The 56,009-nt window shown below is 51.3% G+C and carries 59 protein-coding genes, 1 tRNA gene and 1 pseudogene (1 of these 61 running past the window's edge); 37 read left to right on the forward strand and 24 right to left on the reverse strand.

From position 1 onward, the window contains the following. Positions 1-848 (reverse strand): LysR family transcriptional regulator (locus BZG84_RS03105; RefSeq protein ID WP_077677980.1); only part of this gene is annotated, 848 nt, incomplete at its 3' end. A gap of 121 nt (positions 849-969) precedes the next feature. Here BZG84_RS03105 and csrD point away from each other — a divergent pair. The 10 genes from csrD (at position 970) to tldD (ending at position 14,397) form a co-directional block, all read left to right on the forward strand. Continuing rightward, on the forward strand, positions 970-2,949 hold the full coding sequence (gene csrD / locus BZG84_RS03110; RefSeq protein ID WP_077662382.1) for an RNase E specificity factor CsrD: 1,980 nt from the start codon (positions 970-972) through the stop codon (positions 2,947-2,949). Then, complete coding sequence (locus BZG84_RS03115; protein ID WP_077479475.1) at positions 2,946-3,458, forward strand: hypothetical protein; 513 nt, start codon at positions 2,946-2,948, stop codon at positions 3,456-3,458. Before csrD ends, BZG84_RS03115 begins: the two co-directional genes overlap by 4 nt. Positions 3,459-3,642: 184 nt before the next feature. Further along, positions 3,643-4,686, forward strand: a complete 1,044-nt coding sequence (locus BZG84_RS03120) for a rod shape-determining protein (protein WP_069588176.1) — start codon at positions 3,643-3,645, stop codon at positions 4,684-4,686. Positions 4,687-4,719: 33 nt separating this feature from the next. Continuing rightward, the gene (gene mreC, locus BZG84_RS03125; protein WP_069588174.1) at positions 4,720-5,628 is read left to right on the forward strand and encodes a rod shape-determining protein MreC; all 909 of its coding nucleotides are present in this window, start codon (positions 4,720-4,722) and stop codon (positions 5,626-5,628) included. Next, the gene (gene mreD, locus BZG84_RS03130) at positions 5,628-6,116 is read left to right on the forward strand and encodes a rod shape-determining protein MreD (protein WP_069588172.1); all 489 of its coding nucleotides are present in this window, start codon (positions 5,628-5,630) and stop codon (positions 6,114-6,116) included. Before mreC ends, mreD begins: the two co-directional genes overlap by 1 nt. A gap of 9 nt (positions 6,117-6,125) precedes the next feature. Beyond that, a complete protein-coding gene (locus BZG84_RS03135; protein ID WP_077662381.1) occupies positions 6,126-6,692 on the forward strand; it encodes a Maf family protein in 567 nt (188 codons plus the stop codon). A gap of 38 nt (positions 6,693-6,730) precedes the next feature. Next, entirely contained in the window at positions 6,731-8,200 is a 1,470-nt protein-coding gene (rng, locus tag BZG84_RS03140) for a ribonuclease G (RefSeq protein WP_069588168.1), read from the forward strand. A gap of 3 nt (positions 8,201-8,203) precedes the next feature. Further along, the gene (locus BZG84_RS03145; protein ID WP_077479472.1) at positions 8,204-12,061 is read left to right on the forward strand and encodes a YhdP family protein; all 3,858 of its coding nucleotides are present in this window, start codon (positions 8,204-8,206) and stop codon (positions 12,059-12,061) included. 2 nt (positions 12,062-12,063) lie between these two features. Then, on the forward strand, positions 12,064-12,882 hold the full coding sequence (locus BZG84_RS03150; RefSeq protein ID WP_077479471.1) for a carbon-nitrogen hydrolase family protein: 819 nt from the start codon (positions 12,064-12,066) through the stop codon (positions 12,880-12,882). Between the two features lie 66 nt (positions 12,883-12,948). Continuing rightward, positions 12,949-14,397 carry a metalloprotease TldD gene (gene tldD, locus BZG84_RS03155; protein ID WP_077641062.1) on the forward strand — a complete coding sequence of 483 codons (1,449 nt, stop codon included), beginning with the start codon at positions 12,949-12,951 and terminating at the stop codon, positions 14,395-14,397. A 35-nt stretch (positions 14,398-14,432) separates the two neighbouring features. Here the strand turns inward: tldD and yjgA are convergent, their stop codons facing one another. Continuing rightward, entirely contained in the window at positions 14,433-14,960 is a 528-nt protein-coding gene (gene yjgA, locus BZG84_RS03160) for a ribosome biogenesis factor YjgA (protein WP_077479469.1), read from the reverse strand. 128 nt (positions 14,961-15,088) lie between these two features. On the opposite strand from yjgA, the gene pmbA reads away from it, so the two are divergent. Together pmbA and BZG84_RS03170 are read left to right on the forward strand one after the other, a co-directional pair. Further along, a complete protein-coding gene (pmbA, locus tag BZG84_RS03165) occupies positions 15,089-16,429 on the forward strand; it encodes a metalloprotease PmbA (RefSeq protein WP_077479468.1) in 1,341 nt (446 codons plus the stop codon). Positions 16,430-16,523: 94 nt separating this feature from the next. Beyond that, a complete protein-coding gene (locus BZG84_RS03170; RefSeq protein WP_077479467.1) occupies positions 16,524-17,357 on the forward strand; it encodes a hypothetical protein in 834 nt (277 codons plus the stop codon). Between the two features lie 6 nt (positions 17,358-17,363). On the opposite strand, the gene BZG84_RS03175 is transcribed toward BZG84_RS03170, so the two are convergent. Genes BZG84_RS03175 through folB form a run of 3 tightly spaced genes read right to left on the reverse strand, consistent with a single transcriptional unit; the run spans position 17,364 to position 19,017 of the window. Next, entirely contained in the window at positions 17,364-18,164 is an 801-nt protein-coding gene (locus tag BZG84_RS03175) for an undecaprenyl-diphosphate phosphatase (protein ID WP_077479466.1), read from the reverse strand. A gap of 8 nt (positions 18,165-18,172) precedes the next feature. Next, entirely contained in the window at positions 18,173-18,667 is a 495-nt protein-coding gene (folK, locus tag BZG84_RS03180) for a 2-amino-4-hydroxy-6-hydroxymethyldihydropteridine diphosphokinase (protein ID WP_077479465.1), read from the reverse strand. Next, on the reverse strand, positions 18,664-19,017 hold the full coding sequence (gene folB / locus BZG84_RS03185; protein WP_069588147.1) for a dihydroneopterin aldolase: 354 nt from the start codon (positions 19,015-19,017) through the stop codon (positions 18,664-18,666). The genes folK and folB overlap by 4 nt, the downstream gene beginning before the upstream one ends. A gap of 170 nt (positions 19,018-19,187) precedes the next feature. On the opposite strand from folB, the gene plsY reads away from it, so the two are divergent. Continuing rightward, the gene (gene plsY / locus BZG84_RS03190; RefSeq protein ID WP_069588145.1) at positions 19,188-19,787 is read left to right on the forward strand and encodes a glycerol-3-phosphate 1-O-acyltransferase PlsY; all 600 of its coding nucleotides are present in this window, start codon (positions 19,188-19,190) and stop codon (positions 19,785-19,787) included. A 39-nt stretch (positions 19,788-19,826) separates the two neighbouring features. Here plsY and tsaD read toward each other — a convergent pair whose 3' ends face one another. After that, positions 19,827-20,846, reverse strand: a complete 1,020-nt coding sequence (gene tsaD, locus BZG84_RS03195; protein WP_077479464.1) for a tRNA (adenosine(37)-N6)-threonylcarbamoyltransferase complex transferase subunit TsaD — start codon at positions 20,844-20,846, stop codon at positions 19,827-19,829. Positions 20,847-21,095: 249 nt separating this feature from the next. On the opposite strand from tsaD, the gene rpsU reads away from it, so the two are divergent. The 4 genes and pseudogenes from rpsU to rpoD all read left to right on the forward strand — a co-directional run. Continuing rightward, positions 21,096-21,311: a 30S ribosomal protein S21 gene (gene rpsU, locus BZG84_RS03200; RefSeq protein WP_069588141.1), complete on the forward strand. Its 216-nt coding sequence runs from the start codon at positions 21,096-21,098 to the stop codon at positions 21,309-21,311. Between the two features lie 23 nt (positions 21,312-21,334). Continuing rightward, positions 21,335-21,778 carry a GatB/YqeY domain-containing protein gene (locus tag BZG84_RS03205; RefSeq protein WP_069588140.1) on the forward strand — a complete coding sequence of 148 codons (444 nt, stop codon included), beginning with the start codon at positions 21,335-21,337 and terminating at the stop codon, positions 21,776-21,778. A gap of 83 nt (positions 21,779-21,861) precedes the next feature. Next, positions 21,862-23,613 carry a DNA primase gene (dnaG, locus tag BZG84_RS03210; RefSeq protein ID WP_077479463.1) on the forward strand — a complete coding sequence of 584 codons (1,752 nt, stop codon included), beginning with the start codon at positions 21,862-21,864 and terminating at the stop codon, positions 23,611-23,613. Between the two features lie 81 nt (positions 23,614-23,694). Next, positions 23,695-25,548, forward strand: a pseudogene (rpoD, locus tag BZG84_RS03215) (RNA polymerase sigma factor RpoD); the annotation flags it as partial. Positions 25,549-25,617: 69 nt separating this feature from the next. On the opposite strand, the gene mgtE reads toward rpoD, so the two are convergent. The 12 genes from mgtE to BZG84_RS03275 form a co-directional block, all read right to left on the reverse strand. Next, positions 25,618-26,985 carry a magnesium transporter gene (gene mgtE / locus BZG84_RS03220; protein WP_077479461.1) on the reverse strand — a complete coding sequence of 456 codons (1,368 nt, stop codon included), beginning with the start codon at positions 26,983-26,985 and terminating at the stop codon, positions 25,618-25,620. A gap of 121 nt (positions 26,986-27,106) precedes the next feature. Further along, the gene (locus BZG84_RS03225) at positions 27,107-27,382 is read right to left on the reverse strand and encodes an HPr family phosphocarrier protein (RefSeq protein ID WP_077456362.1); all 276 of its coding nucleotides are present in this window, start codon (positions 27,380-27,382) and stop codon (positions 27,107-27,109) included. Then, positions 27,379-28,230 (reverse strand): RNase adapter RapZ, encoded by an 852-nt coding sequence (gene rapZ, locus BZG84_RS03230; RefSeq protein WP_077662375.1) that lies wholly within the window; start codon positions 28,228-28,230, stop codon positions 27,379-27,381. Before rapZ ends, BZG84_RS03225 begins: the two co-directional genes overlap by 4 nt. A gap of 26 nt (positions 28,231-28,256) precedes the next feature. Then, on the reverse strand, positions 28,257-28,700 hold the full coding sequence (gene ptsN, locus BZG84_RS03235; RefSeq protein ID WP_069588129.1) for a PTS IIA-like nitrogen regulatory protein PtsN: 444 nt from the start codon (positions 28,698-28,700) through the stop codon (positions 28,257-28,259). A gap of 3 nt (positions 28,701-28,703) precedes the next feature. Next, a complete protein-coding gene (hpf, locus tag BZG84_RS03240; protein ID WP_077662374.1) occupies positions 28,704-28,991 on the reverse strand; it encodes a ribosome hibernation promoting factor in 288 nt (95 codons plus the stop codon). A gap of 26 nt (positions 28,992-29,017) precedes the next feature. Beyond that, the gene (locus tag BZG84_RS03245) at positions 29,018-30,475 is read right to left on the reverse strand and encodes an RNA polymerase factor sigma-54 (RefSeq protein ID WP_077479458.1); all 1,458 of its coding nucleotides are present in this window, start codon (positions 30,473-30,475) and stop codon (positions 29,018-29,020) included. A 124-nt stretch (positions 30,476-30,599) separates the two neighbouring features. Further along, positions 30,600-31,325: an LPS export ABC transporter ATP-binding protein gene (lptB, locus tag BZG84_RS03250; RefSeq protein ID WP_069588123.1), complete on the reverse strand. Its 726-nt coding sequence runs from the start codon at positions 31,323-31,325 to the stop codon at positions 30,600-30,602. Between the two features lie 8 nt (positions 31,326-31,333). After that, positions 31,334-31,852 carry a lipopolysaccharide transport periplasmic protein LptA gene (gene lptA, locus BZG84_RS03255; RefSeq protein ID WP_077662373.1) on the reverse strand — a complete coding sequence of 173 codons (519 nt, stop codon included), beginning with the start codon at positions 31,850-31,852 and terminating at the stop codon, positions 31,334-31,336. Then, on the reverse strand, positions 31,833-32,396 hold the full coding sequence (lptC, locus tag BZG84_RS03260) for an LPS export ABC transporter periplasmic protein LptC (RefSeq protein WP_077479457.1): 564 nt from the start codon (positions 32,394-32,396) through the stop codon (positions 31,833-31,835). The genes lptA and lptC overlap by 20 nt, the downstream gene beginning before the upstream one ends. Further along, on the reverse strand, positions 32,393-32,953 hold the full coding sequence (kdsC, locus tag BZG84_RS03265; RefSeq protein WP_077677981.1) for a 3-deoxy-manno-octulosonate-8-phosphatase KdsC: 561 nt from the start codon (positions 32,951-32,953) through the stop codon (positions 32,393-32,395). The genes lptC and kdsC overlap by 4 nt, the downstream gene beginning before the upstream one ends. After that, positions 32,953-33,921 carry a KpsF/GutQ family sugar-phosphate isomerase gene (locus tag BZG84_RS03270; RefSeq protein ID WP_077662396.1) on the reverse strand — a complete coding sequence of 323 codons (969 nt, stop codon included), beginning with the start codon at positions 33,919-33,921 and terminating at the stop codon, positions 32,953-32,955. The genes kdsC and BZG84_RS03270 overlap by 1 nt, the downstream gene beginning before the upstream one ends. Before the next feature lie 11 nt (positions 33,922-33,932). Next, positions 33,933-34,895, reverse strand: coding sequence for a calcium/sodium antiporter (locus BZG84_RS03275; protein WP_077479455.1), 963 nt, complete (start codon positions 34,893-34,895; stop codon positions 33,933-33,935). A 315-nt stretch (positions 34,896-35,210) separates the two neighbouring features. Here BZG84_RS03275 and mlaF point away from each other — a divergent pair, with 315 nt between their 5' ends. From mlaF to murA, 7 genes are read left to right on the forward strand one after another with little or no spacing between them, the layout of a single operon-like run. After that, a complete protein-coding gene (mlaF, locus tag BZG84_RS03280) occupies positions 35,211-36,008 on the forward strand; it encodes a phospholipid ABC transporter ATP-binding protein MlaF (protein ID WP_077456374.1) in 798 nt (265 codons plus the stop codon). Continuing rightward, positions 36,008-36,787 (forward strand): lipid asymmetry maintenance ABC transporter permease subunit MlaE, encoded by a 780-nt coding sequence (gene mlaE / locus BZG84_RS03285; protein ID WP_198536710.1) that lies wholly within the window; start codon positions 36,008-36,010, stop codon positions 36,785-36,787. The genes mlaF and mlaE overlap by 1 nt, the downstream gene beginning before the upstream one ends. Positions 36,788-36,789: 2 nt before the next feature. After that, positions 36,790-37,269 (forward strand): outer membrane lipid asymmetry maintenance protein MlaD, encoded by a 480-nt coding sequence (mlaD, locus tag BZG84_RS03290; protein ID WP_069588113.1) that lies wholly within the window; start codon positions 36,790-36,792, stop codon positions 37,267-37,269. Positions 37,270-37,273: 4 nt separating this feature from the next. Beyond that, entirely contained in the window at positions 37,274-37,948 is a 675-nt protein-coding gene (mlaC, locus tag BZG84_RS03295) for a phospholipid-binding protein MlaC (RefSeq protein ID WP_077479453.1), read from the forward strand. Continuing rightward, positions 37,945-38,259 (forward strand): STAS domain-containing protein, encoded by a 315-nt coding sequence (locus BZG84_RS03300; RefSeq protein WP_077479452.1) that lies wholly within the window; start codon positions 37,945-37,947, stop codon positions 38,257-38,259. Before mlaC ends, BZG84_RS03300 begins: the two co-directional genes overlap by 4 nt. A gap of 2 nt (positions 38,260-38,261) precedes the next feature. Beyond that, positions 38,262-38,516, forward strand: coding sequence for a BolA family iron metabolism protein IbaG (gene ibaG / locus BZG84_RS03305; protein WP_077456380.1), 255 nt, complete (start codon positions 38,262-38,264; stop codon positions 38,514-38,516). Positions 38,517-38,525: 9 nt separating this feature from the next. Next, complete coding sequence (gene murA, locus BZG84_RS03310) at positions 38,526-39,785, forward strand: UDP-N-acetylglucosamine 1-carboxyvinyltransferase (protein ID WP_077456382.1); 1,260 nt, start codon at positions 38,526-38,528, stop codon at positions 39,783-39,785. Between the two features lie 102 nt (positions 39,786-39,887). On the opposite strand, the gene degS is transcribed toward murA, so the two are convergent. The 3 genes from degS to zapG form a co-directional block, all read right to left on the reverse strand. After that, positions 39,888-40,961 (reverse strand): outer membrane-stress sensor serine endopeptidase DegS, encoded by a 1,074-nt coding sequence (degS, locus tag BZG84_RS03315; RefSeq protein WP_077479451.1) that lies wholly within the window; start codon positions 40,959-40,961, stop codon positions 39,888-39,890. Positions 40,962-41,102: 141 nt separating this feature from the next. Continuing rightward, a complete protein-coding gene (locus BZG84_RS03320) occupies positions 41,103-42,467 on the reverse strand; it encodes a Do family serine endopeptidase (RefSeq protein WP_101494742.1) in 1,365 nt (454 codons plus the stop codon). Positions 42,468-42,535: 68 nt separating this feature from the next. Further along, a complete protein-coding gene (zapG, locus tag BZG84_RS03325; RefSeq protein ID WP_077479449.1) occupies positions 42,536-42,943 on the reverse strand; it encodes a Z-ring associated protein ZapG in 408 nt (135 codons plus the stop codon). Positions 42,944-43,143: 200 nt separating this feature from the next. Here zapG and zapE point away from each other — a divergent pair, with 200 nt between their 5' ends. The 8 genes from zapE (at position 43,144) to sspB (ending at position 49,568) form a co-directional block, all read left to right on the forward strand. After that, positions 43,144-44,250 (forward strand): cell division protein ZapE, encoded by a 1,107-nt coding sequence (gene zapE / locus BZG84_RS03330; protein ID WP_077479448.1) that lies wholly within the window; start codon positions 43,144-43,146, stop codon positions 44,248-44,250. Positions 44,251-44,534: 284 nt separating this feature from the next. After that, entirely contained in the window at positions 44,535-44,963 is a 429-nt protein-coding gene (gene rplM / locus BZG84_RS03335; RefSeq protein ID WP_077456388.1) for a 50S ribosomal protein L13, read from the forward strand. Positions 44,964-44,976: 13 nt separating this feature from the next. After that, positions 44,977-45,366: a 30S ribosomal protein S9 gene (rpsI, locus tag BZG84_RS03340; protein WP_069588094.1), complete on the forward strand. Its 390-nt coding sequence runs from the start codon at positions 44,977-44,979 to the stop codon at positions 45,364-45,366. A 365-nt stretch (positions 45,367-45,731) separates the two neighbouring features. Beyond that, complete coding sequence (gene petA, locus BZG84_RS03345; RefSeq protein WP_069588092.1) at positions 45,732-46,322, forward strand: ubiquinol-cytochrome c reductase iron-sulfur subunit; 591 nt, start codon at positions 45,732-45,734, stop codon at positions 46,320-46,322. Further along, positions 46,322-47,587 (forward strand): cytochrome b, encoded by a 1,266-nt coding sequence (locus BZG84_RS03350; RefSeq protein ID WP_069588091.1) that lies wholly within the window; start codon positions 46,322-46,324, stop codon positions 47,585-47,587. The genes petA and BZG84_RS03350 overlap by 1 nt, the downstream gene beginning before the upstream one ends. Continuing rightward, entirely contained in the window at positions 47,584-48,321 is a 738-nt protein-coding gene (locus tag BZG84_RS03355) for a cytochrome c1 (protein WP_077662367.1), read from the forward strand. Before BZG84_RS03350 ends, BZG84_RS03355 begins: the two co-directional genes overlap by 4 nt. Positions 48,322-48,408: 87 nt before the next feature. Beyond that, on the forward strand, positions 48,409-49,047 hold the full coding sequence (gene sspA / locus BZG84_RS03360; protein ID WP_069588088.1) for a stringent starvation protein SspA: 639 nt from the start codon (positions 48,409-48,411) through the stop codon (positions 49,045-49,047). Continuing rightward, the gene (gene sspB / locus BZG84_RS03365) at positions 49,047-49,568 is read left to right on the forward strand and encodes a ClpXP protease specificity-enhancing factor (protein WP_077479446.1); all 522 of its coding nucleotides are present in this window, start codon (positions 49,047-49,049) and stop codon (positions 49,566-49,568) included. Before sspA ends, sspB begins: the two co-directional genes overlap by 1 nt. 121 nt (positions 49,569-49,689) lie before the next feature. Here the strand turns inward: sspB and pyrI are convergent, their stop codons facing one another. The 3 genes from pyrI to argF form a co-directional block, all read right to left on the reverse strand. Beyond that, positions 49,690-50,157, reverse strand: a complete 468-nt coding sequence (gene pyrI / locus BZG84_RS03370) for an aspartate carbamoyltransferase regulatory subunit (protein WP_069589977.1) — start codon at positions 50,155-50,157, stop codon at positions 49,690-49,692. After that, positions 50,157-51,098, reverse strand: coding sequence for an aspartate carbamoyltransferase (gene pyrB, locus BZG84_RS03375; RefSeq protein WP_077479445.1), 942 nt, complete (start codon positions 51,096-51,098; stop codon positions 50,157-50,159). Before pyrB ends, pyrI begins: the two co-directional genes overlap by 1 nt. Positions 51,099-51,312: 214 nt before the next feature. Next, positions 51,313-52,320 (reverse strand): ornithine carbamoyltransferase, encoded by a 1,008-nt coding sequence (gene argF, locus BZG84_RS03380; RefSeq protein ID WP_077479444.1) that lies wholly within the window; start codon positions 52,318-52,320, stop codon positions 51,313-51,315. A 321-nt stretch (positions 52,321-52,641) separates the two neighbouring features. Here argF and BZG84_RS03385 point away from each other — a divergent pair, with 321 nt between their 5' ends. The 5 genes from BZG84_RS03385 to BZG84_RS03405 form a co-directional block, all read left to right on the forward strand. Beyond that, positions 52,642-52,887, forward strand: a complete 246-nt coding sequence (locus BZG84_RS03385) for a hypothetical protein (RefSeq protein ID WP_077481436.1) — start codon at positions 52,642-52,644, stop codon at positions 52,885-52,887. A 149-nt stretch (positions 52,888-53,036) separates the two neighbouring features. Next, positions 53,037-53,112: transfer RNA gene (locus BZG84_RS03390), tRNA-Ile, on the forward strand. Positions 53,113-54,146: 1,034 nt separating this feature from the next. Beyond that, entirely contained in the window at positions 54,147-54,695 is a 549-nt protein-coding gene (locus BZG84_RS03395; protein ID WP_077481438.1) for a hypothetical protein, read from the forward strand. 138 nt (positions 54,696-54,833) lie between these two features. Further along, positions 54,834-55,244, forward strand: coding sequence for a hypothetical protein (locus tag BZG84_RS03400; protein WP_077481440.1), 411 nt, complete (start codon positions 54,834-54,836; stop codon positions 55,242-55,244). A 135-nt stretch (positions 55,245-55,379) separates the two neighbouring features. Then, positions 55,380-56,009, forward strand: the 5' portion of a protein-coding gene (locus tag BZG84_RS03405; protein WP_077481442.1) for a S1 family peptidase. The gene runs 48 nt beyond the window's last position; only the first 630 of its 678 coding nucleotides appear in the window; the start codon lies at positions 55,380-55,382; its stop codon lies off the right edge, out of view.

Raw genomic sequence — 56,009 nt, forward strand, 5'->3', positions numbered from 1 at the left:
ATAAATAATTTGGTCTTAGTATGGTTGTAGTCCAACTTTGGATAGTAGGCATAGGCAGATGTGCGGGGCTGTTTCAGCGTCGGCAAAACGGGGACCAGTAACCCTTGATCGAGCTCTTTTTGGACGGTGCCAGCGCCGCCAAGAATGATCCCCATCCCGATCACAGCCGCGCTTACTAGCGCTTCAGGGTTGGGAGAGACAAAGTTGCCAGATAACTGCAAGCGCGTTCCGTCCTCAAAAACACGTTCTTGAGGTTGGTGTGAATTGCCATATAGCAAGACGTTGTGCTCGGTCAGTTGCGTTGGTGAGGTAATCGGCGCGTGGCGAGCTAGGTAACTAGGAGCGGCGAAAAAACCGGGCTGAAAATCAAATAGCTTGGCCGCGATGTAGCTGGCTGAGTTGAAGTAGTCGAGCTCTCGGCTGATCACCACATCTAAATTCAGATCGGGTAATTGGCCGGGGGTCAGCGTAGTCAGTTCGACTTTGATTTTCGGATAGATCTCAAGAAACTCAGCAATAAAGTTGACCAAAAAGCGGTTCCCTGTCACCAATGGCGCACCGATACGCAGGATGCCACTGACTTCGCCAAACGTGGATGCGGTCTCGCTGACCAGCTGTTGCCAATCGTCCACCCACGCTTTGGCGCGTTGATAAAACAGATCGCCAGCATCGGTCATGGACAGGCTTCGGGTGGTGCGCTTTAACAGCTGCACGCCCAGTTGGCTCTCAAGCCAGCTTAACCGCTTTGACAGTGCAGAACTTGAGGTGTGTAACTTGGTGGCGGCTTGTGCCAAAGAGCCTTGTTCAACCACACAGATAAAGCTTTGTGTGCAGGTAATCCAGTCCATGAAACCTCTTAATAGTGGAAAAGGTGATAACCAATCGTCAGACAGGCATTCACATTATGATAACCAAGCCTGATAATACCGACTACTCGACCATCAAGGCGACCTGAATCAGCAGAGAATCATGGAAAGAACAGCCAACGCCATCAAAGTTAGCGGCATGAAGCTTACCAATCGATTAGTGGCGTTTGTCACCCTGATTGTGGTGTGTGCCATTTTTGTCTTATTTATCGGTGGAGCAATTAGCTTTCGTCAATTAGGTATCGATTTTATCTCACACTATGTGGATGGCATGGTGGAGGTGATCGATCAGGAAATGGCCACCGAGCAACGGGACAACCAGTATTTTTCACGTTGGCTGCCTAAAATGCTCAAGGCGAGTGATGTCACCTCGCTGACCATCTACTCCGATGCGGGCATCCTTTATCAGTACGAGCAAATTCATTATCAAGCCCCGACCACGCAACAAGCGATTACCCGAGACATTCCGCTGGCGAATAACCCCGGCTTTGCTGTGAAGCTGACCTTTGTGCCCCCGTATGCGGAGTTTGCCTACTCCATTGGGCCGCTGTCGTCACTTTCCGCGGCCATTTTGGTGATTGTGCTGGGCTTGGCGTGGGGGATCCAATGGTTACGCCGCCAGCTTTATGGCAGTGAGGTCTTGGAGCAGCGAGGGCGCTTAATCTTAGCTGGCAGGCTTGATGAAGCGCAACATGGCGATGCTCACGAGTGGCCGATCCCTGCCAGTGCCGCATTGACGCAATTAATCGAGGAATTGAAAGAAGCCCGCCAAGAGCGAAGTCGCTTTGATACCTTTATTCGCACTAATACCTTCCTTGATCAGCTTACTGGAGCGGCGAACCGAGTCATGTTTGATAACCGCTTGCACACGTTAGCCAGCGATGATGCGAGCCAAGGTAGCTTGATTTTAGTGCGTGTCGCCGATTGGGAAGACTTGCTTGAACAGCAGGGGCAAGAAGGCGCTGATGCGCTGATTCAAGGCATGGGCAGTGTGTTATCGAATGCGATCCAGCGCTTTCCTGATGCCGTATTGGCTCGCTATTTTGCCTCGGATTTCGCCATTCTGTTGGTTAATCAAGCAGGGGAAGAAGTCCATCCCTTTTTGTCTCAACTTACCAACGCCCTCAACAAACTGAGCCCGCCGGACACACTGGATGCCGACAACTGGTTCCATATGGGCATGACCTCATTTGGGGCGGGAGAGCGTCGAGGTCGTTTGATGGATGAAGCCGAGCGTGCGCTGCGAGCGGCCCAACTGGAAGGGCATAGTGGCTGGTCGCAATTTGACAAAGACATTCGCCGCTTAGACAAACGCGGCAGTGTGCGCTGGCGTACGCTGTTGGAATCGGTGATGGCGGGGGAAGGACCGATGCTGTATCGCCAACCTGTCTATGCGCGGGATGGCAAAACCCGTCTTCACTATGAACTTTTAGGCCGGATCAAAGACGAAAATGGCAAGGTGTTAAAAGCCTCTCGCTTCTGGCCCGGGGTAGAGTTGGTCGGTATGGATGTGGTGTTTGATAAAGCGACGGTGAGCCGTGCGCTGTGGTGGTTAAAAACCGCTGATCATATCGACAATTATGCTATAAATGTAAGTGTTCACTCACTTTGCCAACGCGAATTTGTGATTTGGTTGCGTGATGCGTTATTGCAAACACCCCGAAGTATCCTCAATCGTTTGTTGGTGGAAGTGTCTGAAGGTGCCTTAGTGGCGCAATTTGACGCGGCGCGCCCTTGTTTGAGAATGATAGCCGCGTTAGGGTGCCGACTCGTGGTCGACCAAGCTGGTCGAACAGTAGTGAGTACTCACTATGTAAAAGATATTCAGCCAGCGTATATTAAGTTACATCGTAGCTTAGTGCGTAATATTCATCAGCGCCCTGAAAACCAATTGTACTTACGCAGTATGCTGGGGGCGTGTGAAGCCACTACCACCGACGTCTTGGCAGTAGGTGTGGAAACGGACCTAGAGTGGCAGGTGGTCAAAGAGCTGGGCGTCGTGGGGGGACAAGGGCGCTTACTTGGTGCGGAAATGTCACCTCATCCTGCGCAAAAGAAACGCCGCCGCTGGGGGAAACGATGACAACAGAGGAGAATCAAGTGAATCGCAAGCAGCAACAGGCAGGGCGAACATGGCTCGAATTTATTCTTCTGTTGTGTACCTTAGGTTTGCTTGTGGTTGTTGCGGTGCCCAAATTCTACGATTATGAGGCGGATGCGAACGTGACGGCGTTAAAAGGGCTAAAAAGTGCCATTGATAATGTGATGGTGCAGACCTATGAACAAGCGCAAGCCTCGAATATCGCGGATCAGCCTCGCGGGACTTTAACGGTCGAAGGCGCCACCATTGACGTGCAATTTGGGTATCCAGTAGCCAGTGACTTACCGCAATTGATTGGTGTGCTCAAAGAAGAAGAGCGCTGGCTGCCAAAGCCGCATGACAGCCAAGCCGGTGTCGATTATGTGTGGGTGTATCATGATAATCCCGCACCGTCGTGTTACCTCAGTTACTATGAAGCAACGCCGACACAGCATGCGAAGACCGAATTAGTCATCGGTCCCTCTTGCCAAGAGGCACCGATGTCGCAATAGCAAAGTGGACAAAATAGGAAGCTGGCATGTTTTTCGATGAAAAAATCATCAAAATGACAGCGCAATGAAAAAAAACTCAGATCTCATTCAGGTTTACAGCGCCGTATCTTGCCGCTTACCGTGCGCGTTGATACATTTAGCTCAATTTGTCTGATTTCACAGCTTGCAGGATTAACCGACCATCATGTTTAAGAAACTTCGCGGGATGTTTTCCAACGATCTATCGATTGACTTGGGAACCGCCAATACGCTGATTTACGTAAAAGGACAAGGCATTGTTCTTGATGAGCCTTCTGTCGTTGCCATTCGCCAAGACAGAGCGGGCTCGCCAAAAAGTGTGGCTGCTGTGGGTCACGACGCCAAACAAATGCTGGGTCGTACGCCTGGAAACATTGCGGCCATTCGCCCGATGAAAGATGGTGTGATTGCCGACTTTTACGTGACTGAGAAAATGCTGCAGCACTTTATCAAATCGGTACACGATCACAGTTATATGCGCCCAAGCCCGCGTGTGCTGGTCGCTGTCCCTTGTGGTTCGACCCAAGTTGAACGCCGTGCGATTCGTGAGTCAGCACTCGGTGCGGGCGCTCGTGAAGTGTATTTGATTGACGAGCCAATGGCAGCGGCGATCGGTGCAGGTCTGCCGGTCTCAGAAGCCACAGGTTCGATGGTGATCGATATCGGCGGTGGTACCACTGAAGTGGCTGTGATCTCGCTAAATGGTGTGGTGTACTCTTCATCAGTACGTATCGGTGGTGACCGCTTTGACGAATCCATCATCAACTACGTGCGCCGTAACTACGGTAGCTTGATTGGTGAAGCGACGGCAGAGCGCATCAAGCACGAAATTGGCTCGGCGTATCCGGGCGATGAAGTGCGTGAGATTGAAGTGCGTGGTCGTAACCTCGCTGAAGGGGTGCCGCGTAGCTTTACTCTGAACTCGAATGAAATTCTTGAAGCGCTGCAAGAGCCGCTGACCGGAATTGTTTCAGCCGTGATGGTCGCGCTAGAACAATGTCCACCTGAGCTGGCCTCTGACATCTCTGAGCGCGGTATGGTGATCACAGGCGGTGGTGCGCTGCTGCGTGATTTGGACCGTTTGCTGACGGAAGAAACTGGCATCCCTGTAGTGGTGGCAGAAGATCCATTGACCTGCGTGGCACGCGGTGGCGGTAAAGCGCTTGAAATGATTGACATGCACGGCGGCGACCTCTTTAGCGAAGACTAAGGTGATCGTGCCAGCAAACAGGTTGTTTTCATCATGAAACCTATGTTTGGCAGAGGTCCGTCTCTGCAACTACGCCTGTTTTTCGCTCTCTTACTATCAGTCAGCCTTATGCTGGCTGATAGTCGTCTTGACGCCTTTGCTGGCGTTCGCTATTTCCTCAATACACTGGTTGCACCGCTGCAATATGCGTCGAACGTTCCAAGGGACACGCTAGATGCGTTGGTGACGCAGTTTCAATCTCACCGACGCCTAGTAGCCGAAAATGAGGCGCTGCGTACGCAAGTATTGCGCCTTGAAAGTGATCAGTTGTTGTTAGCGCAAACAGAGCGCGAAAACCAACGCTTACGGGAGTTACTCGGCTCGCCGTTTGTTCGCGATGAGCGAAAAATGGTCGCTGAGGTCATGGCGGTCGACTCCGATCCCTATAAACATCAAGTGATGCTGGATAAAGGGCGCACCAATGGTGTTTACGAAGGCCAACCGGTGATCAATGAGCACGGTGTGGTGGGGCAAATTGCCTATGTGGGCGCGCACAACAGTCGGGTGCTGTTATTAACCGATCCTACCCACGCAATTCCTGTTCAGGTAATGCGCAATGACATTCGAGTGATTGCCTCCGGACGGGGTTCGACAGCGTACATCGGCTTGGACAACATTCCGAGCAGTACCGATATTAAGGTCGGTGACAAGCTGGTCACGTCGGGGTTGGGCGGCGTTTTTCCGGAAGGTTATCCGGTGGGCACGGTGACGGAGTTTTCGTTTGATAACAAACGGCCATTTGCTCAGGTCAAGGCAACGCCGGCGGTGAAATTTGATCGCCTACGGTATTTGCTGTTGGTGTGGCCGACGCCTGAGCAAGCGGATCCCGAGCAAGACAGCGAACAAGCAGGCTCTCAACCCGAGGATGCCGTGGCATCTAACGAAAAAGGAGAGTCGCAATAGTGGCAAATTCAATATTTCGCGGCCATCTGGTGATTTGGCTGACTTTTATTGCTGCGCTTATCTTACAAGCTGCGCCTTGGCCTGGCGAACTCGCACCTTTTCGACCTTCGTGGGTGTTGCTGGTGACCTTCTACTGGGTGTTGGCTTTGCCGCACCGGGTCAATGTCGGCACGGCACTCGTGCTGGGCTTGCTGTGGGACCTGATGTTAGGGTCAACATTAGGGGTGCGCGGTTTAATGATGGCGATCTTGGTCTATCTTGTCGCGCTCAACTTTCAACTTTTGCGCAACATGTCTTACTGGCAACAAGCATTGCTACTGTCGCTGTTAACCCTCGCGGGAAAGTTGATCGAGTTCTGGGCGGAGTACCTCGTCTCTGACGTACAGTTTAATCCAGAGCAGCTCTGGGCAGGTGTGCTTAACTTTATACTGTGGCCTTGGCTTTTCTTACTGCTCCGCCGGGTGCGTCGTCGTTTTGCAATTCGTTAGAGGGATTTCATGAGCATTGATTTATATCTGGCGTCAGGCTCACCGCGACGCCAAGCGTTGTTGACCGATATGGGCATCAGCTTTTCGCGGGTAGTGGTGGATGTTGAAGAACAGCAGAAAGCCGGTGAATCGCCTTATGCTTATGTGTCTCGTTTATCACAAGACAAAGCCCGTGCGGGAGTCGCAAAAACCGGTGGTCATTTACCTGTATTAGGCGCCGATACGATCGTCGTCGATGGCGAGCAGGTATTGGAAAAACCGCGCGATGAAGCGGATGGGGCGCGTATGCTCAAACAGCTATCTGGCCGTGAGCATCAAGTGATGACGGCGGTGACCGTTGCCAATGCGATGAAGCAAGTGACCACTGTGGTAACAACACGGGTGTGGTTTCGTGAGTTGACCGATGACGATATTCGCGCGTACTGGCAATCGAAAGAACCTATAGATAAAGCGGGCGGCTACGCCATTCAAGGCCTTGGCGGCAAGTTTGTTACCCGTATCGACGGCAGTTATCACGCGGTCGTTGGTTTGCCATTGTATGAAACCGAGCAGCTGCTCAAGCAATTTATGGCCTGAACAACCGTCAGGCCCCTTTTTGAGATGTCGGGGAAACCATGAGTGCGGAACTGTTAATCAATGTCACACCTAGCGAAACGCGGGTGGCGATGATAGAAGGTGGCAACCTTCAAGAAATCCATATTGAGCGAGAAGCGAAGCGCGGCATCGTAGGCAATATCTACAAAGGGAAAGTGAGTCGTGTCTTGCCTGGGATGCAGGCAGCCTTTGTCGATATTGGCTTAGATAAAGCGGCTTTTTTGCACGCCTCGGATATCGTGCCGCACACTGAGTGTGTCTCTGAAAATGAAAAACAGCAATTTCAAGTGCGCGATATTTCTGAATTGGTACGCCAAGGACAAGACATTGTGGTGCAGGTGGTCAAAGACCCCTTGGGCACCAAAGGCGCTCGCCTGACCACTGACATTACTTTGCCGTCGCGGTATCTGGTCTTTATGCCGGGCGCGTCGCATGTTGGCGTGTCACAGCGCATCGAAAGTGAAGAGGAGCGCAGTCGCTTAAAACGTATTGTCAGTGACTATTGCGATGAGCTGGGCGGCTTTATTATCCGCACCGCGGCAGAAGGCGCGACGGATAAAGAAATGGCGCAAGATGCAGCGTTTCTAAAACGGTTGTGGAAGAAGGTCTTAGAGCGGCGCGCACGGTATAAATCGAAATCCATGCTCTATGGCGAGTTGGCATTAGCGCAGCGCATTGTGCGTGATTTTGTTGGCACCGAGCTGGATTTGATTCGGGTCGATTCTCGCCAAGCATATGATACGTTGGAAGAATTCACCTCAGAATTTGTCCCCGAACTTGCCGGCAAGCTTGCTTACTACGATGGTCAGCAACCGATTTTTGATATGTACGACACCGAAAACGAAATCCAGCGCTCGCTGGAACGTAAGGTGGAGTTGAAGTCGGGGGGCTATTTGATCATTGATCAAACCGAGGCCATGACCACCATTGATATCAATACCGGGGCCTTTGTGGGGCGCCGTAACCTTGATGAGACTATCTTTAATACTAATGTCGAAGCGACACGAGCCATTGCTCGCCAGCTACGCCTGCGCAATTTGGGCGGTATTATCATCATCGATTTTATCGATATGAGTACCGACGAACACCGCCGCCGCGTGTTGCACTCGCTGGAACAAGCGTTAAGCCATGATCGGGTAAAAACCAACATTAATGGCTTTACCCAACTCGGCTTAGTGGAAATGACCCGCAAACGTACGCGCGAAAGTATTGAACATGTGCTGTGTGGTGAGTGTCCAACGTGTGAAGGCCGAGGCTCGGTGAAAACGGTAGAAACCGTCTGCTATGAAGTGCTCAGAGAAATCACTCGAGTGAACCGTGCCTATGATGCCGATAAATTTGTGGTATATGCCTCGCCGGCAGTGGTGGAAGCTTTGGTGGAAGAGGACTCCCACTTAGTTGCAGAGCTCGAAGTCTTTATTGGTAAGCAAGTAAAGGTGAAATCCGAGCCTTTGTATACCCAAGAGCAGTTTGACGTAGTAATGATGTAATCCATGACCTGGGCCGCGAAAATTGGACGCTGGCTGATAGCCGGCGTCGTGAGTCTTATTCTGTTAACCGCCGTCTTTATTGGCGGTTTGCGCTTTTTATTACCTAACGTGGATATGGTGCGTGAGCCGCTACGACAATGGGTCAGCGAGCAAACGGGCTTTAGCGCGCGTCTTGGGACCATTGCAGGCCAATGGCGCAATCTTACGCCGTCATTGCAACTCAATCATGTCGCCTTGACCACCAGTGATAACAGTCCGCCATTACTGACCGCAAACCACATTGATCTACAACTGGATGTCTTTGCGAGCTTATCTCGCCGTCAACCGGTGTTTTCCCATGTTACCCTCGATGGACTGACCTTTAACAGCGGTCAACTTCCCGATAAAAAAGACAGCACCGGGGTGCGTGAGCGCCTTGAAGATTTGTTTTTAGCCCGCCTTGGCCAGTTCTCTGTCACTAATGCCCGTCTGGTTCTTGTCACACCGTCATTGGCGGCGCAGACGCTGAATATCGATAATTTGTTGTGGCGTAATCAAAATGGTCAGCATCATGCGCAGGGCACCATTGGGATTGCGGGGACAGAGCTGGAAAAAATCCGCGTCAATGCGGCCTTTACTGAGACCGACGGGGTGGACTCGCTTAGTGGTGATTTTTATCTAGCTAGCGAAAACATGGATTTGGCACCGTGGCTGATGAAGCGCTTTACGCCGTCAGTGACGATTGATAATGCGCGCTTAGATGCCAATGCATGGCTGCGGGTTGAGAAAGGCCAAGTGGCAAATGCTTTGCTGGGTGTCGATACCTTTGCTTTGACGTGGCGCGATCAGCAGGGGGCCTCGCAGCAATGGGCACTCAAAGACAGCCGCGTGCAACTGCAGGCAAGAGAGGACCAGCAATGGCGCGTGGATAGCGATGGGGTTTGGGTTCAGCAAGGGGATACCACGCTGCCGGCGCTGAATCAGTTGTCTTGGCAAGGAAACGAGTCTAACTGGCAGCTTAATGCTCGTCACATTGATATCGCGGCATTACGTCCGTTAGTTGGATTGTTGAGCCAATCTGACCGTCAACATCAACTGATAGAAGCTCTTTCACCAGCCGGTACGGTGGACACGCTGGCAATGAGTCAGGCCTCCGATGGGCCGCTGCGCTATCAAGCCTCTTTCTCTGACATTCGCGCCAACCAGTGGGGGTATTTTCCGGCCTTTGAGGGGTTAAATGTCACCGTGTCCGGTGAGGGACATCAAGGCGAGGCGACCTTAGCATTGGGGCAACAATCACTCCCTTATGGTGATTTTTTCCAAGCGCCATTACCGCTTGAGCATGGTGAGGTGACGGTGCAATGGGCGGAGCGTGGCGATACTTTGACGGTTTGGAGTGATGCGATTGCCATAAAAGCCGCTGACTTGGATGCGCGCGGGGCGTTTCGCTTAGACATTCCTTCGCAAGGTTCGCCGTTTTTGGCGCTCTATGCGAACGCCGATGTGCGCGATGCAGGCCAGACGTGGCGCTATTTACCTACCCGCGCGATGCCAGACTCCCTCACTGATTATCTCTCTCGTGCGATTCAGGGCGGGCAGGCACAGGGCAGTGATATTTTATGGTTTGGCGCCTTAAATACGTTTCCTTACCGTCAACATGACGGCGTATTCCAAGCGCGAGTGCCGTTGCGTCAAGGCGCGTTCAGTTTTAATACCGCTTGGCCAACTCTGACCGAATTGGATGCTGAGCTCTTGTTTGAAAACGCACGGTTAACCATTCAGGGCGATCATGTACGCCTTGGCGATGCGATCAGCCGTCAGGTTCGTGCGGATATCGACGATATGGAGGCTGCTGATAGTGCATTAACCTTAGAGGCGGATTTATCGGCCACTGGGGATGCGGTCCGTCGTTATATGTTGGCGACACCACTCGTTGACTCCTTGGGGGCGGCGTTGACGCACGTCCAAGTTGAGGGATTGGTGGATGCCAATTTAGCGCTCAATATTCCACTTGATGGCAGTCAGCTACATGCCACAGGCGAAGTGCGCTTTGCAGGGAACCAAGTGCTTATTCAAGCACCGTCCATGCAACTGGATAATGTCGCGGGCAGACTGCACTTTGACGATGACACGATTAGTACTCGTGGCCTCACTGCACAGTGGTTGGGTCAACCGATGTCGGTGAATTTTGACGGACAAACCGACGCGGCAGGTTATCAGTTGGATCTTAACCTCGACGCGGACTGGGACGTCGCCCCTTTGCTGGCTAGATTGTCGCTACCGCTCGAGGATTATCTCGCCGGTGGGGCACGCTGGCAGGCAACATTGGGCCTGACATTACACGACATCGGTTTTGACTACCAACTGGGGGTTGATATCGATACCACCCCCTTGCAGTCAACATTGCCCGCGCCACTGGCTAAACCGCGTTGGTCAACCGGCAGTGCCTCGCTGGCAGCAACGGGCAACAGCGAAGGACTACAAGGGCGAATTCAGTTACCGGCAGTCAGCTATCAAGCGCGTATTAATACCCAAGGCGAGCGTCCAGTGATCACCGCAAGCCAATGGAATGTGGGCGAACAGCCTACCTCACTCTTGGCGGCGCAAGGGCATCAGTTGGATATTGACTTGGCACAGCTAGATGTAATGCCGTGGCGCGACCTATGGCGTGACGTGACGCCGCAATGGCCACAAGGGCAAAGTGATTTTCCGACCTTACCGGTGCCGACTAAAGTGAACGCACGCATCGCTCGCTTAGACGCCGACAAGTTGAGGTTTAATCAAGTGTCTCTTGCTGTGCGCAAAAAGCCACAAGGATGGGACGCCTTACTCGGTAGCAATGAGCTTAGCGGCCGCGCCCAGTGGCCGACGGGAGGACGCTTAGCGATCGATGTCGATCATTGGCATATCAATATGATCGCCGATACCACCGAAAACGATCCTAATGCGCCCCTGTTCGCACCGGTGGACAGCCGAGCCTCTGCCGCCGATAAGGCGCTATTGGCGGCGGTGCCATCCACCGATATATTGATCAAAGACTTATGGCTACAAGGCTATCGACTTGGGCGAGTTTCTGCATCACTCGACAAGCAAGAAGAACGCATAGACTTAACCTCATTGACCATCGAGAGCGGTCAAAACCAAGCGGCAGTAAGCGGCAGTTGGTTAATCGATGAGGATCAGCGCAATCAAACGGCGCTCTCCATACAGTTAAATGGCGATAGCACGTCGGATTTAATGGGGCGCTTTGGGGTCAGCGGTGGGATCCAAGATGCGCGTTTTACCTCGCAAGCGGATATCTCTTATGGCGGACTGCCGTGGCAAGTGGATATCGCGAGTTTAAATGGTGAAGTCCGTGCCGATATCCAAGATGGTTACATCAGTGGCGTCGGAGGCGCGGGTAAATTACTGGGCTTATTTAGCTTGGATTCTATTTTGCGCAAAATCCAACTCGACTTTTCTGGCGTATTCGAAGATGGGCTAGCGTTTGATGACATTACCGGCCGTGCGGTGATCACAAATGGCGTGGTCGTGACCGATAATATCCGCATGGATGGATTAGCAGGTGATATGGTTATCAGAGGTATCGCTAACTTGGTCAGCAATCAAGTCAACGCGGATGTGCGCTTTACGCCAGATATTACCTCTGGGATCCCTGTGCTCAGCGCGTTTGCTGTTACGCCACAAACGGCGCTCTATGTATTGGCCGTCACCACGGCGATTTCGCCGGTTGTGGATGTATTTACACAGGTTCGCTATCAAGTTACTGGGCCGATTGGTACGCCTGACATTCGGGAAATTTCCCGTAATCAAGAGGCGCTAACCTTGCCCGCCGATGCCACGGAACGATTGCGCCAACAGGCAGAACAAGCCAAGGAGTGAGCATGATGAAAGTCGGCATCATCCAGATGAATTCGGGCGCCGATCCGGTGCAGAACATGGACGTACTACAAACCAGTTTGCAGCGGTTACATCAACACGGGGTCAAACTGGCGCTGACGCCAGAAAATGCCTTGGTATTTGGTGATAAACAAGATTACCAACGGCACGCCGAGCCGTTAGGACATGGCCGTATTCAGCGCCAACTGGCAGAAATGGCGCACCAGTTCGACATCTGGCTGGTGGTGGGCGCCTTTCCAATCCAAAACGACAACGGCCGTCTGACTAGCACAAGCTTAGTGTTCGATAATGCCGGACACTTGCGAGGTAGCTACGATAAGCTGCATATGTTTGATGTGGAAGTGGCGGATGCGCACGGACGTTATCGTGAGTCGGACTACTTTCAAGCCGGCGATCAACTTGCCACCGTGGATACGCCATTTGGTTGCTTGGGGTTAAGCATCTGCTATGACGTGCGTTTTGCGCCGCTCTATCATGCGTTACGCGCGCAAGGCGCTGATATTTTAACCGTGCCGGCGGCGTTTACGCGCGTCACGGGACAGGCACATTGGGAGGCGTTGCTGCGCGCCCGTGCGATTGAAACCCAATGCTGGGTGATTGCTGCCGGGCAATGTGGTGAACACAGTAAAGGCCGTCAAACGTGGGGGCATTCGATGATTATCGACCCTTGGGGGCAAGTAGTGGCGTCACTGGGGGACGACCCCGGTGTGACGTGGGCGGAGCTTGACTTGAGCATCGGTGAATCCATTCGCCGTAAAATGCCGGTGCTCGACCACGCTCGGTTGCAAACCCAATTGAAATAGCGCACCCTCGGCGCATCATCTTTTTATCTTTGGCTAGCATAAATAGCCACAACCAAGAGTAAGCGAATGAGTCTGGAACAGGTCGAAGAAACCTTATTGCGCCCTGCGGGGATCAGTGAGTCGCATCTCCAAGAGACACTGGCTCACCTGAGTGGTCGTCAAATTGACTACGGCGACGTTTTTTTCCAATCAACGTGGCACGAGTCGCTCGTCTTGGAAGATAGCATCATCAAAGACGGCTCGTTCAATATCGATCGAGGCGTAGGTGTACGCGCTATCACGGGTGAGAAAACCGGGTTTGCCTACTCGGACCAACTTAACGCTGATGCCTTGATGCAAAGTGCGACTGCCGCACGCGGGATTGCGCCCAAAGGTGGGCAGGGTCAAGTCAGTGCCTTTCGCACGGTTCGAGGCGGTCAATACTATGGCCCGCTTGATCCGCTCGGTAGCCTAACCCGCGAGCAAAAAATCGCATTGCTGAAAGAAATCGACAGCTACATTCGTGCCAAAGAGCCGCGAGTGAAAGAAGTCAGTGCCAGTATTAATGGCTTGTACGAGCAAGTATTGATTGCCGCCACGGATGGGACCTATGCCGCGGATATTCGCCCTCTAGTCCGTTTATCTGTGTCTGTGCTCGTTGAGCAGGATGGGCGCCGTGAGCGGGGAAGTGCCGGTGGCGGTGGCCGTTATGGTTACGAGGTATTCTTGCAAGAGCAAGACGGAAAAAGCACGGCGCTACAGTTTGCTGATGAAGCGATTCGTTTAGCGCTGGTGAACTTGCGTGCAGAAGGCGCTCCTGCTGGCACCATGCCTGTGGTGTTAGGCGCGGGTTGGCCGGGCGTGCTATTGCATGAAGCGGTCGGGCATGGTTTGGAAGGCGATTTCAACCGTAAAGAGTCGTCTGTCTTTACTGGTAGCCTCGGTGAGCAAGTGACTTCACCGCTTTGCACCATTGTTGATGATGGCACGATGGCGGATCGTCGCGGCTCGCTCAATATCGATGATGAAGGGGTGCCGGGCCAATATAACGTCCTGATCGAAAACGGGGTGCTTAAAGGCTATATGCAAGATAAGCACAACGCGAGCTTGATGGGAGTGGCACCGACCGGAAACGGCCGTCGCGAATCTTATGCGCATTTACCCATGCCGCGCATGACCAATACCTACATGCTGGGTGGCGACAGTACGCCGAGTGATATTATTGCCAGTGTTGAGCACGGTTTGTATGCCCCTAACTTTGGTGGCGGACAAGTGGATATTACCTCGGGTAAATTTGTATTCTCGACCTCTGAAGCCTATTTAATTGAGAACGGCAAAGTTACCACGCCTGTGAAAGGGGCCACCTTGATTGGCAGTGGTATTGAGGCGATGCAACAAGTGTCGATGGTGGGTAATGATCTCGCGATTGACCGAGGCGTCGGCGTCTGCGGTAAGGCAGGGCAAAGTGTGCCGGTTGGCGTGGGTCAGCCAACGCTGAAACTTGATGCCATGACAGTGGGTGGCACGGAGTCATAAACAAACACGCCAGTGGAGAACACTGGCGTGAGGTTTTACAGGCTTTGGTCGTAAAAGCCTTTAATGTATTGGAAGATCTCGCGATACGCCTTGGGCGGCTTGTTTTGTTGTCGCTCTTTTTTAGCCTGACGGGCAAGTTGGCGCAAGCGTTGGCGGTCGGCCTCTGGATACTGCAGCATCACATCGTTGATAGCGTCGTCGCCTTCATCGACAACACGGTCGCGCAGCTTTTCGAGCTTATGCAGCTCAGCACTTTGTTGCGCGTGCTTGTTTTGTAGCTTATCCAGCGCCGCTTGAATCGGCTCAGGGTCGCGAGAGCGCATGAGCTTGCCGACATATTGCAATTGGCGACGACGTGCTTCGTTTTTTAAGCGTTGTGCGTCAACAATGGCGGCGTATAAGTCGTCGTCGAGTGGAAACTTTTCCAACACGGCAGGCTTGAGCTTAACCAGCTCTTCGCCAAGCTCTTGCAGGGCGAGCATATCGCGCTTCATCTCGGATTTACTCACCCAGATGATTTCTTCCTCTTCCTCCCAAGGAGCAGGTTTATTTTTACGGCCCATGTTCAACCTCAATGAGAATGTGCAATGACACTTATGTTAACAAGAAACGCGCACAAACGCGGGCTTTTTTGTCACCGGCTCGCGTGGCCCCGTATTCTAAATTCGAATTTTAATCAGAAAGGTCAACTATGAGTGTAAAACAGCAGGTCGCGGAGCAAGAGCAACACCTACGCCAAGCCGTCAGCCGTGCGTTGGACATGGCCGCGCAACGCAGTGATGCCGCAGAGGTAGCGATCACCAAAAGCACAGGGATCAGCGTCACGTCACGCATGGGTGAAGTGGAGAACGTAGAGTTTAATCGCGATGGTGCCTTGGGAGTGACTGTCTACTGCGATCAGCGCAAAGGTAGCGCATCCACGACAGATCTGTCCGAGCGTGCGATTGCCAAAACGGTCGAAGCCGCGTTGGAAATTGCCAGCTATACCTCACCGGATTCCTTTGGTGGCCCAGCACCAAAACACTTAATGGCCTTTGAGTATCCCGATCTTGATCTGTTTTACCCTGACGAGCCAGAGCCCGATGCTGCAGCCGCATTAGCCATTGAGGCGGAACAAGCCGCGTTAGGTTATGACTCGCGGATCAAATTCAGTGATGGCGCCAGTTACGACAGCCATTATGGAGTCCGTGTGTATGGCAATAGCCACGGCATGCTAGGCAGTTATGCCTCCAGCCGTCAGGCGCTAAGCTGCTCGGTGATCGCGGAAAGTGCCAATGGTATGGAGCGCGATATGAGCTACACGGTTGCGCGCGATAAAGCCGATTTATGGACCCCAACCTCAGTAGGCATCGAAGCGGCAAAACACGCGGTAGCGCGTTTAGACCCACGTAGTCTGGCGACGTGTGAAGTCCCCGTGATGTTTGATGCCAGTGTGGCGACCGGCCTGTTTGGTCATCTGGTGATGGCGATCAGTGGCTCTGCGTTATATCGCAAATCATCCTTTTTACTGGATAAAAAGGATGAAAAAATCTTCCCTAACTGGCTCACGATCAATGAGTTACCTCACGTACTTAAAGGGTCGGCCAGCTCGCCGTTTGATAGCGAAGGGGTTAAGACCCAAGACAGACGCATTGTGGAGCAAGGGGTATTAAAAACCTATCTAGCGACCAGCTACGCGGCTCGTAAGCTCGATATGGAGCCCACTGGCCACGCTGGCGGTATCCATAACTGGTATGTCAGCCACACCGGCCAAGATGCTGATGCCATGCTGAAAACCTTGGGCACCGGTCTATTGGTGACTGAGTTAATGGGGCAGGGGGTGAATCCTGTCACTGGTGATTACTCGCGCGGCGCTGCGGGTTTTTGGGTGGAAAACGGTGAAATCCAATATCCAGTCAGCGGCATTACCATCGCGGGGAATTTAAACCAGATGTTCGCCAATATTGTTGCTATCGGCACAGATATTGAGACGCGCAGCCAAATTCAAACCGGCTCAATCATTATTGATGCAATGAAAGTGGCTGGCGAATAATAGCCATCACTTCTTCCCTAAGGGCGCCGATTGGCGCCCTTTTTAGTTTACTGCCATGCTAATAGCTGTTAGTCGAGCAGCGAGGGAGCGAGGCATGAACACAAGGCCGTTGCGTGATCTGATTGGAGCGCGTGTATTGGGCGTGCTAGGCACGTATTCCACCCCAGAGAAGATGGGCAGTATGGCGGTGTCGATTTGCGGTGTGGAGCCGCTCAGTGATACGCGATTGCGCACGATCTTTCCCAAAGGGCATCAATTGAAAGACGGTCAATGGGTCACGTTACATCTCGATAACCGCACCGGGGTGAGTGATTATGACGCCGACCTTAAGGTGTATCGTTTGTCGTTTAAGGGCAAGGTGATTGCCACATCCGCCTTTGAGGTCATGATTGATGCGCTCGAATATCAGGTGGCCTATGGGATGGGCGTGGTGAAGTCTTATCAAGCCCCTGATTATGCTTATCCGTTAGATACGCGTCGAACCGTGGCGTTACCCACCACACCTTTATCGCAAGTCCCGGCGATGGATGACAGTGAGTATGATAATAAAATCGGTGTGCTTTTGACCTATGCGCCGAGTCAGCCACATACGACGGTGATGGCGTTTTTATCGTCGGTCGAGGATGACATTTTCTTTATCACCTTTCCCAGTACTTTCAAATCCTTGCTGCTAAAACGCGACAACCGCTGTTACTTTGCGATTGATAGCCGTGCAACTTTTACCTTTGAACAGGCGATTGAATGGAACTACAGCATTATTCGCGGCGAGGTTTATACCGTGCCTAAACCGTCGATGATGTTTGATGAGATACGAGAGCGTTTTGTGGCAAAAAACCCGTGGGAAGTGGGCTTTTTTAGCCATCCTGAGGTGGAGATGTACCACCTGAAGGCAGCCAATGTGGTCTGCCCTCGGATGGCATTGGATTAGCGAAGCTTATTGGCTCATCAATAGCGCAATGAGGCCCACACCCAAAATCAGGCGGTAAATCACGAACGGTAACATACCCACTCGGGTGACCAGCTTTAAAAACGCATGAATACACGCATAGGCGCTGACAAAAGAGACCAAAACGCCAACCCCAATGGGGGCAAACTCAACCGGCACTGGGCTGGTGGCTAGCTGTAAGCCCAGATACGATCCGGCGAGGGTGATGATTGGAATCGACATCAAAAATGAGAAACGCGCGGCGGCTTCTCGGGTGTAGCCTAGCATCAGCGCAGCAGTAATGGTGGCGCCCGAACGTGAGGTGCCTGGGATCAAAGCAAGTGCTTGAGCGATCCCGATAAACAGCGCACGCGATCGGGTGGTTTGATACTCATCGCATTGTTGACGCGCATGGCGGTCGGCCCACCAAAGCAGTGCACCAAATAGCAAGGTGGTAGCGGCAATCACCCACGCTGAACGCAGGTAAAGCTCAATCAAATCTTTAAGAAACAGGCCTGCCACGCAGGCGGGAATGGTCGCCAATACGATCATCCAAGCCAATTGACTATCCCGGCTGTGTTTACCTGTGAACGACGCGAAAAAGGCACCTAACAGTGACACAACTTCACGGCGGAAATAGCCAATCACCGCGGCAAGTGTACCGACATGAACGGCCACATCGAAGGCTAAGCCTTGGTCGGCCCAGCCAAAAATCTGCGATGGCAAAATGAGGTGGGCGGAGCTAGAAATGGGCAAAAACTCAGTCAAGCCTTGAATAAGGGCAAGAAAAAAGGCTTCAAACATGCTCATGGTAATGATTATTCCTTCAAATACGCAGGGGTCTCGATAGGCCACAGTGGCTGGGCTTGGTCAAATTGCTGCCAAAGCTGCGCAAATGTTCGTCCATCCCCGGGGATTGCTTGATCGGGACACAGTTCAGCGAGTGGCCAAAGGGTGAATGCAAATTTATAAATATCGTTGCGTGGTAAGGCAGGTCCGCTGGACTGGCACTGATCGCCAAAGGTCAATAAGTCGATGTCCAAGGTACGATCGCGATACTTAACGTCGTCGCGCTGTCGCCCATATCGACTTTCGATATCGCGTATGGTTTGCCAAAAGGTTTGCAGATCGAGTGTGGTGTCGAGCTCAGCAATAAGGTTATAGAAATTCGGCCCTTCAAAGCCGACGGGTTCTGCCTCAAAAATGCGCGAAAAACGGCAGTGCGGGTCTAAGGCACGTAACGCTTCAACTGCAGCTTGGATATGCAGGTCGCGATCGATGTTTGAGCCAATACTGACTAATGCTTTTGTCACCGTGTGCCTCGCTCTATTACTACGCCAACATTACGCGCTTGGGCGACGGCACCAGGTTTGGCCACACGCACCTTTACCCAGCTGACGCCAAATTGTGACTGGATTAGCGCGGCGACCTCTTCGGCGACCCGCTCGATGAGCGCACAGCGGCTGGCTTGAACATGTGCAATCACAGCCTCACTGACACTGGCATAATCCAGCGCTAAACTGACATCATCACTTTGGGCGGCGGGACGATTGTCGTGCGCCATTTCGATATCGAGTACCAACTTTTGTTGGATGGTTTGTTCCCAATCGTAGACACCGATGGTGGTCACAACGTCGAGTTGTTCTATAAAGACGGAATCCATGTTTTTTCACACTCCGTGACAGGTCGGATACCACTGTGGTAAGAAAGCCCGTATTATCGAGCTTATCGATTGACACTTGGATGCGCGATGCGTTCCGATCCATGTTGCGTCTAATCAAGATCGTGGGCGCACTATAGCAACGAATGCAGCACAAACTCTAGGAATTTCACATGACTGCACTGGCCATTGCCATCATCATCGCTGCCTATTTGCTCGGCTCTGTTTCCAGTGCGGTGCTGGTGTGCCGGGCCTATGGTCTGCCGGATCCTCGCGAACAAGGGTCTGGAAATCCGGGCGCGACCAATGTGTATCGCCTCGGGGGTCGCACGGCCGCGGCATTGGTCTTAGTGTGCGACATGCTTAAAGGGACGATCCCAGTTTGGCTCAGTTATCTTATCGGGATTAATCCGTTTTTGCTTGGCTTGATTGGCATCGCCGCCTGTCTTGGACACATCTATCCGGTGTTCTTCCATTTTCGAGGTGGCAAAGGTGTGGCGACGGCGCTAGGTGCTATGGCCCCGATAGGACTCAGTCTGACTGGCTTGTTAGTGCTGACTTGGGGAGTGGTGTTGGTGATCACCGGCTATTCGTCATTAAGTGCCATCGTCACTGCTATTTTGGCACCGCTTTTCACTTGGTGGATTAAACCGCAATTTACCATGCCAGTGGCGATGCTCTCCTGCCTGATCTTATTTCGTCATTACGAAAATATTCGTCGCCTGCTCGATGGCGAGGAAAAACCCATCGTGCTCAGGCGCTGGCGACGTTAACAGACGTAAAAAAAAGCAGCCCAAGGCTGCTTTTTCGCATCATTGAGTCAGCGATGGCAAGGTATCAATCGGCCAGCGCGGCTGTGCCTTCACCCCCAGCCCCATATGCTCACCGTTTTTTAGTCGCTGCATCCCCGCGTAGGCAATCATGGCACCGTTATCGGTACAGAACTCGGGACGTGGATAGAAAACGTCGCCGCCCAGTTTGCGCGTGAGGGTGTCGAGTTTGTCGCGTAAATGACGGTTCGCGCTAACGCCGCCAGCAACCACTAATCGATTCATGCCACATTGCTCTAACGCTCGCTTACATTTGATTGCCAGCGTGTCCACCACCGCGTCTTGGAAGGCATACGCGATATCTGCACGGGTTTGCGGATCATTGTCATTGGCTGCAATGGTATTCGCGGCAAATGTCTTCAAGCCGGAAAAGCTGAAATCGAGACCAGGACGATCGGTCATCGGACGCGGGAAGGTGAAGCGGCCGTGGGTGCCGTTTTCTGCCAGTTTTGACAGCAATGGGCCACCGGGATAATCAAGATTCATCAGCTTCGCGGTTTTATCAAACGCTTCACCGGCTGCGTCATCAATCGACTCACCAAGAATGCGGTATTCGCCAATCCCCTTTACTTCGACCAACAGCGTGTGTCCGCCGGAGACGAGCAACGCCACAAACGGAAAGGGAGGCGGCGTGTCTTCTAACATAGGCGCAAGTAAGTGGCCTTCCATATGATGCACCGCTACCGCCGGCACTTGCCAAGCGTACGCCAAGCTGCGACCGATGGTGGCACCGACCAGCAGGGCACCGACCAATCCGGGACCGGCGGTGTAGGCCACGCCATCGATATCCGCTGGTGTCAGCTGCGCCTCTGCCATCGCTGCTTTGACTAACGGCAAGGTCTTTTTAACGTGATCGCGAGAGGCTAACTCAGGGACAACCCCGCCATAATCGGCATGAAGCTTTACCTGACTGTAAAGTTTATGTGACAAAAGCCCGCGCTGATCGTCGTAGATCGCCACGCCAGTTTCGTCACACGATGTCTCTATGCCTAAAATTCGCATCATAACCTCAGGAAAAAAGCCGATAGATTGAACGCTTAGGATAAATGAGCACGCTGAGCGTGAAGACCGAAGCGAGAAGACGTTGCCAGCACAGGCTGGCGGTGCGCGCAATCTTACATGGCTTGGAAGTAATTCGCCAGATGTGCTTTACAATGCCCCCCTATTCGGATTAGAATTTCGCACCATTTTTAATCAAGGCTGGCCAATAATTCGCCAGCGATAACTGATAACCCCTGAGGTGAAAGGCACATGCCAGTAGTTAAAGTACGTGAAAACGAACCATTTGACGTAGCATTGCGTCGCTTTAAGCGCTCTTGTGAAAAAGCAGGTATTCTTTCTGAAGTTCGCCGTCGTGAGCACTTCGAAAAGCCAACTACCGTTCGCAAACGCGCTAAAGCCGCTGCTCAAAAACGTCACCTGAAGAAGTTGGCACGCGAAAACCAACGTCGCGTACGTCTGTACTAATTTAGTCAGATTAGGTAGGTGCTATGGAATTGCTTGAACGTCTAAAAGATGCCCAAAAAGCGGCGATGAAAGCGAAAGACAAGACGCGTCTTGGTACGATTCGCCTTCTGATGTCAGCCATTAAACAGCAAGAAGTGGATACCCGTCAGTCATTGAGTGACGAGGACATTCTTGCGGTGCTGACAAAAAGCGTAAAGCAGCGCCGTGATTCCGTAGCCCAATACCAGTCAGCCGGTCGTGATGATCTTGCCGATGCAGAACTTGCGGAAATTGCAGTGATTGAAGAATTTCTTCCTCAACCACTGAGCGAAGCAGAGGTCGATGCATTGGTAAAAGCTGCCGTTGAAAAAACTGGCGCAGCTTCCATGCAAGACATGGGCAAGGTGATGGGGGTACTAAAACCTCAAATCCAAGGCCGAGCTGATATGGGAAAAGTTAGCCAACTCGTGAAAGCGAATTTAAGCTAAGTTTTTCCAGACCTTACAACAAGCCGTGCTTTCCGTAATGGACGGCGCGGCTTGTTTGCTTCTCTCCCTATAAATTTCAGGTTATGGCAGGCAGAATCCCGCGCGCATTCATTGACGACTTGCTCTCACGTCTCGACATTGTTGAGATCATAGACGCACGGGTCAAGCTCAAGAAAAAGGGCAAGAATTACAGCGCCTGTTGTCCGTTCCATAACGAAAAAACGCCTTCATTTAGCGTTAGCCAAGAAAAGCAGTTTTACCACTGCTTCGGATGTGGTGTGCACGGTAATGCCATCGACTTTGTGATGGAATTTGATCGATTGGAGTTTCCCGATGCGATTGAAGAGTTAGCGAACACACTCGGTTTAGACGTGCCCCGTGAACAAGCGAATGGCGGGACAGCACGCCCCAGCATTCCCACGGATGATAAACGTCAGATTTATGAAACCATGGAAGCCATTGCACGGACCTACAGCAGCGAGCTGCGAACGGAAGCCGGACAAGTGGCGGTGGATTATCTCAAACAACGTGGTCTATCCGGTGAAGTGGTAAAACAGTTTGGTATTGGGTATGTCCCTGATCATTGGGACACCATTAAGCGACGTTTTGGTCGTAGCCAAGCGGAGCAACGCCAGCTGATCACCGCTGGCATGTTGATTGAAAACGACAATGGTCGCAGTTATGACCGTTTTCGTGGTCGCGTGATGTTTCCTATCCGCGATCGCCGAGGCCGTGTGATCGGCTTTGGTGGACGGGTGTTAGGGGATGGCACCCCGAAATACCTGAACTCGCCAGAAACGCCGATCTTTCATAAAGGTCGGGAGTTGTATGGCTTGTATGAAGTGATGCAACGTTATCGCCACCCTGAGCGTATCCTCGTGGTTGAAGGCTATATGGACGTGGTGGCACTGGCACAATTTGGTGTCGATTACGCTGTGGCCTCGTTGGGGACATCGACCACCGGGGAGCATATGCAAACCCTGTTTCGGCAAAGTAGTACTATACTTTGCTGCTACGATGGCGATCGAGCCGGCCGAGAAGCGGCATGGCGGGCGATGGAACAAGCATTGCCCTACATGACTGATGGCAGACAGCTCAAATTTATGTTTTTGCCCGACGGTGAAGATCCGGATTCGATGATCCGCCAAGAGGGCAAAGAAGGGTTTGAACAGCGGTTGAATGAGGCACAAACCCTCTCCACCTTTATGTTCACCACCTTGCTTAAGCAAGTCGACACCAGCAGCCAAGAAGGTAAAGCCAAGTTGGCGAACTTGGCAGTGCCTTTGATTGAAAAAGTGCCCGGGGATACGTTGCGCCTTTACCTGCGTAATACACTGGGGCAGAAATTGGGCATCATGGATGACCATCAGCTAGAGACCTTGATCCGTCGCCAAGGGCAGCCCGTTAAAGTACATGGGCAATCAGAGATTAAGCGTACGCCGATGCGTGAGGTGATTGCATTACTGGTCCAGTACCCGTACTTGGGCCAAGAGGTACCGCCGTTGCCATCAGCGGAGTCGATTGATTTGCCCGGTTTGGCGTTACTCAATCCGATCCTTGAGATCTGTCGAGCGCGCCCCAATATCACTACCGGTCAGTTGCTAGAGCACTGGCGGGGGACAAAACAAGAAGCCTTGCTGGCGCGGTTAGCCGGCTGGGATCTTTATATTGACGATGATAATGCGTCAGAACTTTTTTGCGATTCACTGGATAAAATACTCGCCCAGTGTGTCGAACAACAAATAGCCAAGTTGCAAGCGAAGTCAAATACCGTCGGCTTATCAGTCGAAGAGAAGCGGGAACTGATGCTACTGATACAGAGCCAGTCCGTTTAGAAAGTAGCCAGCAAAGGCGACATTTGTTAAAATTGGCGGTTTGCGTTTCCGCATACTAAATTCTTCACTCAGACCCGAAGTTGGATATCGTCTATGGATCAAAATCCGCAGTCACAGCTAAAGTTGCTTGTCGCAAAAGGCAAGGAACAAGGCTATCTGACCTATGCCGAAGTTAACGACCACCTCCCGGAAGACATTGTCGATTCCGACCAGATAGAAGACATCATTCAGATGATCAATGACATGGGCATCCAAGTGGTAGAAGCCGCGCCCGATGCTGATGAATTGATGATGTCTGAGACCGTGGCCGACGAAGACGCGGTAGAAGCCGCAGCGGCAGCGCTGTCCAGTGTGGAAAGTGAAATTGGCCGTACCACCGACCCTGTGCGCATGTATATGCGTGAAATGGGAACGGTAGAGCTTCTGACCCGTGAGGGTGAGATCGATATCGCGAAGCGTATCGAAGACGGCATTAACCAAGTACAGTGCTCGGTGGCGGAATACCCGGCCTCGATTGCCTCACTGCTTGATCAGTTCGATAAGGTGGAAGCGGAAGAGCTACGCCTGACTGACATCATCTCTGGGTTTATTGATCCAACCCAAGATGACATGGCCCCGACCGCCACCCACATCGGCTCTGAGCTGAGTGAGAAAGAGCTCGAAGACGAAGATGACGACGACGCTGATGACGACGATGATGATAACGACAACGAAGAAGATGTCGGTATCGATCCTGAGCTTGCACGCGAGAAGTTTAGCGAGCTCCGTCGTACGTATTCCAATATGGAAGCGGCAATCAACCAGTATGGTCGTTACGACGACCGCACTAAAGCGTCTATCGAAGAACTGTCAGAAACCTTCAAGCAGTTCCGCTTGGTGCCTAAGCAGTTTGATCGTCTGGTTAACGAAATGCGCCAGACCATGGACAAAGTGCGTACCCAAGAACGCTTGGTCATGCGTCTGTGTGTCGATCAGGCTAAAATGCCGAAGAAAACCTTCGTGCAGCTGTTTGCCGGTAACGAATCATCTGATGCATGGATTGATGAAGCGCTGTCATCCGGTAAGCCGTATGCAGAGCGTGTGGCGCGTTACGAAGAAGATCTACGTCGCTGTGTACAAAAGCTGAAAATCATCGAAGAAGAGACAGGCCTGTCTGTTGAGCGTATCAAAGACATTAGCCGTCGCATGTCTATCGGTGAAGCGAAAGCACGCCGTGCGAAGAAAGAGATGGTGGAAGCCAACCTACGTCTGGTTATTTCGATTGCTAAGAAATACACCAACCGTGGCTTACAATTCTTGGATTTGATTCAAGAAGGTAACATTGGCTTGATGAAAGCGGTGGATAAATTTGAATACCGCCGTGGTTATAAGTTCTCAACCTATGCGACTTGGTGGATCCGTCAGGCGATTACTCGCTCGATTGCAGACCAAGCACGGACGATTCGTATTCCGGTGCACATGATTGAGACTATCAACAAGCTTAACCGCATCTCGCGTCAAATGCTTCAGGAAATGGGGCGTGAGCCACTGCCTGAAGAGTTGGCGGAGCGCATGATGATGCCGGAAGATAAAATCCGCAAAGTCCTCAAGATTGCGAAAGAGCCAATCTCAATGGAAACCCCTATCGGTGATGATGAAGATTCACATCTGGGCGATTTCATTGAAGATACCACCCTTGAGCTACCGATGGACTCAGCAACGTCTAACAACCTGAAAATGGCGACCAATGACGTATTGGCCGGTCTGACACCGCGTGAAGCAAAAGTGCTACGCATGCGCTTTGGTATCGATATGAATACCGACCACACGTTGGAAGAAGTCGGTAAGCAGTTTGATGTTACGCGCGAGCGTATTCGTCAGATTGAAGCGAAAGCGCTGCGTAAACTGCGTCACCCAAGCCGTTCAGAGACATTACGTAGCTTCTTGGACGAGTAAGCGGTAAGCGTTTTGCACTGCCCAATAGAAAGGCGAGCCAATGGCTCGCCTTTTTTAATCGCGGTCAGATTAGGTAATAAACAAGGTAGCGAGGCCAAGAAAGGCAAGGAGTCCAACCACGTCAGTGACGGTAGTCAGTGCCATGCCTCCTGCCAGTGCCGGATCAATATTGTATTTTTTTAACAGGGTCGGGATGGCGACTCCGGCAATCCCAGCGATAAATAAATTCATCATCATCGCACCGGCAATGATCAATCCAAGCTCAAGGTTCCCTTTCCATAGCACCACGACGCCGCCAATAATCATCGACCATACCAAGCCATTGATAAGTCCAACGGTGGCCTCTTTGGCCAGCAGCCAGCGTGTGTTGGAGTCACCAATGTGACCCACGGCTAACCCGCGAATGACCAAGGCAACGGTTTGATTCCCCGCTACACCGCCCATCGAGGGGACGATAGTCATCAATACCGCAATCGCAGCCATTTTATCGAGCGTGCCTTCAAACATGTTCGACACGGAGGCTGCGGTCAGTGCTGCAAGTACATTGATCCCCAGCCAGATACTGCGACGACGCGCACTTTTAAAGGCGGGCGCAAAGGTGTCTTCGTCATCGTCGAGACCGGCCAAGCCCATCATCGAGTGCTCGGCATCTTCACGAATAATATCGACCACGTCATCGATGGTAATACGGCCGACAAGGTGATTCTGTTGGTCGACGACAGGGGCGGAAACCCAGTTACGACGCTCAAAAAGGCTCGCCACATCGCCATCGTCCATGGTCACGCTAATGGCTTCATCCGGATCGTCCATGATGTCGACCACTTCCGTGTCCGGCTGGTTAACCAACAAGGCGGCAATAGGTAAATTGCCAATCAGTCGGCCATTCGGGTCAATCACATAAAGCGCATCAGTGGTATCGGGTAGCTCGCCTCGCATGCGTAGATAACGCAGTACCACATCGACAGTGACGTCGCCTCGAATGGTGACCACGTCGGTGTTCATCATCCCGCCCGCAGAGTCTTCCGGGTAGGAGAGCGCTTGCTGGATGCGCGCACGGTCTTGTGCGTCCATCTCTGCCAGCACGTCTTGTGAGACATCTTGAGGCAAACTACGCAGCAGATAAGCGACGTCGTCGGTTTCCATCCCTTCGGTAGCGGCGGCAAGTTGCTCGGGCGCCATACGCACCATGATGCCGTCTTTCACATCCTCAGACAGCTCATCGAGGATTTCACCTTGGTCTTCGGGATCCGTCAGTTGCCAGAGAACTAAACGGCCTTTGGGCGGCGAGGCCTCAAGTAGGTGGGCGATGTCTTCCGGCTCCATGTCTTCCAACATGCGGCGGACGCGGACAAACATGCCTTGTTCCAGCAGTAGGCTAACTTCTTGTAGCCGTTGGTGGGTTTGATTGCTCTGTTCTTGTTCTGTCGTTTCTGCCATAGGCAACATCCCCCATTGCAATGTCTGAAATTCTAACGCAATCAGGGGAGTCTGTCGCATGACAAATGGGTTGCGTGTCAGTATAAGAAAGGAATTGCGTGCTGGTCAGCGCAGTGGGCGGTTAACTTTCTTCGTCAAATCCGGCATCGAATAGCGCTTTTACCGCGTTTAAAGCCGGTTCGGCTTGTGGACCCGTCGCGGTGAGGGTGATGGTTTGTCCTTGAGCCGATTCCAGCATCAGCATCGCCATCACGCTATCGGCCGTGGCGCGCTTATCGCCACTTTGCAACTCAATGGTGGCGTCGTAGGCTTGGAGCAGCTCAACCAGCTTCATGGCGGCGCGCGCATGTAAGCCCAGTCGGTTACGCACACACACATCCGTGTGCAGGGTGGTCATGACGATTGCTCCAAGGTGCGATGGCGAATCTGCACTTTTTCGCCGAGCTCCGTGAAGTAGTCAGACAGATATTGGGCAATATACACAGAGCGATGTTTACCCCCCGTACATCCAATTGCGACGGTAACATAACTGCGATTATTGTTTTTCAATGCGGGCAGCCAAGACTCAAGAAAGCCTTTGATTTGTGCAATCACCATCGCGACATCGGGTTGCGCGGCGAGGAACATGCGTACGGGCTTTTCTAAGCCGGTATGAGGGCGCAGGGTCGGCTCCCAATGCGGGTTGGGCAAAAAGCGAACATCAAACACATAGTCGGCATCGGCGGGTAAGCCATGCTTAAAGCCGAACGATTCAAACACCATCACCAAATCGCCACTAGCGCGGCCCAATACCAGTGAGCGTACCGACTCGCTCAAGTCGTGAATCGACAGCCCCGTGGTATTAATCACGCGGTCGGCGTGTTCCTTGATGGGCGCCATTTGTTGCTTTTCGGCTTGAATCGCTTGCTCAAGAGACAGGTTTTGGCGCGACAGGGGATGCAGGCGGCGCGTTTCACTAAAGCGTTTGATCAGGTCCTTGTCATCTGCATCCAGGTAATACAAGGTGACATCGCACACTTCCCGTAACGCGGCGAGGGTGTCAGCAATAGGCTCATTTGCGTTAGGCAGGTTACGAATGTCCAAGCTGACCGCAATTTTGGCCTCGGCATCTTCTTGCGACGTGACGAAGTCGCGCAACAGATTCACAGGGAGATTATCAACGCAGTAATACCCGAGATCTTCGAGCACCCGCAACGCCACAGATTTGCCTGACCCCGAACGGCCACTGACAATTTTCAGCATCATAATAGACTCCCGTCAGCCCTTACTCGTTATTGAGTCATGATATTGTACAGCTCTTGGTCCGAATCTGCATTGCGAAGCTGTCGGCATAGCTGTTTATCATTGAGCTTTTCGGCGATGGCCGAGAGGGTTTGGAGATGGTATTTGCACTGTTCGTCCGGGACGAGTAGCGCGAAGAGCAAATCGACGGGGCGTTTGTCGATAGCGTCGAACTCAATCGGCTCTGCACATTGCAACAACACGCCAATAGCATGGTCACTGTCCGTGATGCGGCCGTGTGGAATGGCAATCCCTGAGCCGATACCTGTGGTGCCCAGCTTTTCACGACTTAGCATGCATTCAAACAATTGTTGCGCGTTGATCCCCAACTTGTCCGCAGCCACTTGGCTAATGATTTCTAGGGCGCGTTTCTTGCTGGAACAGTGGACGGCACTGCGTGTGCAGTCCACTGTGAGTACGTCTTTAAGTTCCATAGCTTAATGCTGTTTGAGCTTCTCTTTATGTTTACTCAATTGCTTGACCAACTTGTCGGTCAACCCATCAATGGCCGCATACATATCTTGCGACTGTGCTTTAGCATGAATCTCTCCATTGTTGACATGGAGCGTCGCTTCAGCGATTTGGTCGAGCTTTTGGACCGTCAACACAACGTGGACATTATTAATGTGCTCGAAAAAGCGCTCGAGTTTAGCAAACTTTGTATCCACATACTCGCGTAATGGTGGCGTGATTTCGACATGATGTCCGGTCAGGTTGATTTGCATACACATCTTCCTTCTGTTGAGGCGCCCTAAAGCAGGCGCTTACGCTGGTTTGACGGCGCAATACCGAGCGACTCCCGATACTTAGCGATGGTCCGTCGTGCAACTTTGATGCCTTGCTCAGCTAACAAGGCGGCAATTTTGCTATCACTGAGGGGCTTGTTGGCAGGCTCCGCTGCCACCAATTTTTTGATCAGGGCACGAATGGCTGTCGAAGAGCATTCGCCGCCATTGTCCGTGCTCACGTGGCTTGAGAAGAAGTACTTCAACTCAAAAATACCGCGTGGCGTATGCATAAATTTTTGGGTGGTCACACGAGAGATGGTCGACTCGTGCATGTCGACGTCCATGGCGATATCGTTAAGCACCATGGGCTTCATGGCTTCTTCGCCATACTCAAAGAAATCTTGTTGATGCTCGACAATACAGCGGGCCACCTTCAATAAGGTCTCATTGCGGCTTTCGAGGCTTTTAATCAGCCACTTGGCTTCTTGCAAATGGGAGCGAATAAACTGACTATCTGACGGGCTACAGCCGTTACGACCATAAGCGGCATATTGCTCATTGACCTTAAGCTTAGGAACGCTATCTGGGTTGATTTGTACCACCCATTTGCCGTGATGTTTAAACACGGAGACATCCGGTACCACGTATTCTGCTTCGTTGGTCACGATCAGGTTACCCGGACGTGGCTCAAGACTATGGATCAGTTGCATCACGGCTTTAAGATCCGGCTCTTTTAGACGGGTATCTCGCATCAGTTGACGATAATCGCGGTTGGCGAGCAAATCCATATGTTGGGTGAGCACGGTACGTGCCTCATCCAGCCAGGGCGTTTCTGGATTGTATGTCGCTAATTGGAGCAATAAGCACTCTTGTAGCGAGCGAGAGGCTACACCCAATGGATCAAAGTGTTGAACACGTTTTAATACGGCTTCCACTTCGTCAAGCTCAATCTCCTCACTGCCCAAGCTTTCTATGATCTCATCCGTGGTGACTGACAGATAGCCTTGATCGTCCACCGCATCGATGATCGCCAAGGCAATCGCTTGATCCGTTTCCGAGAAGGGGGTGAGGTCGAGCTGCCATTTTAGATAGTCGTAAAGGCTTTCGGTGGTTTCACCTTGATACACGGGAAGCTCATCGCCGCCCGAGGCAATGCCAGTACTGCCGGTTCCCGCGCTATAGACGTCATCCCAAGTGGTATCCACCGGCAACTCGTCGGGCATTTCGTTTTTCTCGAAGGCGTCTGAGGTTTCTAACGTGTCGGCGCTGGCAGTGGCGGTTTCCGTGGTGTCGTTATCATTACGCTCCGCGGCCTCTTGCTCTTGACCCTCGTCCTGTTCCAACAGCGGGTTGGTTTCCAACGCTTCTTGGATCTCTTGCTGCAAATCTAGCGTCGACAACTGCAGCAGGCGAATAGCCTGCTGTAGCTGCGGTGTCATTGCGAGTTGTTGTCCAAGCTTGAGCTGAAGCGTGGGTTTCATAGGGGCGTTACACCTTTCCTTTTACAACGACCAATGAGGTTAAAACGCTTGCTCTGAGATGCAGGGCAAGCGCTCTATAAATAACTATAGCCGTGATTGGCAGATTTTAGCGTGAGCGAGTCCACTATAGCTTGAACTGATCACCGAGATAGACACGTTTGACGTGCTCGTCATTCAGCACTTCATCAGGGGTGCCGTGCGCAATCAAGTGTCCTTGGCTGACAATGTAAGCATGCTCACAGACACTCAAGGTTTCTCGAACATTGTGGTCGGTGATCAGCACGCCTAAGCCACGATCGCGTAGGTGTTCGATGATCTTTTTAATGTCGATCACGGAGATCGGATCGACGCCGGCAAACGGCTCATCAAGCAAAATGAATTTCGGGTTAGCGGCGAGGGCGCGTGCAATTTCGACACGGCGTCGTTCGCCCCCTGACAGCGCCATGCCAAGGCTATCGCGGATATGCTGAATATTAAATTCATCCAACAAGTCTTCGGCTTTGTCTTGACGCTCCTCTTTGGTGAGGGATTTTCGCGTTTGCAGTACCGCCATCAAATTGTCGTAGACGGTGAGCTTGCGAAAAATCGAGGCCTCTTGCGGCAAATAACCGATGCCAAGACGTGAACGGTTATGCATCGGCTGAATGCTAATGTCTTGATCGTCGATAAAAATTGCCCCTTCGTCGCGAGCGACAAGACCGACAATCATGTAAAACGATGTGGTTTTACCTGCACCATTTGGGCCGAGTAGGCCGACGATCTCGCCGGATTTTACTTCCAGACTGACATCGGCGACGACTTTTCGTCCTTTATAACTTTTCGCCAAATTGGCCGCTTTTAACGTTGCCATAGGGCCTCTTATTGCGATTCTGACTCAGATGGGCTTTTAGTGGTCGGCTGCAAGATAGTAGTGACACGCTTATTGCTGTCACTTTCTGCGACCAATTGCTGCTTATCAATTTGATAGGTGATCACGTTGCCTTCGACTTGATTACCCGCTTGCTCCAGCATGGCATTGGTCGACATTTTCAAAAACTCGTTGCCCACTTCGTAGCGCAACTTATAGGCTTCACCGTGCAGCTTTTTACCATCATCCATGGTCTGCTCGAAGGTCGCGGGTTTACCGAACGCTTCAATGGTTTCATCGCCTTCTTGGCCTTGAGGGCGGATCACGACCAGCTTGTCGGCCAGAATTTTAATGCTACCTTGGGTCAGTACAACATCTTGGGTAAAGGTCACCGTGTTGGTGGCCATGTCCAAATGCTGGCTCTCAGATTGAATATAAATAGGCTGCTCTGTGTCGCTACTCAATGCCAATGAGTAGTGCGAAAACAGCAACATGGCACCTGCCAGTGCTTTAACGAGGGGTCGTTTCATATCGGCCTTTAACATCGTTTAACAGTTCCATCTGGTGGTTACCGAAGTTCCCTTTCACGCGTTGTCCTTCGGTTTGAAAGCCAACGCCAGTGATGGTGGTGGGACGGTCGGACCAAAAGTCTCGCGTGGTGAGATCCAACGTCACAGTCTCGGTGGCTACCGAATGAATTTGCGCGTTCGGTAGCAAGTTAAAAATTCGCACTTTGCCTGTCATCGTCAATATGTGCTTATCAGACAGCACCGCATAGTTTGCACTGATGCGCCACTCTTCGTCTTTACCATTGTTATAGGTCCATAAGACAGGCTCATTAAAGTGGGTTTCATCAATGTTGGCGTAGTGCTCTAAGTGCTCAGCGTCAACGGTATAGCTGCGTATCCCATCGGCGTTGTATTGCACGGTTTTAATTTGTTCACCGGTAAACAGAGGCTTTTCTGCGTCCGGCTCAACTTGTACCGCACGCTCCCAGACATGTTGAGAAAGCAGATAATAGCCGGTTAGGGCACACAGTACTATCAGCACCAGCATGCTTAGCCGCTGCATCATACGCTTAAGCCCTTGTGCTGATCGAGCTCGCCTCGTGCCTCGAGGATCAGATCGCAGACTTCACGGACCGCGCCGAACCCACCACGGATTTGGGTCACCAGATCGGCGCGTTGTTGTAATAGCGGGTGACCGTCTGCCACACAGACCGCGAGGCCGACTTTTGCCATGACGGGCCAATCAATCAAGTCATCACCGATATACGCGGTGTGCTCAGGGTCAACGTTGCATTGCTGACAAAGATCGTCGTACGCAGCTAGCTTGTCACTTTGTCCTTGATAGACATGACGGACCCCTAAGGCGTTCATTCTATTTTCGACAATCTTAGACTGTCGACCTGTGATCACTGCGACCTCAATACCAGCGTTCATCAAGGCTTTGATGCCGTAGCCATCACGGGTGTGAAAGGCCTTCAGCTCCTCGCCTTGATTGCCCATATACACGCGACCATCGGAGAAAACGCCATCGACATCGCAAATCAGTAGCTGGATCGTCGCCGCGCGTTCGAACAGGGTGGTGGCAACAGGGCCATATAAGGTGTCAGTCACAGGTGCGGACATTACATTACTCCGGCTTTCAAAAGGTCATGCATGTTGAGGGCGCCAAGAAGCTGGCCATTTTTCGCCACCAGCAGCCCGTTAATTTTACGCTCCTCCATGAGTTTGAGTCCTTCTGCCGCCAGCAGTTCCGGTTCAATGGTGATCGGATTGGCGGACATCACCTCGCCAATGGCGGTGGTGTGTAAATCAATGCGTTGATCGAGTAAGCGGCGCAGATCGCCATCGGTAAAGACGCCTGCCAACTGTTGCTCTGCATCGACCACGGCGGTCATTCCCAGGCCTTTTTCTGACACTTCCAGCAAGGCATCGCGCACGGTGGCACTGTCTGGCACCACGGGTAAACGCTCGCCTTGATGCATCAGATCGCTAATACGTAAGAGTAGTTTGCGTCCTAATGCGCCGCCCGGATGGGAGAGGGCAAAGTCATCGGCGGTAAAACCTTTTGCTTGCATCAATGCCATGGCAAGCGCGTCGCCCATCACCAAGGTGGCCGTGGTACTGGATGTAGGCGCAAGCTTAAGGGGGCACGCCTCTTTGGGTACGTGAATATTGAGGTGGACTCTGGCGAGTTGCCCCATACTCGAGTTGGGGTTGCCCGTCATACAGACTAACGGGATACCGAGACGTTTAATCACCGGGAGTAAGGTAAGAATCTCACCGGCTTCGCCAGAGTTGGAAATGGCTAACACCACGTCGCCTTGATTAACCATCCCAAGATCGCCGTGACTTGCCTCACCTGGGTGCACGAAAAACGCAGGCGTTCCTGTGCTTGCAAGAGTGGCTGCAATTTTGCGGCCGATGTGGCCCGACTTGCCCATTCCCATTACCACCACTTTGCCGGTGGCGTTCAAGATTAATCGACAGGCGGCATCAAAATGCTCGTCAATCGCCGTTTTGAGTTGTGCAATCGCATCTTGCTCAATGGTAAGCACATCAAGTCCTGCGCGACGAAAATCAAATTCACTCATCACCATGTCCATTATGCGGCAGCGTTAACAAAGAGATAGCCTTGATAGGCGATATAACACATCAAAAAGATCGCCCCTTCAATGCGGTTGATACTGCGTGATTTGCCTAATGCGAAGACCAGTAGCATCACAGAGAGAACCAGCATGATGTAGTAATCCCGCCCCATTGCAAATTCACTGATCGGTGACGGGTTGAGCAAGCCCGGGATCCCCATCACCGCCAAGATATTAAACACGTTCGAGCCGATAATATTGCCGACAGCGAGATCGTCTTCCCCTTTCATCACGCCGGCAATCGAGGCGGCGAGTTCGGGCAAGCTGGTGCCGATAGCAATGATGGTCAAGCCAATCACCAAGTCGCTCATGCCAAAGTATTGAGCAATGGTGACTGCCGAGTCGACCACTTGATCGGATGACAGCAATAGCAAAGGCAGACCGATTAAAATCCACATTACCGCTTTTAGATTACTGACATCTTGCGGAATGTCCGATTCCTGATCCGCCAGCATAGGATCGGTCCCGCCTGAGTCTTTGCCAATTTTGATCATGGCAAGGATAAACACCACGAATAAGACCAACAGACCCACGCCTTCGAAAAAGCCGAGGTGGTTGTTCCACAAAAGAGCGCCGGCGAGCAAGGTGACCGCCATCATTAATGGTAGTTCGCGGCGCAAAATGATAGAGCTAATCGACAAAGGCTTAATCAGGGCGGTAAAGCCAAGAATGAGGGCAATGTTGGCGATGTTTGATCCTAAGACATTCCCCACCGCGGTGTCGGTTTTATCTGCAAGCGCGGCATTGGCCGATACCATCATTTCAGGCGCGGAAGAGCCCATGGCCAGAATCGTCATGCCAATGACAAGAGGAGAGACGCCGTAGTTTTTCGCGATCGCGGCAGCGCCGAACACAAGTCGGTCAGCACTCCAAACCAGTAACACTAATCCAACAATAAGTATGGCAACCGCTTCTACCATGACACCTGTCCTTTGCGTTTTTAAATTGGCGTAAATGAGGTGCAATTCTGACGGCTAACGTGGCAAATGTGAAGCGAAAAGCCCGCACCATCGCCGTGAATGCGTTGCTTTTCATTCATGAACGGGAACTCGTTGGCACTTTTTCGGTCCATATAGGCCATTCTTCCTCGATGAGCGGGTGAATGGCTATACTGCCATAATCAGGGCTATATCACGTCCTATCAGGCAGGGAGCGGGCGTTGCTTGTGTTAGCATAGGGGACGCCTTATTATCAGCCACTTAATTTTTATCCTATCTAACCATGAGAATGCGGCAATGGCAGCACAGAGCCTGATAGATATTAACGGGATGACATTCTCACGGGGCAGCCGGTGCATTTTCGATCATATTGATTTGCAGGTGCCGCGTGGTCAGGTGACCGCCATCATGGGACCATCTGGCATTGGTAAAACAACCCTATTGCGTTTAATTGCTGGTCAGCTAAAGCCTGATGCCGGCGACATTGTTTTTGATGGCCACAATATTCCCACCTTAGGGCGTCGTCGTTTATTCGATGTGCGCCAACGGATGAGCATGTTGTTTCAATCTGGCGCCTTGTTCACCGATATGTCGGTGTTTGATAATGTGGCCTTTCCCTTGCGTGAGCACACGCAGTTGGATGAATCCCTCATTCATACCATTGTGATGTTGAAGCTTGAGGCGGTAGGGCTGCGCGGGGCAGCTGCATTAATGCCCAGTGATCTCTCTGGGGGGATGGCTCGCCGTGCAGCACTGGCGCGTGCTATTGCCCTCGACCCAGAACTGATTTTGTTTGATGAGCCGTTTGTGGGACAGGACCCAATTACTATGGGGGTCTTGGTCACCTTGATTCGCCAGCTTAACCAAGCCTTGGGGCTGACCTGCGTGGTAGTATCCCACGATGTGCCTGAAGTGATGAGCATCGCGGACAAAGTCTATCTGTTGGCAGACAGCCGGATCATCGCCAGTGGCACACCGCAATCGCTGCGTGATAATCAAGATCCTTGGGTCAAACAATTCCTCGAAGGGCACGCAGATGGCCCTGTACCATTCCGCTATCCTGCGGGTCAGCTAGAGCAGGAGATTTACCGGTGATAAAAACGCAGATTGCGGATGTGGGTCGCCGCGCGATGGGCGTGGCTGAGTCGATGGGACGCGCCACCTTTGTGATGACCGGCGCGCTGGTGGGCAAACCACAGCCGAGCAAGACCTTCCCGCTCTTGATTAAACAGCTTTACTCAGTGGGCGTTCGCTCACTGGCGATCATCATCGTATCAGGCCTATTCATTGGCATGGTGTTGAGTTTACAAGGCTATTTAGTGTTGTCCGATTTTGGTGCAGAAACCAGCCTTGGACAAATGGTCGCCTTGTCGCTGTTACGCGAACTAGGCCCGGTGGTGACGGCACTGCTGTTTGCCGGACGGGCGGGCTCAGCGCTGACCGCGGAAATTGGTCTGATGAAAGCCACTGAGCAGCTATCCAGCTTAGAGATGATGGCGGTTGACCCGCTTCGCCGCGTGGTCGCGCCGCGCTTCTGGGCCGGTGTGATTGCGATGCCGTTGTTGGCGGTGATCTTTATGCTGGTGGGCATCTGGGGCGGCGAGCTCGTCGGGGTAGACTGGAAAGGCATCGATCACGGTAGTTTCTGGTCTGTGATGCAAGCATCGGTCGATCTGGGCTACGACGTTGGCAACGCACTGATCAAAAGTGTGGTATTTGCTATCGCAGTGACTTGGATTGCCCTGTTTAACGGTTACGATGCCACGCCGACCTCGGAAGGTATCAGCCGTGCCACCACACGCACTGTGGTGCACTCTTCATTGGCCGTGCTCGGCCTTGACTTTGTCCTTACTGCACTCATGTTTGGGAATTAATCATGCAACAGAGTCGAAAAACAGAATTTTGGGTAGGCTGCTTTGTCATCGCCGGCATTGCAGCATTATTGGTGCTGGCGTTCCAAGTGGCGGATGTTCAACGTTGGGGACGAGCGGATACTTACACCTTAACCGCAGAGTTTGACAATATTGGTGGCCTGAAAGTGCGCTCACCGGTCAAAGTCGGGGGCGTGACCGTGGGTCAGGTGACCGCTATCTCGCTGGATGCAGAAACCTATGTGCCGAAAGTCACCCTACAGATTAACAGCAGTGCGGGATATTTCCCTGAGTCGAGCTCGGCATCGATTTACACCGCAGGCTTACTCGGTGAGCAGTACATTGGTATTACGCCCGGGTTTGTCGATGAAGCATTAGGCATTGGCTACCTTGAAGACGGCGGTAAGTTAGAAGACACCAAATCCGCGCTGGTACTCGAGGACTTAATTGGACAGTTCTTGTATAGCGTGGGCGATAAGGAGTAATCGAATGAAGAAGGTTTTGATCACACTGTCATCAGCGCTGATCGTGTTTGTCGCCAGTGTCAGTTCGTTTGTGCATGCCAGTGAGCCGGTGGACCAAACCAACCCCTACCGGTTGATTGAGCAAGTGGCTGACAACACCTTTACTCGCCTGCGTAAAGATCGCACCTTGTTCCGCGCCGATCCGGATTTGCTGCGTGACGTGGTGAAAGACGAGCTACTGCCCTACATCCACACCCGCTATGCGGCGTCGTTGGTGCTAGGTGCTCAGCATTATCGTCAAGCCACCCCTGAACAGCGCGATGCATTCACCGAGGCATTCACCGAATACATGATTGCTTCCTACGCACAAATCCTGCTCGAGTACGACAACCAAGATGTCAACGTGCAACGTGACCAAGCCATTGGTGATGACGACAAGATTGTAAAAGTGCGCGTGGATATCACCGATTCCTCGCGTCCGCCGATTCGTCTTGATTTCAGTCTGCGTAAAAATACTCGGACAGGAAATTGGCAAGCCTATGACGTAACGGCGGAAGGGGTGAGTATGATCCAATCTAAACAATCAGAGTGGAAAGCGCCGCTGCGTCGTGATGGTATTGATTCTGTGATTGAACAGCTCAAAGAGCTGGCGGCAAAACCGATTCGTCGCGAGGATAAACAGAAACAGGGCGAGTCATGAGTGTCGAGTTAATTACAAGCGGCGGGCAGCATTACCACTTGTCAGGACGGTTAGATCGTGACACAGTGCCCGCTTTTTGGCGCCAGCGTAGCCAGTGGCTACCTAATGATTCGGCGCTGAGCCTGGATTTAAGCGGGCTATCTCGCGTCGACTCTGCCGGCATGGCCATGTTGTTGCACTTGGATAAAACCTTGAAAGAGAAAGGTCAGACCGTGCGCTACAGCGGCATGCCAGAGCAGCTCAAACTGTTGTTGACGCTAAGCAACATCGAGGCATTTTTTGACGATGCTGAGCATCAAGAAGGGGTTTAAACGTGGAAGCGAGCGAAGTTAAAGCCATTTTAGACGCGGCTCTGTCACTAGACGAGCTGCACGTGAAAGGCGACGGAAGCCACTTTGAAGTAGTGGCCGTGGCAGAGATGTTCGACGGAATGTCGCGTGTGAAAAAACAGCAGACCATCTACGGCCCGCTGATGGAGCACATTGCACGTAACGATATTCATGCTGTGAGCATTAAAGCGATGACCCCCGCAGAGTGGGCGCGCGATAAAAAGCTGATGCAGTTGTAAGAGGGTCAGATGCAAAAGTTTCGAGTGACGGGCAATGGCCCGCTTAAAGGTGACGTGGCCATTTCCGGCGCGAAAAATGCAGCTCTCCCTATTTTATTTGCTTCACTGTTGGCTGAAGAGCCCGTTGAAGTCGCCAATGTGCCTAAACTCCGCGATATCGATACCACTATGGCGCTATTATCGCGCCTTGGGGCAAAAGTCAGCCGCAATGGCTCTGTCCATGTCGATGCCAGCGATATCACGGAACTGTGTGCCCCCTATGATTTGGTTAAAACCATGCGTGCGTCGATTTGGGCGCTCGGCCCCTTGGTCGCACGTTTCGGTAAAGGGGAAGTGTCTTTACCCGGCGGATGTGCGATTGGTGCCCGTCCGGTGGACTTGCACATTAACGGCTTAGAGCAGCTCGGCGCCACCATCACACTCGATGAAGGCTATGTGCGAGCCACCGTCGATGGTCGTCTAAAAGGAGCCCACATTGTGATGGATAAAGTCAGCGTGGGTGCTACCGTCACTGTGATGTGTGCTGCCACCTTGGCAGAAGGCACCACGGTGATTGAAAACGCCGCCCGCGAGCCAGAAATCGTGGATACGGCGAAATTCCTCAATACCCTTGGGGCGAAAGTCAAAGGCGCAGGCACCGACCGGATTGAAATTGAAGGGGTTGAACGTCTTGGCGGCGGCGTACATGCGGTGGTTGCTGATCGGATTGAAACCGGTACCTTTTTGGTGGCTGCGGCGGTTTCAGGCGGCCATATCGTCTGTCGCAATACTTCTCCGGATTTACTCGAAGCCGTGCTTCATAAATTGGAAGAAGCTGGCGCTAAGGTCACCACAGGCGATGACTTTATCGAGCTGGATATGACCGGCCGCGAACTGAAAGCGGTGAATGTACGTACCGCGCCGCATCCGGGCTTCCCAACCGACATGCAAGCGCAGTTTACCTTGCTGAACTTGGTGGCGAAAGGGACCGGGATTATTACCGAAACTATCTTCGAGAATCGCTTTATGCATGTGCCTGAACTGCAACGTATGGGCGCACACGCAGAAATAGAAGGCAACACCGTGGTGTGTGGTGATTGCGATAGCCTCAGTGGCGCGCAAGTGATGGCCACTGATCTGCGTGCCTCGGCAAGCTTAGTGATTGCTGGATGCATTGCCAAAGGCGAAACCGTGGTGGATCGCATTTATCATATCGATCGCGGTTATGAGCGTATCGAAGATAAACTGCAAGCGCTGGGCGCGAAAATCGAGCGTATTGACGGCGAGTAAGCGCGTCGTACGATGAGTTAACGAAAAAACGCCAGCCTTGATGGGGCTGGCGTTTTTGTCTTTGTGAGGCGTCAGCGTGTGCTAACGATGCGTTGCCGTCGACTATTGGCCGCTGTCTGGCTCGTTCCCGACCGTCACCGGCAGGGTTAAACTCTCACCATCGCGAATAAGGGTAATCGAAAGTGTTGTGCCAGGACGCGCATCGGTGACAATATCCATCGCCCCACGGGCACCTTTAACGGGTTTATCGTTAATTTTAATGATCAAATCTTGCGGCTGAATTCCCGCCTTTTCTGCCGGGCCGCCTTTATCCATGTCCGCCACCATTACGCCGCGCTGTTGCTCGGCATCAAGCAAGCGCGCCATCACTGGATTGACGTCACGACCATCGATACCAATGTAGCCTCGGATAACGCGCCCATCAGCAATCAATTTATTCATGATCTTTTCGGTTAAGCGGTAGGGAATGGCAAAGGAAATCCCGTAGGTTTCCAGATCGGTTGCCTGCTGAAACGAAGCGGTGTTGATCCCCACCAGCTCACCGCGGCTATTCACCAACGCGCCGCCGGAATTCCCTCGGTTAATTGCGGCATCGGTTTGCAGAAAGTCTTGGCGGCCATAAAAGCTCATCCCAGTGCGGCCCGTGGCGGAGATAATGCCGTAAGTGGTGGTTTGTCCGAGGTTATACGGGTTACCAATCGCAAGAACGGTATCGCCAACGGTAGGTTGATAGTCTTGGTTGACTGGGATTACGGGTAAGTTTTCAGCTGGAACTTTCAGCACCGCCAGATCCGTGCGTTGATCTTTACCGACCATTTGCGCGGTAAAAATACGGCCGTCTTGCAGGGCAACAATCACCTGATCCGCTTTGGCGACCACATGGTAATTGGTGACCACATAGCCTTTGGCGCTCATGATCACGCCTGAGCCAAGTCCTTGGGTATTGAGCTGCAAACGGTCGCCGCGAACGTAATTGCGGGTATAAATATTCACCACCGCGGGAGAGGCGCGCTTGACCGCATAACTGAATGAAACCAGTTCAGGCTGTTGGACCTCATCAAAATCGGGCAAGGATGAAACACTAAAAAGGCCTGAGCGTAGATCAGGCACCGCAACCAAAATTAGGGCGGCAGTGAATAAGCCAATAAGCGTGGAGCGAACCAATAGTGCCAGCATAAATGATGCTATCCTCAACGAAGCCAACTGCGAGGCTAGAGGATAGCATTGCAACAATCGTTTGTGGAAATGCAAAGCGGTGAGCTTTGTACAAAAAATGCCTGCCAAGAGGCAGGCATTTTGCGTGAGGCAAAGGCGGGATTAACGGATCACTAAATACAAGGAGCCGTTATCTCGAGCGATGTTCAGAGCCAGCACATTCGGCTTGTCTTCCAAAATCTTACGTAAATCACCGAGGTTTTCGACCTTATGTCGGTTCACCCCGACAATCACATCTCCTTCGCGCAGCCCGTATCGCGCCGCCAAAGACCCTTCTGCGACCGCAGCGACTTCTACACCGGCAGGATCGCCATCATGGTTTTTCAGCTCAGCGCCTTTCAACGCCTTATGCAGGTCATCGGCTTTGGCTTGCGTTTGGCTCGCTTCTTTCAGCGTGGTTTTGGCCGTGATGGTTTCGCCATCTCGGATCACACCCAGCTCAACGTCTTTGCCTGCGCCCAAGGTCGCGATTTTTGCGCGTAGCTCGCCAAAGGTACGGATACTCTTACCGTTGACCGAAACAATAATGTCGCCGGCTTTTAAGCCAGCCTCTTCGGCGGCAGAGTCCGGCATCACTTGGCTGACAAACGCACCATGTTTGGTGGCAAGGCCAAATGCATCTGCCAACTCAGAGGTCAGCTCACGGCCGGTCACACCCAGCATGCCGCGACGTACCGAGCCATATTCGAGAATTTGGTCGACCAAGCTTTTCGCCATGTTGGCTGGGATGGCAAAACCAATCCCGACGTTGCCGCCATTGGGGCCTAAAATCGCGGTATTGATACCAATCAACTCACCATTCAGGTTCACCAACGCGCCGCCGGAGTTACCGCTGTTAATCGCGGCATCGGTTTGAATAAAGTTTTCAAAGTTTTCTAAATTCAAACCACTGCGTCCGAGCGCAGAGATAATCCCTGAGGTGACGGTTTGCCCCAGTCCAAAGGGGTTACCAATCGCGACGGCAAAATCACCGACGCGTAGTGCGTCTGAATTAGCCAGTTTGATTGCAGTGAGGTCTTTCGCTGCGTCATCCAGTTGCAGCAGGGCAATATCTGACATCTCATCGCTGCCAATTAGGCGTGCGTCATATTCACGGCCATCTTGCAGCTGGACGCGAATTTGGTCGGCGTCATCAATCACATGATGGTTGGTAACAATGTAGCCTTTGTCGGCATCGATAATGACGCCAGAGCCTAAGCCGCGGAATGGGCGCTCTTGGACTTGCTCAGAAGGCATGTTGGGGCCAAAGAAAAAACGGAACGCTTCGGGAACACGTTGTTTCGAAACTTTATTACCCTCGACAGCGATACTGACCACGGCAGGAGAAACTTTCTCAAGCATTGGCGCCAAGCTAGGCATGGTCTGACCGCTCACCGCTTGAGGAAGTGCCGCATGGCTAGGAAGAGGAGAAAACGCCGCGCCAAGGGTCAACGCGGCAACACTAATCGCTAGTAAAGACTTTTTCATCATAGACTCACTCCGATTGTCCGAGTATGGATAAGAGTGGGGTCTATCTTAAAAAGTTCAATCCTTGATCAACTCACGCGCGATTTTCCTTCTTCTTTCAATAGCCCAGAGCCAGTGTCAGAGTAATCGCGTGGCGGTTGGTCGCCGTCAGTGGCTTCTTTAATCTCGGTGATCTTGCCTAAGCGCTTCGCAAAAGGATTATCTTGCTCGGGTAAATTCGGCATCAGATCGGAAGACGTTTTTGCCATATGCTGATACAGCTTGCTGTAATCCTTCGAGATGGTATCGAGCAGATCAGCACTTTGGGCGAAATGATCGACCAACTCTTGGCGATATTGCTCCAGCTCGTAACGTGACTTTTCCAGCTCCCTTTTTAAATCTTTTTGTTGTTTGAGGTCACGCGTAGTCATGCGGGCTATCAAAAAGCCAACCGCTACGCCGATGATGAGAAAGATCAGGCTATTAATCCAAGCCATAACTGCTCCTTGTAGTCACAAGTTGACCAACCACAGATACCATTTTCCCGCCTAAAAAGACAAGCGAAACGCCTCTGCTTGTTTCAACTTTAGCGCACTGTTTTGAGAAAAGTGAAGGTTGGTGATTGCTGCTCACTATACATGGCAATCGTCTGACGTGGTACTATCGAGGCAGGCGAATAACACGAGGCTTTCAAGGAATGACGCCGCTCGAACATTATAATAACGATCTGACCCAAAACGATTTTATTGAAGACCCCGCACAGCGTATGGCCGTTGAGAAACTCGATGCGCTCTATCACCGCTTACTACAAACGCCTGTGGTTGCGCCTAAGCCTGATAAGCGTGCTTGGCTACCATGGCGTAAATCGACCCCCCAACCGATCACACCGGTTAAAGGACTTTACTTTTGGGGCGGTGTCGGACGCGGTAAAACCTATCTGATGGATACCTTTTTCCATGCGCTACCGTTTGAAAACAAAATGCGCATGCACTTTCACCGCTTTATGCATCGGGTGCATCAAGAGTTAAAAGCGCTGGATGGTGAGGCCGATCCGCTTTGGCAAATCGCGGATAAATTTGCCCAAGAGACACGCGTTTTGTGTTTCGATGAATTTTTTGTCTCTGATATCACTGATGCGATGATCCTCGGCACCTTAATGGAAGCCCTGTTTGCGCGCGGTATTACGCTGGTGGCCACATCAAACATTGTGCCTGACGAGTTATATCGTAACGGCCTGCAGCGACAACGATTTTTACCCGCGATTGATTTAATCAATCAGCATTGTGAGGTGGTAAACGTTGACTCGGGGGTGGATTATCGCCTGCGCACCCTCACTCAAGCAGACATTTTTCATCACCCCTTAGGTGACAGTGCTCGTGCCAAAATGGACGACTACTTTCGTAAGCTCAATGGCGAGGGTGGGGTGCGCGATGATGTGATTGAAGTGAACCATCGCGCGCTGCCAACCATTGAAAATGGTGATGGTGTCGCGCATTTTAGTTTTGCTGAGCTGTGTCAGTCCGCACGTAGTCAAACCGATTACATGGAATTGGCGCGTTTGTATCACACGGTATTGCTGGCCGATATGCCGCAACTTCAGGCTAATCAAGAAGATGCTGCCCGTCGTTTTATTGCTTTAGTGGATGAATTTTACGAGCGTAACGTTAAGCTGATCATTTCTGCAGCGGTGCCGATGGACAGCCTCTATGCAGGCGAGCGATTGCGGTTTGAGTTTGAACGTTGTCAGTCGCGCCTTATCGAGATGCAAAGCCACGAATACCTTGCATTGGCGCACTTACCATAGGCTGTCGCGCACCTGTTGGCGCTTTGCGCATCAAGCGATTGCTAAACAATAACCAGTTGCGCATCAAGCGATTGCTAAACAATAACCAGTTGCGCATTTTGGTGGGATTTTTTTTGAAAAAGAGGTGATTTTTTCTCCACTCTTCCCTATAATCCCGCAACCCACCGTTACTGTTGAAAGGCTTAGGCCGAGGGTACCACCACTCGAAGGGGTGTTGTATGGACTCTTAACAGTGGGAGCTTCGGCTCCTTAAGTGAAACTTATTAAATCGGGTAATCATTAGCATGAAAACTTTCGTTGCTAAACCAGAAACTGTAAAACGCGACTGGTACGTTGTAGACGCTGAAGGCAAAACTCTGGGCCGTCTGGCTACTGAAATTGCATCTCGTCTGCGTGGTAAGCACAAACCAGAATACACCCCTCACGTTGACACCGGTGACTACATCGTTGTTATCAACGCTGAGAAAGTTACTGTAACTGGCCGCAAAGCGTCTGACAAAATGTACTACAGCCACACTGGCTACGTAGGTGGCATTAAGTCAATCAGCTTCGAGAAGCTGATCGCGCAAAAACCTGAGCTGGTTATTGAGAAAGCCGTTAAAGGCATGCTGCCTCGCGGTCCTCTAGGTCGTGCGATGTACCGTAAACTGAAAGTTTACGCGGGTTCTGAGCACAAGCACGCGGCACAACAACCGCAAGTACTAGACATCTAAGAGGAATATAGCAATGGCAGAACAATACTACGGCACTGGTCGTCGCAAAAGCTCCGCAGCTCGTGTATTCATCAAGCCGGGCAGCGGTAACATCGAGATCAACAAGCGTTCTCTGGACACTTACTTTGGTCGCGAAACTGCTCGCATGGTTGTTCGTCAGCCACTAGAGTTGGTTGAGATGATCGACAAGCTGGACCTGTACATCACCGTTTCTGGTGGTGGTATCTCTGGTCAAGCGGGCGCTATCCGTCACGGCATCACTCGTGCACTGATGGAATATGATGAGTCTCTACGTCCTGCACTACGTGCAGCTGGCTTCGTGACTCGTGACGCGCGTAAAGTTGAGCGTAAAAAAGTGGGTCTGCGCAAAGCACGTCGTCGCCCACAATTCTCGAAGCGTTAATTTACGCCCGAGCAATATTTGCCTCAAAAAGCCTGGTGGTTACACCGGGCTTTTTTTATGTTTGCACCAAACGGCTTACAAATATATTTCCTTTCAAAACAGCGTATAAGCACGCATTTTCCAACATTTCTATTACCCTTTCCTTAATTCTGTGCACACCGCTCACATTTGTTACAAAAAGGTAGCTTTATCTTGTCAAAAAGTAGGGTTTTCTCTATCATCTAGCCGACGTAATAGCAGCTAAGATTTAATCGAACTGATCCCGGTCAGCCGTTATTACATATTCGTTTTTGAGTTAGCCGTACGCTCCATGGACGCAAAGGACACAATAAAAATCCAAGCGGGAGCACATGGGAGAATGTTGGATGAGCAATGCGCCAGTGAATACCGGCCGACGCCGTTTCCTGACTGCGACGACGTCAGTTGTTGGCGGTTTAGGGGCCGTAGCAGTTGCCGTGCCTTTTATTAAGTCCTGGAACCCAAGCGCCAAAGCAAAGGCCGCGGGGGCGCCAGTTGAAGTCGATATCAGTAAACTGCAAGACGGCCAGATGATCCGCGTCGAATGGCGAGGAAAGCCTGTATGGGTGGTCCGTCGCAGCCAAGCAATACTCGAAGAGTTGTCTACGTTTGAAGACAGACTTCGTGACCCCGCGTCTGAGCAACCTCAGCAGCCAGGGTATGCAACCAATCAAACCCGTTCTATCAAGCCAGAAATCTTTGTTGCGGTTGGTATTTGTACCCACCTTGGTTGTTCACCAACCTATTTGCCAGACAGCTTTAGCGAGCAGGTGAGTGGGGTGAAAGCCGGGTTCTTCTGCCCGTGCCACGGTTCCAAGTTTGATATGGCCGGACGCGTATTCCAAAGTGTTCCAGCGCCGCTTAACTTGGTGGTGCCGCCTTATATGTTCTTGGACGACAAGCGCATACTCGTGGGACAAGATGAGGGGAATGCGTAATGGAAAATTTCCTGAACTGGGTTGAAAAACGTATTCCAGCGATGAATGCGTACCGTAAACACATGACCGAATACCCTATGCCGAAGAACTTTAACTTCTGGTATATGTTCGGTGTGTTGGCGATGATTGTTTTGGTTAACCAAATTCTTACAGGGATTTGGCTAACCATGAACTATGTGCCGTCAGCAGAAGGCGCGTTCGCGTCGGTTGAATACATCATGCGTGATGTGGAATACGGCTGGCTGCTCCGCTACATGCACTCCACCGGGGCCTCGGCCTTTTTCGTGGTGGTGTATCTGCACATGTTCCGCGGGTTAATTTACGGCTCGTATCAAAAGCCTCGTGAACTGCTGTGGCTGTTCGGTATGTTGATTTTCTTGGTGCTAATGGCCGAAGCCTTTATGGGCTATCTGCTGCCATGGGGTCAGATGTCATACTGGGGCGCGCAGGTTATCATTTCTCTGTTTGGTGCCATTCCGGTTATCGGTGACGACCTCACCCTGTGGATCCGTGGTGACTACGTCGTTTCTGGCGCAACATTGAACCGCTTCTTTGCGCTGCACGTCATTGCGTTGCCGATTGTGCTGCTGTTGCTTGTTGTGCTTCACGTACTGGCACTGCACGAAGTGGGCTCAAACAACCCAGACGGTATCGATACCAAACTGCCAAAAGGCAAGATGGGCGACGATTACCAGTCACAGTTTAAGTTCCACCCTGACTACACCAAGAAATATGACATCATCGATTCGATCCCTTTCCACCCTTACGGGACGGTGAAAGATCTGATTGGTATCGGTGTGTTCGGCATCTTGTTTGCCTACGTCATTTTCTTTAACCCTGAAATGGGCGGCTATTTCCTTGAGCCACCTAACTTTGAAGCGGCGAACCCGCTGAAGACGCCTGAGCACATTGCCCCGGTTTGGTACTTCACGCCTTTCTATGCGATTTTGCGTGCGATTCCAGACAAACTGATTGGGGTTATCGCCATGGGTGCATCGATTGTGGTGCTGTTCTTGTTGCCATGGCTTGACCGCTGTCGCGTGCGTTCATACCGCTACCGCAGCAAGTTGCACTTGGCGAACATTGTGCAATTCGTGATTGCCTTTATCGCTCTGGGCATTCTCGGTGCGTTGCCTGCGACGCCAACTTATACCTTGCTGGCGCAGATCTTCAGCTTCTGTTACTTCATGTTCTTCGTGCTGTTGTTCTTCTACAGCAAAAATGAAGCAACAAAACCGCTACCAGAGAGGGTGACATTCAAATGAAAAAATGGATTGTAATGTTATGCGCGCTGTTGCCCTCTTTGGCGATGGCCGCCGGTGGTAATGTTCATTTGGACGATGCCAACAACGACTTAACGGACAAAGCCTCATTGCAACGTGGTGCCAAGCTATTTATGAACTACTGCTTTGGTTGTCACGCCACGCAATATCAGCGCTATCAGCGTGTGGCTGAAGATCTCAACATCCCGAAAGACTTGATGGAAGATAACCTCATCTTCGACAAAAACGCCAAGTACGGGGATTTGATGAAAAACGCCATGTCGCAAGAATCGGGTGCCAAATATTTTGGTGCCCCAGCGCCGGACCTCACCTTGGTGGCGCGCGTGCGTGGTGTCGATTGGCTATACACCTATTTACGCTCGTTTTATGTTGACCCTTCTCGTCCATTTGGCGTGAACAATACAGTCTTCCCTAATGTGGGTATGCCACACGTGCTCGAAGAGCTACAAGGGACACCGCGTAAGGTTTACGAGCAACGTATGGTTGACGGTAAAATGGTTGAAGAGTTCGTTGGCCTAGAATCTGATGGCAACGGTGAGCTCAGCTCCGGCGAGTACGACAATGCCGTGCGCGATCTGGTTAACTTCCTTGAATATGCCGGCGAACCTGTAAAGCTAGAGCGTCAGCAACTAGGTTGGTGGGTGATTGGCTTCTTCGTGATATTCCTTATCTTGGGTTACCTACTCAAGAAAGAATATTGGCGCGATGTGCACTGATCGGTTAATCTAGTGTGTTGCTAATCCGCAATGGGGACGCTTTGTCCCCATTGCTTTCTATTGATATTGAACATCCTGGAGGGGTTGATGGCTGTTGCTGCCAATAAACGCTCGGTGATGACGTTATTCTCTGACGCATCTGATCTCTATAGTCATCAGGTACGCATCGTCCTCGCAGAGAAAGGTGTCAGTGTAGAAATTGAGTTGGTAGATCCGAACAATCTGCCTGAGGACTTGGTTGATCTGAATCCTTATAACTCTGTTCCGACCTTGGTGGACCGTGAACTTGCGTTGTATAACGCAGACATCATCATGGAATACTTGGATGAGCGTTTCCCTCACCCGCCATTGATGCCAGTTTACCCGGTTGCGCGTGCGCAAAGCCGTTTGATGATGTATCGCATCAAACGTAACTGGTATACCTTGGTTGAAAAGATCAGCCACGGTAGTGCTGATGAGGCCGACAAGGCACGTAAACAACTGCGCGAAGAGCTACTGGCACTGGCGCCTGTGTTTGCGGAAAGCCCGTACTTCTTGAGTGAAGAGTTTAGCCTTGTTGATTGCTATCTTGCACCACTGCTGTGGCGTTTGCCTGTTCTGGGCATTGAGCTGGCAGGCCCAGGCTCTAAAGAAGTCAAAGACTACATGACGCGTCTGTTTGAGCGTGATTCATTTCTCGCCTCACTGACAGAAGCTGAACGTGAAATGCGACTAACGGGTCAATAATGTCTACATCAGAATTCTCGATGACACCACGCCGCCCTTATTTGGTGCGTGCTTTCTATGATTGGTTACTCGATAACGAGCTCACTCCGCACATGGTTGTTGATGCAACCTTGCCGGGCGTGCAGGTGCCGTTTGACTATGTCAAAGACGGTCAAATCGTTCTCAATATCGCGCCACGCGCGGTTGGTAACCTTGAACTGGGTAACGAGTTCGTCAGTTTCAATGCCCGCTTTGGCGGACGGCCACAACAGGTCAATGTACCGATGTCGGCCGTGATGGCTTTGTATGCTCGCGAAAACGGCGCCGGCACCATGTTTGAAATGGAGCCTGCGTATGCCTCGTCAGAAGATGAAGAGATGCCATCGGGAGCCTTTGATGAACTGAACATCGATGATGACGAGCCATCGTTGGTGTCGGTCGATAGCGTCGACGATCCGGAAGCGTTGCCACAAGCCGAAGAGGATGAGATCCCAACTGCTCCGGCGAAAAAAGGGAAACCGACCCTGACTGTGGTGAAATAACCGATCTTATCGCTGTTTATTGAAACAGCCCGATCGCTTGATTAGAAAAGCCAGCTTAATGCTGGCTTTTTTGTTGACCTTGATAAGAACACAAGGGCTAGTCGGCGCGGATAACGAGTGCTTAGTGATTTTCGGTCATGATCTCGCGAGAGAAAACCTTTTCACAGTATTTGCAGCGTAGTTTGACATCTTGCTGCTCGGTTAACACCCGAAAGCTACTGACCACTGCAGGTTCACCGTGCGTGATACAGTTACTGTTCGGACAGCGGAACACACCTTGAATCACCTCGGGTAATGTCAGCGGCAGCTTAGCGACCACTTGATACTCTTCGATTTGATTCACTGTCGCTTGAGGCGCATAAAGTGCCAGCTGGCTGGCTTGATCTTCGCTGATCACCACGTTTTCAATTTTGATCAAATCCTTGCTGCCGAGCGCGGAAGAGGGCAAGTTCAAGCCAATGGTGATCCGTTCTTCACTGCCATGCATTTGAAAGAGGTTGAGGATCTTAAAGCCAATGTGCGCTGGAATATGGTCAATCACAGTGCCGTTGCGAATCGCTTCTACTTGTAGTTTGCTATCAGTGTTCATTAGGCGACTCCTTCCACTTGTTCATTTAACACCAAGGCCAATAGTGCTTCGCGCGCGTAGACCCCATTTTCGGCTTGCTCAAAGTAATACGCATGCTGGGTTTTATCGACATCCACGGTAATTTCATCCACCCGTGGCAGTGGGTGCATCACTTTCATATTGGGTTTCGCATCACGCAACATCGCGGCGTTTAAGATAAACGCAGCTTTGATATGGGCGTATTCTGACTCATCGAAGCGCTCTTTTTGCACACGGGTCATGTACAGCACATCCAACTCAGGCACCACTTCTTCAATGCTGCTATGCAGGCTGTAAGGGTGGCCCGCCGCGGTGAGCTCATCGAGCAAGTATTCGGGCATGGCAAGCGCATCGGGGGCGATATAAAAGAAACGGTTCCCTTCAAACTTGGATAAGGCTTGAGTGAGGGAGTGCACGGTACGGCCATACTTCAGATCGCCGACCATGGCAATGTTGAGGTTATCCAGACGGCCTTGGGTTTCATAAATGGAGAACAAATCCAGCAAGGTTTGGGTCGGGTGCTGGTTCGCACCGTCGCCGCCATTTACCACTGGCACACCTTCCGAAAACTCTGAGGCCAAGCGGGCAGCGCCTTCTTTGGGGTGGCGCATCACAAAGCCATCCACATACGATGAAATCACCCGTACCGAGTCAGCCAAGGTTTCACCCTTTTTACCTGATGAGGTATTGCCGCCATCAGGAAAGCCAATCACCGAGCCGCCTAAGCGCTGAATGGCCGTTTCAAACGACAAGCGTGTGCGGGTGGAGGCTTCAAAGAAGCAACTGGCAATCACCTTGTTTTTTAGCAGCGTCGGGTTAGGGCGTGCCTTGAGTTCGCCCGCCGTGGCAACGATTAACTCCAGCTCGTTGCGGCTGAGCTCGGGAATGGAAATAATGTGTTTGTTATACAGGGTATTGGCCATAACGCGAGTCCCTTTCTTTGCAGTGTGCTACAGGCAAAAAAAAACCTCCGAAACGGAGGTTTTTACGATCACGACCAATGCGGGTGCTGTCCCCCTGAGGGGCGGATAGCGCGCTGTTTGTGGGTGGAATAACAAACATATCGACTGGCCGTGTAATGAAATCTGGCCGAATTATACGCGCCTTTTTGTGGGGTGCAAGCAAAAGTGCAATCGTTTACGCCTGTGGTTTTACGAGTGTGGCGACCATCACAGCCTTGATGGTATGCATGCGATTCTCTGCTTGATCAAAGACGATCGACTGCGCAGATTCAAACACCTCTTCAGTCACTTCTAGGCCATTTAATCCATATTGTTCAGCCACTTGCTTGCCCACTTGGGTCTCATCATTATGGAACGCGGGCAGGCAGTGCATAAATTTCACCTGAGGGTTTTGTGTCGCTTGCATCAAGGCTGGGGTGACTTGATAAGGCGTAAGCGCGGCCACGCGTTGTGCCCATGCCGACTCGGGCTCGCCCATCGATACCCAAATATCTGTATACACAAAATCACAGCCTTCCACCGCGGCAGTTTCTTCACTTAAGGTGATCGACGCGCCGGTACTGGCGGCAATATCTTGGCAACGCGCGACCAAACCCTCGTCGGGCCAATAAGCCTTGGGCCCAATCAGGCGTACATCCATTCCCATTTTAGCGGCGCCTACCAGCAGGGAATTGCCCATGTTATTGCGCGCATCCCCCAAATAGGCAAAGGCGATTTGATTAAGCGGCTTGTCACTGTGCTCTTGCATGGTGAGCAGATCAGCAAGGACTTGAGTGGGGTGAAAGGTATCCGTTAGTCCATTCCAAACCGGCACGCCCGCGTAGGCTGCCAAGGTTTCCACCACATCTTGCCCAAAACCGCGATACTGAATGCCATCGTACATTCTTCCCAGTACGCGCGCGGTATCTTTGATGGTTTCCTTATGGCCAATTTGCGTACCGCTCGGGCCGAGATAGGTCACTTGTGCGCCTTGATCAAACGCAGCAACCTCAAAGGCACACCGCGTGCGCGTGGAGGTTTTCTCAAAAATCAACGCAATATTCTTACCCTTTAGACGGGCAACTTCTTCACCATTGGCCTTTGCCGCTTTTAACATCGCAGCGTCGTCCACCAAATCTTGGATCTGCGACGGGGACAGATCTAACAGTGTGAGCAGTGAGTGTTGGTAGAGGTTGCTTTTCATATCTATCCCTGTTTATGGCTTATTTATGAATATAAAACCAATAAAAATGTTTAATTATTCTTTTGGATAGTAAGGGGAGAGACGATGGGATGCAAGCCTATTGCCCCACGCAAGCGCAACATGTTGACCAAAAATCTATCATTCTGATGTTTTTCTGACCGGGGAGGGGCTTTTTAAACGACAGCTGACACGCCTAAAAAACCAGCGACAAACTCCGCGCGCCTTTTACCAACCCATAGCACCTCAATGACAGAACACCGCTGGCATCGCGAGATACTGATTTTGTCCTCAAGGGCAACGACAAAAACGAAGGAGAAAGTGATGAAAGCACACAACAAAGCACTCACCCTAAGCGCATTGATGATGATGGTTGGTTTAGCTGGTCCTGCTATGGCAAACGATGAGCCAATGCAGCCAGCAAACGGACAGCCTGCCGTGACCTGCCCAGACGGAGGCACCGACTGTGATACCCAGCCGATGCCAGAAGAAGACAACAGCACTTGGCCTGCTGAAGAAGAGAACACTTGGCCAGCCGACGACACCAGCCAAGACCCTGCGATGCAGTAAGGCAATATAACCTAAGCAAAGCGTGAGTGCCGCCACATTGGCGGCGCTTGTTTTGCTTTTACCGCGCTAAGTGCTCAAAAAGCATACTGAATTCACCCCCCTTACAGCTAGACACCCTGTCGGGCATCCCCTATAATCCCAACCCACTCGGCCCCTTAGCTCAGTGGTTAGAGCAGTCGACTCATAATCGATTGGTCCCCAGTTCAAGTCTGGGAGGGGCCACCAGTTATAGCAAGGCGTAGCAGGTTAGTACCTACTACGCCTTTTTTGTATCTACCAATTTTTAGTCAAACACTTAGTCAAACAAGAACGTACTACTCTTGCAATTTCGCATCAAAATAAATCAGGTGATAAATCGATAGCTCAAAACGCTGGATTAGGGGAGAGGAATAGAAAAAGCCCCAATAGCTGCGTTTGCAAGGGCTCCAATTGCCCAAGGAGCGCACCTTCCATCAGGGCTTAAATTCGTTGGTGAGAGCAATAATCTAGCTCAGTGTTCACAGCTTATGAGCAGAAACGTTTACTACGTGAACACAAATGGCATATAGCCGATAGATCCTCCGAAAGGATTGTGCGAACTATAGAAAAAGTCCCAATGGCTGCGTCGGCTTGGGCTCCAATTGCCCAAGGGGCGCTCCTTCCATCGGGACCGAGCCACAAAACTAGTGCCCAAACTAAGTCTTGTCAATCGAGACTGGTCTAGAGTTTATTTGAGATGACTATTTATCGAGATAGGGCTGCTGTCCGCTAACCTAACCTTTCGCTGTGCCAAAGCCCACCTTTGTATCCATATCACAAAACCTGTGCCATCTAACATTTTAGATAACAGCGCACGAAAACCCACACACGGCTTGATACACTCATTTACAAATCTGCCAATACGATGGCGTGTTAGGTGCCGACAACTGATCGGCGGTAGCATGGCTAAACACTGGATGCTTAACCAGCTTATCGGCTAGAGACAGCCAAAAGCGTGCACGTTTATCCGTGACGGGTTCACACTATCCCAGAATGGATGATTAAAAGAGTCTATAAGTCATACGTTTACAGATTCATGCTTGGGGATAGTGTGAATACCAGAATAGAGATAGGCGGCATGCACACTTTCGCGGAAGAGCAGTATCCATGAAATGTAAGAAATCATATTGGGAATAACTATTTAGGTAGGAAATAGTGAGCATAACGGTTTTTGGGAAATCGTGCGTGCGCACTAATACAATGTTAGGCACCAGCAAAGTTGCACGTAGGGTAATAGTTATATGAAAACACTAGAGTTTTTAGTGTCAGCAATCGATTCTCTTGCATGGCCAGTAACAGTAATTTTATGCATCCTGATCTTGAAAGAACCTGTGGGGAAATTGCTTTCACGTGTATCTAAGTTCAAGTACGGTGAAATAGAGGCAGAGTTCCAAGAACGATTAGAAAAACTAGTAGCTTTTGAACAAAGTGAGGCGGTTAAAGCAAATCCTGATACTGTTGAGGCATCCGTGTTTCTTGAAGACTTAGCAGAAACCTCACCTAGAACTGCAATATTGGAGGCGTGGCTTAAAGTAGAAATGGCGACTATTTCATTTTGTGTTGCTAAAGGGCTGCCTCAGAATTTATCTCATCAAGGCCTATTCAAGCTTGCTAGAGAGAAAGGTCTTGATATTGATGCGTTTCAAACGGCTTATCAAGAGCTTCGTTTGTTACGAAACAAAGCTGTGCATGTCACTGACTCGGATATTACTTCGTCAACTGCACGCCAGTATGTAAAGAATGCAAATTTTTTAGCAGATGAATTCAACATGAGGTTAAATGGCGCCTAACAAACAACTTAAAGGGACAAAAACACTCGGCATTTTTGGTTCGGTTTGTTTTTGAGGTTCCGGCTGGTTCGGTTGGGTGGATAGGTTTGGTTTTTGCCCTTCAGTTGGGCGTTATGTAATCGCAAGAGTCAAGAAACGATGAGAAAAAACAAAATCAGGATGCTAGTTTTATGGTTTGTTATCGTAATTGTGTATTGCACGATCGCTTTGCTTACAGAGTATGATTTTAAGTTTCTGGAGCTGAGTGCTATTACCAATGTCTTCTTGTTGATTGTTCTTTTTAAAGAGAATGGCCCGCAGAGGGTGGAAGATCCGATTAGTTTTGTAAAATTTTCAGATGGAAAGATCGAGTTTTCTGAGGTGTCAATTCCTGTTGATAACATCAACAAAGTAGCCTTAGAAATTGTTGAAAAAGATTGCTATTTTAGTCTTCCTTATAATCAAATTGAGCCAGGTAAGTTTCCCAGTTTCGTGTTCCCTTCCAAGAAATTGGAGGAGTTCAAAAACTACATTATGGCTGGCCTCGGACCAGTGGAAATAATTACATAACAATCAGCGGCAGAGCGACAGCCAACGCTACGCACCTTTTGTGTTACTCGCTGCGCTCAAACATTAACACAAAATGCGCTCCGCGCTGGCTGCACCTGCGCTGGGCGTTAGGGCTACAAACCAAGGAGAATTTAGGTGTATCGAAAATTAGTTGCTGCTCATGCTAATGGTTGCAGTATGTTATTAAGAAAGAATGGCGATGGCGTCGAGTTTCTTGGTACAGCTTTCCTAGCTGATGGAAAAGGGTATCTACTTACCTGCGCGCACACTATTCAACTTGATATGCAATTGGCAATAGTTCCAACTCAGCCTATCAATGAATGGAATAATATGACTCAGGAAAGAGTTAACACGATCGATGTAGAGGTTGCTCAATTCGATACCGTTCACGATTGTGCTCTTTTGAAACTAAAGGGAGATGTTACAGCAAACATAATGCCAAATATGTTTGGTGATCCGAACAAGACACCTGCTGGCGCAAGTGTTTTGTACTTCGGCTACCCATTTGGCGATAAGGGGCTCCATACATTAAAAGCATCTTCATCGATAATTAGTTCTAAGGCTATAAATAGCAACGGAACAAAGCACTTCCAATTAGATAGCATGGTGCATGACGGTAATAGCGGCGGTCCTTTAGTAGATGTTCACACAGGGCAAATAATTGGAATGATTTGCGGTAAGTTCAATCCTTCAGGTAATTCAGGTGGAGTGATGATCGGTAATTATGCCCTAGGGTCAGAAAGCAGCATTTCATATGCCACGTCT

The organism is Salinivibrio sp. PR932 (genome assembly GCF_001996125.1).
Taxonomy (GTDB): domain Bacteria; phylum Pseudomonadota; class Gammaproteobacteria; order Enterobacterales; family Vibrionaceae; genus Salinivibrio; species Salinivibrio proteolyticus.

What these genes read in the sequence shown, in the direction of transcription:
- csrD (WP_077662382.1), top strand. Translation starts at nt 970, where the DNA reads ATGGAAAGAACAGCCAACGCCATCAAAGTTAGCGGCATGAAGCTTACC.
- BZG84_RS03115 (WP_077479475.1), top strand. Translation starts at nt 2,946, where the DNA reads ATGACAACAGAGGAGAATCAAGTGAATCGCAAGCAGCAACAGGCAGGG.
- BZG84_RS03120 (WP_069588176.1), top strand. Translation starts at nt 3,643, where the DNA reads ATGTTTAAGAAACTTCGCGGGATGTTTTCCAACGATCTATCGATTGAC.
- mreC (WP_069588174.1), top strand. Translation starts at nt 4,720, where the DNA reads ATGAAACCTATGTTTGGCAGAGGTCCGTCTCTGCAACTACGCCTGTTT.
- BZG84_RS03135 (WP_077662381.1), top strand. Translation starts at nt 6,126, where the DNA reads ATGAGCATTGATTTATATCTGGCGTCAGGCTCACCGCGACGCCAAGCG.
- rng (WP_069588168.1), top strand. Translation starts at nt 6,731, where the DNA reads ATGAGTGCGGAACTGTTAATCAATGTCACACCTAGCGAAACGCGGGTG.
- BZG84_RS03145 (WP_077479472.1), top strand. Translation starts at nt 8,204, where the DNA reads ATGACCTGGGCCGCGAAAATTGGACGCTGGCTGATAGCCGGCGTCGTG.
- BZG84_RS03150 (WP_077479471.1), top strand. Translation starts at nt 12,064, where the DNA reads ATGATGAAAGTCGGCATCATCCAGATGAATTCGGGCGCCGATCCGGTG.
- tldD (WP_077641062.1), top strand. Translation starts at nt 12,949, where the DNA reads ATGAGTCTGGAACAGGTCGAAGAAACCTTATTGCGCCCTGCGGGGATC.
- yjgA (WP_077479469.1), bottom strand. Translation starts at nt 14,960, where the DNA reads ATGGGCCGTAAAAATAAACCTGCTCCTTGGGAGGAAGAGGAAGAAATC.
- pmbA (WP_077479468.1), top strand. Translation starts at nt 15,089, where the DNA reads ATGAGTGTAAAACAGCAGGTCGCGGAGCAAGAGCAACACCTACGCCAA.
- BZG84_RS03170 (WP_077479467.1), top strand. Translation starts at nt 16,524, where the DNA reads ATGAACACAAGGCCGTTGCGTGATCTGATTGGAGCGCGTGTATTGGGC.
- BZG84_RS03175 (WP_077479466.1), bottom strand. Translation starts at nt 18,164, where the DNA reads ATGAGCATGTTTGAAGCCTTTTTTCTTGCCCTTATTCAAGGCTTGACT.
- folB (WP_069588147.1), bottom strand. Translation starts at nt 19,017, where the DNA reads ATGGATTCCGTCTTTATAGAACAACTCGACGTTGTGACCACCATCGGT.
- plsY (WP_069588145.1), top strand. Translation starts at nt 19,188, where the DNA reads ATGACTGCACTGGCCATTGCCATCATCATCGCTGCCTATTTGCTCGGC.
- tsaD (WP_077479464.1), bottom strand. Translation starts at nt 20,846, where the DNA reads ATGCGAATTTTAGGCATAGAGACATCGTGTGACGAAACTGGCGTGGCG.
- rpsU (WP_069588141.1), top strand. Translation starts at nt 21,096, where the DNA reads ATGCCAGTAGTTAAAGTACGTGAAAACGAACCATTTGACGTAGCATTG.
- BZG84_RS03205 (WP_069588140.1), top strand. Translation starts at nt 21,335, where the DNA reads ATGGAATTGCTTGAACGTCTAAAAGATGCCCAAAAAGCGGCGATGAAA.
- dnaG (WP_077479463.1), top strand. Translation starts at nt 21,862, where the DNA reads ATGGCAGGCAGAATCCCGCGCGCATTCATTGACGACTTGCTCTCACGT.
- mgtE (WP_077479461.1), bottom strand. Translation starts at nt 26,985, where the DNA reads ATGGCAGAAACGACAGAACAAGAACAGAGCAATCAAACCCACCAACGG.
- BZG84_RS03225 (WP_077456362.1), bottom strand. Translation starts at nt 27,382, where the DNA reads ATGACCACCCTGCACACGGATGTGTGTGTGCGTAACCGACTGGGCTTA.
- rapZ (WP_077662375.1), bottom strand. Translation starts at nt 28,230, where the DNA reads ATGATGCTGAAAATTGTCAGTGGCCGTTCGGGGTCAGGCAAATCTGTG.
- ptsN (WP_069588129.1), bottom strand. Translation starts at nt 28,700, where the DNA reads ATGGAACTTAAAGACGTACTCACAGTGGACTGCACACGCAGTGCCGTC.
- hpf (WP_077662374.1), bottom strand. Translation starts at nt 28,991, where the DNA reads ATGCAAATCAACCTGACCGGACATCATGTCGAAATCACGCCACCATTA.
- BZG84_RS03245 (WP_077479458.1), bottom strand. Translation starts at nt 30,475, where the DNA reads ATGAAACCCACGCTTCAGCTCAAGCTTGGACAACAACTCGCAATGACA.
- lptB (WP_069588123.1), bottom strand. Translation starts at nt 31,325, where the DNA reads ATGGCAACGTTAAAAGCGGCCAATTTGGCGAAAAGTTATAAAGGACGA.
- lptA (WP_077662373.1), bottom strand. Translation starts at nt 31,852, where the DNA reads ATGAAACGACCCCTCGTTAAAGCACTGGCAGGTGCCATGTTGCTGTTT.
- lptC (WP_077479457.1), bottom strand. Translation starts at nt 32,396, where the DNA reads ATGATGCAGCGGCTAAGCATGCTGGTGCTGATAGTACTGTGTGCCCTA.
- kdsC (WP_077677981.1), bottom strand. Translation starts at nt 32,953, where the DNA reads ATGTCCGCACCTGTGACTGACACCTTATATGGCCCTGTTGCCACCACC.
- BZG84_RS03270 (WP_077662396.1), bottom strand. Translation starts at nt 33,921, where the DNA reads ATGAGTGAATTTGATTTTCGTCGCGCAGGACTTGATGTGCTTACCATT.
- BZG84_RS03275 (WP_077479455.1), bottom strand. Translation starts at nt 34,895, where the DNA reads ATGGTAGAAGCGGTTGCCATACTTATTGTTGGATTAGTGTTACTGGTT.
- mlaF (WP_077456374.1), top strand. Translation starts at nt 35,211, where the DNA reads ATGGCAGCACAGAGCCTGATAGATATTAACGGGATGACATTCTCACGG.
- mlaD (WP_069588113.1), top strand. Translation starts at nt 36,790, where the DNA reads ATGCAACAGAGTCGAAAAACAGAATTTTGGGTAGGCTGCTTTGTCATC.
- mlaC (WP_077479453.1), top strand. Translation starts at nt 37,274, where the DNA reads ATGAAGAAGGTTTTGATCACACTGTCATCAGCGCTGATCGTGTTTGTC.
- BZG84_RS03300 (WP_077479452.1), top strand. Translation starts at nt 37,945, where the DNA reads ATGAGTGTCGAGTTAATTACAAGCGGCGGGCAGCATTACCACTTGTCA.
- murA (WP_077456382.1), top strand. Translation starts at nt 38,526, where the DNA reads ATGCAAAAGTTTCGAGTGACGGGCAATGGCCCGCTTAAAGGTGACGTG.
- degS (WP_077479451.1), bottom strand. Translation starts at nt 40,961, where the DNA reads ATGCTGGCACTATTGGTTCGCTCCACGCTTATTGGCTTATTCACTGCC.
- BZG84_RS03320 (WP_101494742.1), bottom strand. Translation starts at nt 42,467, where the DNA reads ATGAAAAAGTCTTTACTAGCGATTAGTGTTGCCGCGTTGACCCTTGGC.
- zapG (WP_077479449.1), bottom strand. Translation starts at nt 42,943, where the DNA reads ATGGCTTGGATTAATAGCCTGATCTTTCTCATCATCGGCGTAGCGGTT.
- zapE (WP_077479448.1), top strand. Translation starts at nt 43,144, where the DNA reads ATGACGCCGCTCGAACATTATAATAACGATCTGACCCAAAACGATTTT.
- rplM (WP_077456388.1), top strand. Translation starts at nt 44,535, where the DNA reads ATGAAAACTTTCGTTGCTAAACCAGAAACTGTAAAACGCGACTGGTAC.
- rpsI (WP_069588094.1), top strand. Translation starts at nt 44,977, where the DNA reads ATGGCAGAACAATACTACGGCACTGGTCGTCGCAAAAGCTCCGCAGCT.
- petA (WP_069588092.1), top strand. Translation starts at nt 45,732, where the DNA reads ATGAGCAATGCGCCAGTGAATACCGGCCGACGCCGTTTCCTGACTGCG.
- BZG84_RS03350 (WP_069588091.1), top strand. Translation starts at nt 46,322, where the DNA reads ATGGAAAATTTCCTGAACTGGGTTGAAAAACGTATTCCAGCGATGAAT.
- BZG84_RS03355 (WP_077662367.1), top strand. Translation starts at nt 47,584, where the DNA reads ATGAAAAAATGGATTGTAATGTTATGCGCGCTGTTGCCCTCTTTGGCG.
- sspA (WP_069588088.1), top strand. Translation starts at nt 48,409, where the DNA reads ATGGCTGTTGCTGCCAATAAACGCTCGGTGATGACGTTATTCTCTGAC.
- sspB (WP_077479446.1), top strand. Translation starts at nt 49,047, where the DNA reads ATGTCTACATCAGAATTCTCGATGACACCACGCCGCCCTTATTTGGTG.
- pyrI (WP_069589977.1), bottom strand. Translation starts at nt 50,157, where the DNA reads ATGAACACTGATAGCAAACTACAAGTAGAAGCGATTCGCAACGGCACT.
- pyrB (WP_077479445.1), bottom strand. Translation starts at nt 51,098, where the DNA reads ATGGCCAATACCCTGTATAACAAACACATTATTTCCATTCCCGAGCTC.
- argF (WP_077479444.1), bottom strand. Translation starts at nt 52,320, where the DNA reads ATGAAAAGCAACCTCTACCAACACTCACTGCTCACACTGTTAGATCTG.
- BZG84_RS03385 (WP_077481436.1), top strand. Translation starts at nt 52,642, where the DNA reads ATGAAAGCACACAACAAAGCACTCACCCTAAGCGCATTGATGATGATG.
- BZG84_RS03395 (WP_077481438.1), top strand. Translation starts at nt 54,147, where the DNA reads ATGAAAACACTAGAGTTTTTAGTGTCAGCAATCGATTCTCTTGCATGG.
- BZG84_RS03400 (WP_077481440.1), top strand. Translation starts at nt 54,834, where the DNA reads ATGAGAAAAAACAAAATCAGGATGCTAGTTTTATGGTTTGTTATCGTA.